Source organism: Dactylosporangium roseum (assembly GCF_025264685.1).
Classification (GTDB): Bacteria; Actinomycetota; Actinomycetes; order Mycobacteriales; family Micromonosporaceae; genus Dactylosporangium; species Dactylosporangium roseum.
Genome location: NZ_CP073721.1, coordinates 2,849,961 through 2,907,631 on the forward strand (window position 1 = coordinate 2,849,961; position 57,671 = coordinate 2,907,631).

50 protein-coding genes (2 of these 50 cut by a window edge) are annotated in these 57,671 nt (G+C 68.3%); 33 read left to right on the forward strand and 17 right to left on the reverse strand.

Annotated elements, in window-relative coordinates:
- The 7 genes from Drose_RS13805 to Drose_RS13835 all read right to left on the reverse strand — a co-directional run.
- Positions 1 to 601, reverse strand: the 5' portion of a protein-coding gene (locus Drose_RS13805; RefSeq protein WP_260728585.1) for an SDR family NAD(P)-dependent oxidoreductase. 179 nt of this gene lie to the left of the window's left edge; 601 of the gene's 780 nt are visible here — the first part of the coding sequence; the start codon lies at positions 599 to 601; its stop codon lies beyond the left edge, outside the window.
- A 110-nt stretch (positions 602 to 711) separates the two neighbouring features.
- On the reverse strand, positions 712 to 2,241 hold the full coding sequence (locus tag Drose_RS13810) for an MFS transporter (RefSeq protein ID WP_260728586.1): 1,530 nt from the start codon (positions 2,239 to 2,241) through the stop codon (positions 712 to 714).
- The gene (locus tag Drose_RS13815; protein ID WP_260728587.1) at positions 2,238 to 3,326 is read right to left on the reverse strand and encodes an ABC transporter ATP-binding protein; all 1,089 of its coding nucleotides are present in this window, start codon (positions 3,324 to 3,326) and stop codon (positions 2,238 to 2,240) included. The genes Drose_RS13810 and Drose_RS13815 overlap by 4 nt, the downstream gene beginning before the upstream one ends.
- A complete protein-coding gene (locus Drose_RS13820; RefSeq protein ID WP_260728588.1) occupies positions 3,323 to 4,477 on the reverse strand; it encodes an ABC transporter ATP-binding protein in 1,155 nt (384 codons plus the stop codon). Before Drose_RS13820 ends, Drose_RS13815 begins: the two co-directional genes overlap by 4 nt.
- Entirely contained in the window at positions 4,474 to 5,556 is a 1,083-nt protein-coding gene (locus Drose_RS13825) for an ABC transporter permease (protein ID WP_260728589.1), read from the reverse strand. The genes Drose_RS13820 and Drose_RS13825 overlap by 4 nt, the downstream gene beginning before the upstream one ends.
- Positions 5,549 to 6,532 (reverse strand): ABC transporter permease, encoded by a 984-nt coding sequence (locus Drose_RS13830; protein WP_260728590.1) that lies wholly within the window; start codon positions 6,530 to 6,532, stop codon positions 5,549 to 5,551. The genes Drose_RS13825 and Drose_RS13830 overlap by 8 nt, the downstream gene beginning before the upstream one ends.
- 38 nt (positions 6,533 to 6,570) lie before the next feature.
- The gene (locus Drose_RS13835; RefSeq protein ID WP_260728591.1) at positions 6,571 to 8,124 is read right to left on the reverse strand and encodes an ABC transporter substrate-binding protein; all 1,554 of its coding nucleotides are present in this window, start codon (positions 8,122 to 8,124) and stop codon (positions 6,571 to 6,573) included.
- Positions 8,125 to 9,012: 888 nt separating this feature from the next.
- Here Drose_RS13835 and Drose_RS13840 point away from each other — a divergent pair.
- From Drose_RS13840 to Drose_RS13880, 9 genes are all read left to right on the forward strand, one after another.
- On the forward strand, positions 9,013 to 11,193 hold the full coding sequence (locus Drose_RS13840; protein WP_260728592.1) for an acyl-CoA dehydrogenase: 2,181 nt from the start codon (positions 9,013 to 9,015) through the stop codon (positions 11,191 to 11,193).
- Positions 11,194 to 11,200: 7 nt separating this feature from the next.
- Positions 11,201 to 12,589 (forward strand): amidase family protein, encoded by a 1,389-nt coding sequence (locus Drose_RS13845; protein ID WP_260728593.1) that lies wholly within the window; start codon positions 11,201 to 11,203, stop codon positions 12,587 to 12,589.
- Between the two features lie 71 nt (positions 12,590 to 12,660).
- Entirely contained in the window at positions 12,661 to 13,506 is an 846-nt protein-coding gene (locus Drose_RS13850; protein ID WP_260728594.1) for an enoyl-CoA hydratase-related protein, read from the forward strand.
- A 148-nt stretch (positions 13,507 to 13,654) separates the two neighbouring features.
- The gene (locus Drose_RS13855) at positions 13,655 to 15,184 is read left to right on the forward strand and encodes an MFS transporter (RefSeq protein WP_260728595.1); all 1,530 of its coding nucleotides are present in this window, start codon (positions 13,655 to 13,657) and stop codon (positions 15,182 to 15,184) included.
- A 161-nt stretch (positions 15,185 to 15,345) separates the two neighbouring features.
- On the forward strand, positions 15,346 to 17,148 hold the full coding sequence (locus Drose_RS13860) for an ABC transporter ATP-binding protein (RefSeq protein ID WP_260728596.1): 1,803 nt from the start codon (positions 15,346 to 15,348) through the stop codon (positions 17,146 to 17,148).
- Positions 17,145 to 19,073 (forward strand): ABC transporter ATP-binding protein, encoded by a 1,929-nt coding sequence (locus tag Drose_RS13865; protein ID WP_260728597.1) that lies wholly within the window; start codon positions 17,145 to 17,147, stop codon positions 19,071 to 19,073. The genes Drose_RS13860 and Drose_RS13865 overlap by 4 nt, the downstream gene beginning before the upstream one ends.
- 193 nt (positions 19,074 to 19,266) lie before the next feature.
- Positions 19,267 to 20,502: an amidohydrolase family protein gene (locus Drose_RS13870; protein ID WP_260728598.1), complete on the forward strand. Its 1,236-nt coding sequence runs from the start codon at positions 19,267 to 19,269 to the stop codon at positions 20,500 to 20,502.
- 551 nt (positions 20,503 to 21,053) lie between these two features.
- The gene (locus Drose_RS13875; RefSeq protein WP_260728599.1) at positions 21,054 to 23,138 is read left to right on the forward strand and encodes an acetate--CoA ligase family protein; all 2,085 of its coding nucleotides are present in this window, start codon (positions 21,054 to 21,056) and stop codon (positions 23,136 to 23,138) included.
- A 115-nt stretch (positions 23,139 to 23,253) separates the two neighbouring features.
- A complete protein-coding gene (locus Drose_RS13880) occupies positions 23,254 to 23,790 on the forward strand; it encodes a DoxX family protein (RefSeq protein WP_260728600.1) in 537 nt (178 codons plus the stop codon).
- 147 nt (positions 23,791 to 23,937) lie between these two features.
- Here the strand turns inward: Drose_RS13880 and Drose_RS13885 are convergent, their stop codons facing one another.
- The gene (locus tag Drose_RS13885) at positions 23,938 to 25,203 is read right to left on the reverse strand and encodes an NAD(P)/FAD-dependent oxidoreductase (RefSeq protein ID WP_260728601.1); all 1,266 of its coding nucleotides are present in this window, start codon (positions 25,201 to 25,203) and stop codon (positions 23,938 to 23,940) included.
- Between the two features lie 129 nt (positions 25,204 to 25,332).
- Between Drose_RS13885 and Drose_RS13890 the strand changes: the two genes are divergently transcribed.
- The gene (locus Drose_RS13890) at positions 25,333 to 26,898 is read left to right on the forward strand and encodes a helix-turn-helix domain-containing protein (RefSeq protein ID WP_260728602.1); all 1,566 of its coding nucleotides are present in this window, start codon (positions 25,333 to 25,335) and stop codon (positions 26,896 to 26,898) included.
- A gap of 150 nt (positions 26,899 to 27,048) precedes the next feature.
- On the opposite strand, the gene Drose_RS13895 is transcribed toward Drose_RS13890, so the two are convergent.
- Positions 27,049 to 28,713: a methyl-accepting chemotaxis protein gene (locus tag Drose_RS13895; protein WP_260728603.1), complete on the reverse strand. Its 1,665-nt coding sequence runs from the start codon at positions 28,711 to 28,713 to the stop codon at positions 27,049 to 27,051.
- Between the two features lie 604 nt (positions 28,714 to 29,317).
- On the opposite strand from Drose_RS13895, the gene Drose_RS13900 reads away from it, so the two are divergent.
- Positions 29,318 to 30,136 carry an enolase C-terminal domain-like protein gene (locus Drose_RS13900; protein WP_260728604.1) on the forward strand — a complete coding sequence of 273 codons (819 nt, stop codon included), beginning with the start codon at positions 29,318 to 29,320 and terminating at the stop codon, positions 30,134 to 30,136.
- Between the two features lie 58 nt (positions 30,137 to 30,194).
- On the opposite strand, the gene Drose_RS13905 is transcribed toward Drose_RS13900, so the two are convergent.
- Positions 30,195 to 30,830, reverse strand: coding sequence for a GntR family transcriptional regulator (locus Drose_RS13905; RefSeq protein ID WP_260728605.1), 636 nt, complete (start codon positions 30,828 to 30,830; stop codon positions 30,195 to 30,197).
- A gap of 178 nt (positions 30,831 to 31,008) precedes the next feature.
- Here Drose_RS13905 and Drose_RS13910 point away from each other — a divergent pair, with 178 nt between their 5' ends.
- The 12 genes from Drose_RS13910 to amaB all read left to right on the forward strand — a co-directional run bounded on the left by Drose_RS13910 (position 31,009) and on the right by amaB (position 44,696).
- The gene (locus tag Drose_RS13910) at positions 31,009 to 32,556 is read left to right on the forward strand and encodes an ABC transporter substrate-binding protein (protein ID WP_260728606.1); all 1,548 of its coding nucleotides are present in this window, start codon (positions 31,009 to 31,011) and stop codon (positions 32,554 to 32,556) included.
- A gap of 16 nt (positions 32,557 to 32,572) precedes the next feature.
- On the forward strand, positions 32,573 to 33,487 hold the full coding sequence (locus Drose_RS13915; RefSeq protein WP_260728607.1) for an ABC transporter permease: 915 nt from the start codon (positions 32,573 to 32,575) through the stop codon (positions 33,485 to 33,487).
- Positions 33,484 to 34,308: an ABC transporter permease gene (locus Drose_RS13920; protein ID WP_260728608.1), complete on the forward strand. Its 825-nt coding sequence runs from the start codon at positions 33,484 to 33,486 to the stop codon at positions 34,306 to 34,308. The genes Drose_RS13915 and Drose_RS13920 overlap by 4 nt, the downstream gene beginning before the upstream one ends.
- A 38-nt stretch (positions 34,309 to 34,346) precedes the next feature.
- Positions 34,347 to 35,348, forward strand: a complete 1,002-nt coding sequence (locus Drose_RS13925; RefSeq protein ID WP_260728609.1) for a M29 family metallopeptidase — start codon at positions 34,347 to 34,349, stop codon at positions 35,346 to 35,348.
- A 115-nt stretch (positions 35,349 to 35,463) separates the two neighbouring features.
- Positions 35,464 to 35,970, forward strand: coding sequence for a gamma-glutamylcyclotransferase family protein (locus tag Drose_RS13930; RefSeq protein WP_260728610.1), 507 nt, complete (start codon positions 35,464 to 35,466; stop codon positions 35,968 to 35,970).
- 6 nt (positions 35,971 to 35,976) lie between these two features.
- Positions 35,977 to 36,993, forward strand: a complete 1,017-nt coding sequence (locus Drose_RS13935) for an oligopeptide/dipeptide ABC transporter ATP-binding protein (protein ID WP_260728611.1) — start codon at positions 35,977 to 35,979, stop codon at positions 36,991 to 36,993.
- On the forward strand, positions 36,990 to 38,027 hold the full coding sequence (locus tag Drose_RS13940; RefSeq protein ID WP_260728612.1) for an ABC transporter ATP-binding protein: 1,038 nt from the start codon (positions 36,990 to 36,992) through the stop codon (positions 38,025 to 38,027). Before Drose_RS13935 ends, Drose_RS13940 begins: the two co-directional genes overlap by 4 nt.
- Positions 38,024 to 39,466, forward strand: a complete 1,443-nt coding sequence (locus Drose_RS13945) for a M20/M25/M40 family metallo-hydrolase (RefSeq protein ID WP_260728613.1) — start codon at positions 38,024 to 38,026, stop codon at positions 39,464 to 39,466. Before Drose_RS13940 ends, Drose_RS13945 begins: the two co-directional genes overlap by 4 nt.
- Positions 39,467 to 39,475: 9 nt before the next feature.
- Entirely contained in the window at positions 39,476 to 40,411 is a 936-nt protein-coding gene (locus Drose_RS13950; protein ID WP_260728614.1) for a LysR family transcriptional regulator, read from the forward strand.
- 179 nt (positions 40,412 to 40,590) lie between these two features.
- Complete coding sequence (locus Drose_RS13955) at positions 40,591 to 41,706, forward strand: Glu/Leu/Phe/Val family dehydrogenase (protein WP_260728615.1); 1,116 nt, start codon at positions 40,591 to 40,593, stop codon at positions 41,704 to 41,706.
- Positions 41,703 to 43,103 carry a 2-oxoadipate dioxygenase/decarboxylase gene (gene hglS, locus Drose_RS13960; RefSeq protein WP_260728616.1) on the forward strand — a complete coding sequence of 467 codons (1,401 nt, stop codon included), beginning with the start codon at positions 41,703 to 41,705 and terminating at the stop codon, positions 43,101 to 43,103. Before Drose_RS13955 ends, hglS begins: the two co-directional genes overlap by 4 nt.
- Before the next feature lie 51 nt (positions 43,104 to 43,154).
- Positions 43,155 to 44,696 (forward strand): L-piperidine-6-carboxylate dehydrogenase, encoded by a 1,542-nt coding sequence (amaB, locus tag Drose_RS13965; RefSeq protein WP_260728617.1) that lies wholly within the window; start codon positions 43,155 to 43,157, stop codon positions 44,694 to 44,696.
- A 75-nt stretch (positions 44,697 to 44,771) separates the two neighbouring features.
- On the opposite strand, the gene Drose_RS13970 is transcribed toward amaB, so the two are convergent.
- From Drose_RS13970 to Drose_RS13985, 4 genes are all read right to left on the reverse strand, one after another.
- Positions 44,772 to 45,581, reverse strand: coding sequence for an alpha/beta fold hydrolase (locus Drose_RS13970; protein WP_260728618.1), 810 nt, complete (start codon positions 45,579 to 45,581; stop codon positions 44,772 to 44,774).
- 106 nt (positions 45,582 to 45,687) lie between these two features.
- Complete coding sequence (locus Drose_RS13975) at positions 45,688 to 46,014, reverse strand: DUF1048 domain-containing protein (RefSeq protein WP_260728619.1); 327 nt, start codon at positions 46,012 to 46,014, stop codon at positions 45,688 to 45,690.
- A 1-nt stretch (position 46,015) separates the two neighbouring features.
- Positions 46,016 to 46,372, reverse strand: a complete 357-nt coding sequence (locus Drose_RS13980; RefSeq protein WP_260728620.1) for a DUF1048 domain-containing protein — start codon at positions 46,370 to 46,372, stop codon at positions 46,016 to 46,018.
- Positions 46,369 to 46,695 (reverse strand): PadR family transcriptional regulator, encoded by a 327-nt coding sequence (locus tag Drose_RS13985; RefSeq protein WP_260728621.1) that lies wholly within the window; start codon positions 46,693 to 46,695, stop codon positions 46,369 to 46,371. The genes Drose_RS13980 and Drose_RS13985 overlap by 4 nt, the downstream gene beginning before the upstream one ends.
- 188 nt (positions 46,696 to 46,883) lie before the next feature.
- Between Drose_RS13985 and Drose_RS13990 the strand changes: the two genes are divergently transcribed.
- Both Drose_RS13990 and Drose_RS13995 read left to right on the forward strand, forming a co-directional pair.
- Positions 46,884 to 47,534: a VOC family protein gene (locus tag Drose_RS13990; protein ID WP_260728622.1), complete on the forward strand. Its 651-nt coding sequence runs from the start codon at positions 46,884 to 46,886 to the stop codon at positions 47,532 to 47,534.
- A 63-nt stretch (positions 47,535 to 47,597) separates the two neighbouring features.
- Positions 47,598 to 48,482 (forward strand): metallophosphoesterase family protein, encoded by an 885-nt coding sequence (locus tag Drose_RS13995; protein WP_260728623.1) that lies wholly within the window; start codon positions 47,598 to 47,600, stop codon positions 48,480 to 48,482.
- Position 48,483: 1 nt separating this feature from the next.
- Here Drose_RS13995 and Drose_RS14000 read toward each other — a convergent pair whose 3' ends face one another.
- The 3 genes from Drose_RS14000 to Drose_RS14010 form a co-directional block, all read right to left on the reverse strand.
- Positions 48,484 to 48,726 (reverse strand): hypothetical protein, encoded by a 243-nt coding sequence (locus Drose_RS14000; protein ID WP_260728624.1) that lies wholly within the window; start codon positions 48,724 to 48,726, stop codon positions 48,484 to 48,486.
- On the reverse strand, positions 48,710 to 48,946 hold the full coding sequence (locus Drose_RS14005) for a hypothetical protein (RefSeq protein WP_260728625.1): 237 nt from the start codon (positions 48,944 to 48,946) through the stop codon (positions 48,710 to 48,712). The genes Drose_RS14000 and Drose_RS14005 overlap by 17 nt, the downstream gene beginning before the upstream one ends.
- Positions 48,947 to 49,104: 158 nt before the next feature.
- Entirely contained in the window at positions 49,105 to 49,746 is a 642-nt protein-coding gene (locus Drose_RS14010; RefSeq protein WP_260728626.1) for a GntR family transcriptional regulator, read from the reverse strand.
- A 275-nt stretch (positions 49,747 to 50,021) separates the two neighbouring features.
- Between Drose_RS14010 and Drose_RS14015 the strand changes: the two genes are divergently transcribed.
- The 8 genes from Drose_RS14015 to Drose_RS14050 all read left to right on the forward strand — a co-directional run.
- Positions 50,022 to 51,086: an amidohydrolase family protein gene (locus Drose_RS14015; protein WP_260728627.1), complete on the forward strand. Its 1,065-nt coding sequence runs from the start codon at positions 50,022 to 50,024 to the stop codon at positions 51,084 to 51,086.
- Positions 51,087 to 51,239: 153 nt separating this feature from the next.
- A complete protein-coding gene (locus Drose_RS14020; RefSeq protein ID WP_260728628.1) occupies positions 51,240 to 51,689 on the forward strand; it encodes a carboxymuconolactone decarboxylase family protein in 450 nt (149 codons plus the stop codon).
- Positions 51,690 to 51,699: 10 nt separating this feature from the next.
- The gene (locus Drose_RS14025; protein ID WP_260728629.1) at positions 51,700 to 52,686 is read left to right on the forward strand and encodes a succinylglutamate desuccinylase/aspartoacylase family protein; all 987 of its coding nucleotides are present in this window, start codon (positions 51,700 to 51,702) and stop codon (positions 52,684 to 52,686) included.
- Between the two features lie 9 nt (positions 52,687 to 52,695).
- The gene (locus tag Drose_RS14030; RefSeq protein WP_260729714.1) at positions 52,696 to 53,271 is read left to right on the forward strand and encodes an amino acid synthesis family protein; all 576 of its coding nucleotides are present in this window, start codon (positions 52,696 to 52,698) and stop codon (positions 53,269 to 53,271) included.
- Between the two features lie 129 nt (positions 53,272 to 53,400).
- Entirely contained in the window at positions 53,401 to 54,852 is a 1,452-nt protein-coding gene (locus Drose_RS14035) for an NAD-dependent succinate-semialdehyde dehydrogenase (RefSeq protein ID WP_260728630.1), read from the forward strand.
- A gap of 115 nt (positions 54,853 to 54,967) precedes the next feature.
- Positions 54,968 to 55,669, forward strand: a complete 702-nt coding sequence (locus tag Drose_RS14040; protein ID WP_260728631.1) for a GntR family transcriptional regulator — start codon at positions 54,968 to 54,970, stop codon at positions 55,667 to 55,669.
- A 173-nt stretch (positions 55,670 to 55,842) separates the two neighbouring features.
- The gene (locus tag Drose_RS14045) at positions 55,843 to 56,688 is read left to right on the forward strand and encodes a p-hydroxycinnamoyl CoA hydratase/lyase (protein ID WP_260728632.1); all 846 of its coding nucleotides are present in this window, start codon (positions 55,843 to 55,845) and stop codon (positions 56,686 to 56,688) included.
- Positions 56,685 to 57,671 carry the 5' portion of an acyl-CoA dehydrogenase family protein gene (locus Drose_RS14050; RefSeq protein WP_260728633.1) on the forward strand. The gene runs 180 nt beyond the window's last position, so 987 of the gene's 1,167 nt are visible here — the first part of the coding sequence; the start codon lies at positions 56,685 to 56,687; its stop codon lies beyond the right edge, outside the window. The genes Drose_RS14045 and Drose_RS14050 overlap by 4 nt, the downstream gene beginning before the upstream one ends.

Here is a 57,671-nt window from a genome sequence, read left to right on the forward strand (position 1 = left end):
TGGCGAACAGGTGGTCCAGGTTGGGCCCGGTGGTGTAGCCCGGCGTCACCACGTTGACCCGGATGTTGTTCGGCCCGAGTTCCTTCGCCAGGGTCTGCGACGCGGACAGCAGTGCCTCCTTCGTCGAGGTGTACGACCCCTGACGGACGGGCTGGCTGTGCGTGCCGAACGTGCCGATCTGGATGATCGAGCCACCACCGTGCTGCATCATGATCTTCGCGGCCAGGCGGCTGAGCTCGAGGTTGCCGATCACATTGAGCTCGAAGGCCTTCCGCCACCCGTCCCAGTCCGCATCGATGATCGGCGCGTTGGAGCCACCGCCGGTCGCGACGTTGACCAGGACGTCGAGGCGGCCGAAGCGCTCTTCGGTCTCCGCGATGAGGGTCTTGCAGGACGCGAGGTCCCCGAGGTCGGCCTCGAGGGGGATGATGAGCTGGCCGGTCTGGTCGGTGAGCTCGTCGGCAAGCGCCTCCAGGCGCTCCAGATTGCGTGCGGCTATGACGACGTCGGCGCCCGCGTTGGCCAGAGCGAGCGCGGTCGCGCGACCGATGCCCGGCCCCGCTCCCATCACGACGCCGACCTTCTTGTCCAGATCTCCCATTTCCCTGACCCATTCTCTCCGTGCTTGCCTTGCAGAATCGTGCTCGATACGCTGCGGCCGGTCAGCCGCTCCTTGCCACCCGACCTCGACGTGACCCTGATGCGATGGACTCAGGGTTGTCCGGTCAGGCCCGATCCGTCGCTGGACACCGGATTCCGGAGCCGGGCACGCTTGCGCGCCAGCCGGCCCCTACTCGTGCCCAGGATGAGCATCGTCAGCGCGAAGGCGAAGATCGCGATGCACGCGCCGACGAAGAGTGCCTGCGCATACCCATGTGTCAAGGCGGCGTGACGTGCCTGCTCGGTCACCGCGCCGGCGCTCGTGGACTTCAGATCGGTGTCGGTCACCATGATCGACACCGTGGCCAGGACGCCGAGACCGATGGCGCCGCCCATGCGCTGACAGGTGTTGTGCACAGCCGAAGCCAGGCCGGCTTCGGCCTCGCTCACGCTGGACACGGCGGTGAGAACGAGCGGCACCATCGTCGTGCCCGACCCGTACCACAGCACCAGTTGTGGCAGCAGGATGTCGAAGAAACTTGAATTCGCGTCCATCGTGCTGAGCCAACCCAGCCCGAGGGCGACCAAGAACGCTCCGGCGGCGATCAGTAGATGCGGCGGATACCGGTTGACCAGCCGTGACGCTACCTGCGTCGCGATGATCACCACGCCGGCGATCGGCAGGAACGACAGACCCGTTTGCAGGGCGCTGAAGCCCAGGACCTGTTGCAGGTACAGGCTGACGAAGAAGAACGCGGCGATGCCGCTCGTGCCCAGGAAGAAACCGATGGTGTAGGCCCCGGCCCGGTTTCGGTCCTTGAAGATGCGCAACGGCATCAGCGCGTGGGGCGTACGCGCTTCCCAGATCACGAAGAAGACCAGCAGCGCGACCCCGCCGATGAGCGACCGCACGACGCTCGCGGCTCCCCAGCCGTGCGACGCGGCATTCGTCAGGCCGAAGACCAGCAAGACCATCCCAGCGGTGACCGCCAGCGCACCGATGACGTCGAGCCGCCCCCGGCGGTGCTGGCCCTCGTCCAGCACGCGTGGCGAGAGGAACATGATGAACAGGCCGAACGGCACGCTGATGAAGAAGATCCAGCGCCAGCTCACCATGTCCACCAGCACGCCGCCCACGATTTGTCCGATCGCACCGCCGACCGCCGACATGCCGGCGTATGCGCCCATGGCTCTGCTGCGCAACTTCCCTTCCGGAAAGTTCGTGATCACCAGGGACAAGGCGGTCGGGGACGCGATCGCGCCGCCGATTCCCTGCAGGCCACGTGTGACGATCAACGAGATGTCGTTGACGGCCAGTCCGGAGCCCAGCGACCCGACGGTGAACAGCCCGACGCCGATCATGAAGAGCCGCCGCCGGCCGTACAGGTCGCCGATCCGACCGCCGAAGAGCAGGAAGCCGCCGAAGGTGAGCGTGTATGCGGTCGTGACCCACACCAGACCCACCATCGACATGTCCAGGCCGCGCTGGATGGAGGGCAACGCCACGGTGACCACGGTGCCGTCCAGCACCATCATCAACTGGGTGACGCAGATGACGACGAGGGCGATCCGAAGCCGGCCGGCGATCCGCCCGGAGTCGGCTTGAGCGGGTAGGTCTACCGCATGGTGGGAGCCGCTCATCCAGTCGCCTGCGCAAGCGCTGAGGCATCGCTCGCCCGCGCCGTTTCATCCGTTCTCACGAGCTTCTCGCCCGGCTCGAGCGGATGGTGGCAGGCCACGAAGTGGCCTTCGGCATCCGCGAATGGAACCAGGGGCGGCACCTCGGTGCGGCAGACCGCCGTCGCACGTGGGCAGCGAGTGTGAAACCGGCATCCGGGCGGCGGGCTGACCGCCGAGGGCAGGTCACCTTCAATCGGGGGACGCTGCGGCTCCTGGGTCGGGTCGGGCTCGGGCAACGAGTCGATCAGGGCCGAGGTGTACGGGTGTCGCGGCGTGTCGTAGACAGCGTCGCGTGGCCCGATCTCGCAGATCACGCCGAGATACATGACACAGATCCGGTCGGACACGTGCCGGATCACTGACAGGTCGTGGGAGATGAACAGCAAGGTGAGCTGGTACTTCTCCTTCAGTTCCTCGAGAAGGTTCAGAATCTGTGCCTGGACGGAGACGTCGAGTGCCGAGACCGCCTCGTCGCAGACGATGAAGCTGGGCTCCAAGGCCAGGGCACGCGCGATCGCGACGCGCTGACACTGGCCGCCGGAGAGCTCGTGCGCGCGGCGGTTGCCGAACACCTCCGGATCGAGGCCGACCGCGTGGAGCAGTTCGTCGACCCGCTTCTTGCGTTCGGCCTTGTCCGGATAGGTATTCCAGATCACGAAGGGTTCGGCGACGACCTCCGAGATCTTGCGCCCGCCGTTCAGCGCGGAGGTCGGGTCCTGGAAGATGATCTGCATCCGGGTGCGCATCTTGCGCAGCTTCGCCTTCGACAGGTTGGCGATGTCGACACCCTCGAAGATGATGTTCGCGTGCTCGGGCTGTGGAAGACACACCAGGGCTCGGCCGACCGTCGACTTCCCGCACCCCGACTCACCGACCAGACCCAGGGTCTCGCCCTTCTCGATCGTGAACGAGATGTCGGAGACGGCCTGGAGGCGGCCGGCGGGCACCTGATAGGTGACCGACAAGTTGCGAACATCGACGAGCGCCTCGCCGGTTCGATCGGCGCTGACGGCATGGCCGTGTTCTTCTGGGCCGTGGGCGTTCACGTTCCACCTTCCCTAGCTGCCGGGGAGCCAGTCGCGACACTGACGTCGACGGCGTTGCGTTCTTCGCAGACCTTCGCGGTCTTGTTCTCCACACGAACCGCTTCGTTCGTTCCGGCGCCGACCGACGAGCCCGGCAGATTGCGTGGGAAGTGGCACGCCACCGCGTGGCCGGTGCCGTCGTCGACCAGTTCCGGCCGTTCCTCCCGGCAGCGATCCTGGGCATACGCGCACCGCGGCGCGAAGGAGCAGCCCACGGGAAGCCGGCCCAGGTTGGGTGGTGCGCCGGGAATGGCGTTCAGCGGCGTGTGCGGGGTATGGCTGTGGCGCGGTATCGAGCCGAGAAGCGCCTCGGTGTAGGGGTGCCGCGGAGAGGCGAACAACGCGCGGGTGGTAGCCGACTCCACGATCCGCCCGGCGTACATCACCTTGACCGCGTCGGTCCGGGTAGCGATGACGCCGAGGTCGTGGCTGACCAGGATCATGCCCATCGCCCGCTCGTCGCGAATCCGGCCGAGCAGGTCGAGGATCTGGGCGGCCACGGTGACGTCGAGCGCGGTGGTGATCTCGTCGGCGATGAGCAGGCTCGGGTTCGCCGCGAGTGCGAGCGCGATGGTGACCCGCTGACGCAGACCGCCGGACAGTTGGTACGGGAACGCCTTGCTGCGTCGCTCCGGGTCTGGAATGCGCACGTCGTACAACAGCCGAATCGCTTCTGCCTTCGCCTCGCTCCGAGACATGCCGAGGTGATGGCGGAGCCCGTCGGCGAGTTGCTGTCCGATGCGCCGGGCCGGCGCCAGTGCTGTCATCGGATTCTGCATGACCATGGACAGTTCCGAGCCCCACAGCTTCGCGAGTTCCGCGCGGCTCTGTGTGGTCAGCTCCGTGCCCTGGAAGCGAACCGAGCCGGTGTAGGTCGTGTATCGCGAAGGCAGTACGCCCAGGATCGACCGGCCGAGCACGGTCTTGCCCGAGCCGGTTTCACCCACCACGCCGATGGTCTCGCCACGCCGCAGTGTGAAGCTGATCGAGTCGTTCGCCCGGATCAGGCCCCGTGGTGTGGTGAACGTCGTAGACAGGTTGGTGACCTCCAGCAGCGGGGCACCGCTCGACGCTGAGGCCGAATTGGAAGGAGGCGGAGAAGTAGTTGTCACCCGAGAACCGACTCTCTCGTGTCTGTGGCAGCTCTTGCGCCCTCACCCAGCCTGTTGAAGGCCATCACGGTGATGAACAAGACGATGGAGGGAATGAGCACGCCCTGCGGGTGTTTCTGCAGGACGTCCTGGGCCTCCGAGATCATGCCGCCCCACGTGGGGGCCGGTGGCGGAACACCCAGACCCAGGAAGCTCAGCGACGCTGCGGCGATGATCAGCGCCGCGACGATGACTCCGCTGAACGGGAGGAGCACGCGGGCCACCCCGGGCAGCAGTTCCCGCACCATGATTCGCGGGCCTCGCGCGCCGAGCGCCTTCGCGGCCAGCACGTATTCTCGTGCGGCGAGCCGTGCCGCGGTTCCTCGCGACAGGCGCACCATCGACGGGACGACGAAGAACGAGAAGGCGAGGAACAGCGTGCCGTAGGTCGGCTTCAGCACCGCGACGAGCGCGAGCAGCAGGACCAGCGGCGGGAAGCTCAGCAAGCTGTCGGTGACGACTCGAATGATCGCGTCGAGAAGTCCGCCGTAGTGCGCACCGAGGATGCCGATGGTCATTCCGACGACCACCCCGATCGCGGCGCTACCGATACCGAGAATGAGGGAGACCTGAGCTCCGTTGATGATCCGGGAAAGGACGTCGCGCCCGTTGGCGTCGGTGCCGAGGACGTATTCGCCGAACAGGTCGGCGGAGATCCAGGACGAAGTGTCCAGCGGAAGGTGGGTCGGGCTCTGCAACGGCAGCAGCGGGGCGATCACGGCCAGCAGGACGATGATCCCGGTCCAGAAGGCGGCGAGCCACAGCCCGGTCTGGAACTGGGGGCCGAAATGGGCCTTCGCCGCCCGGTCGGTCCCCCGGAACCAGGCGAACAGACCGGCGAAGCCGATCAGCCAGCGCGGCCCCGCGGATAGGTTCGCCGCCGGTAGAACGGCCAGGAACAACAAGGCCACGCCGGCGATCGCGAGCGCCAGGCCGAGCCACTTCCGGCGGGTCCGGGCGCGCCGGGTGTGCGCCGCCGGCGCCACGGCGCCGGCGGCCACTGCGGTGCCGGGGGCGCTCTCTGCCACGGTTCTAGGCATTTCGCATCCTCGGATCGATCAGGCGATAGGACAGGTCGACGACCGTATTGACCGCCACATATGTGATGGAGATCAGGAGCACGCCACCCTGAACCAGCGGGAAGTCGCTGTTGACGACCGCGTTGAGCAGCAGATTGCCCATGCCGGGCAGGGCGAAGATGGACTCGACGATCACGGTGCCGCCGAGCAGGGATCCCAGCGACAAGCCCGAGATGGTCACCAGCGAGACACACGACGGGCGCAGGACGTAGCGGAACAGAATCGTCCTGATCGGCAGGCCACGAAGCCGCGCGAAGAGCACGAAGTCTTCCTGGAGGGTCTGGACGATCTCCGCCCGGAGCACCCGGGAGAAGTACGCGATCATGGGCATGGACAGCGTCAGAGCCGGCAAGAACGCGCTCCAGATACTGCGTAACGGATCGGTGGTGAACGATACCCATCCGGTACGGGGGAAGGCGTGCACCTGCAACGTCAGCAGCAACGCCAGCACGAGCGCCAGCACGAAGGCCGGCACGGCGAGCGAACCGATGCTGGTGGCGTTCAGCGTCCGGTCGACCCTGCCACCGGGACGGTATCCCGCGTAGACCGCGGCGGGGATCGCGACGAGAAACGCGATGAGCAGCGCCATGACGGCGAGCTGGATGGTGACGGGGAGAGCGATCAGGATGCGCGACGCGACGGTACCGTACGGCGGGACGAGCGCATTTCCGAAGTCGCCGTGCAACACGCCGCCGATCCAGTCCAGGTACTGGTCGAGCACCGGCTTGTCCAGGCCGAGCTCGCTGTTGATCTGAGCTACCGCCTCGGGAGTGGCGGACGGCCCGAGGATGGCGGCCGCGGGACTGCCCGAGGTGAGTTGCACGAGCATGAACGTGCCGAAGGACACCAGCAGCACGACGATGATCAGGTGGGGTAGCCGGGCCAGGAGCGGCCCGACCACGGGGATGCGGGCGATCGCCCGGATCCCGTCGCTCAACCTTCGCCTCAAGGACGTGTGGTCACGTGCCACCGAAGTCACGCCACCCAGGCCTTGTCGAACTGGATCATCTGACCGCCGACCTGCTGCAGGCCGCGCACGTTCGGCTTGTAGAAGAAGTTCCACGTGGTCGTGCCGCAGGAGATCGCGGGCACGGTTTCGATGTAGAGCGCGATGAACTTCTTCATCACCGTCTGGCGCTGCTCGAGCGTGGACGCGGCACCCATCTCGTTGGCGATCTCCACCATCTTCGGGTTGCTGTAGCCGAGTGTGTTCGACGGCGAGACGTAGTTGTTGTAGATGCTGCCGAAAGGCGTGGCGTCAGCGATGGCGCCGCCGCCACCGGCCAGGTCGAAGTCCTTCTCGACGTAGACCTTCGTGTAGAAGTTCGCGACCGGAAGGTTCGTCACGTTCAGCGTCATGCCGATCGGGTTCAGCATCGACGAGAGGATCACGGGCTGGTTGGTCTGGGTGCTGGGCCCGACCCAGTTCAGCTTGCCGTCCCAGCCGGTCTCAGCCTTGACCTGGTCGACGAGCTGCTTCGCCTGCGTCGGGTCGTAGGGGATCTTCTGCTGGTCGGGGGTGTAGAAGAGCGATCCCTTCATGAAGAGCAGGTCACTGGCCACTTCCTCACCGGCGTTGTTGCGCTCGTTCCACACCTTCGGGTTGTACGCCAGTTGGATGGCCCGGCGCAGCCGCACGTCGTGCAACGGCGAGTTCTTCCGGTGGTTCAGCAGGATGGCGACCCCGGAGTTCTGCCTGGATGTGAACGACGGGATCTTCTTCTGCTTGATCTCCACGTCCGAGTGGGAGTCGAGCACGATCCCGGCCTGCAACTGGCCGGCCTCGAACGCCTGCATCTGGGCCTGCTCCGTGCCCGCCATCTGGAACTTCAGGGTCGCCAGCAGCGGCTTGTCGAAGGCGTAGGTCGGGCTCGGCTTCAGCGTGAGGCTGCTGCCCGGCTTGAACTCACTGACCACGAACGGGCCCGCGCCGACCGCCGGTGCGGTCTTGTTGCCGCCGTCCACCGTGTCGATGTAGCTCGGCGCCGCGATCATGCCCGGCCCGATCGAGAGCACGTACGGGAACTGGGCGTCCGGCTGCTTCAGGGTGATGGACACGGTCAGGTCGTCCGTCGCCGTGACCGACGCGACCGTTGCCAGTGAGTTTGCTATCGAGAAGAAAGATTTCCGATTCCGTTCGAGATTCTTCACCACGGCCGCGGCGTTGTACGCGGTCCCGTCCGAAAACACGATGCCCGGGCGCAGCTTCAGCGTCCACTGCGTGAAATCCGCATTGCTCTTCAGGCTTTCCGCCATATACGGCACGCCTTCGCGCTTCTCGTTGTCCCAGCGGACCAGAGTGCCGTAGATGGCGAGCGTCTCGTTGCCGCCGATCGTCACGCTGCCCGTGCCCTGCATCGGGTCGAGCGAGTTGATCCCCGAGTATTCACCCACAACGAGGGTGCCACCCGGTTTCGGGCTGCCCGACGGATCCTGTGCTGTCGAATTCGGGTTGGAGCAGCCCGCGATGGTAGTAGCCGCAGCCACCACCGCCACCAGGGCGAACCGCCAAGACGCGCTTCTGACCACGCTGTTTCTCCATCCTGATACGTGTGTTCAGAGGAAGATCCACCAATGCGTTCGGCACGCTGCATGGACAAACTCCAACGGCTACCGCAGCGGCGGGGGTGTGGCGCCTATCATGGAACTAGAATACAGTGCCGTCAAGGCTAGACCCAGAGCTCGGAACCCGAAACGTTATGTTGCCGCTGCGGATGGACCGCGGCCGCGCCCGTGCCGCGACCGGTCACCGGTGGTCGGTCTCGTCGGCGACCACGTCGTCGTCAGGATGGGTTTGTCGCTCTGCTCCGTGCTGTCGCCGTGCTGGACTCGAGGATGGTCAGCGTCCCGTTCGCCACCCGTGTCGACGCGTTCCGGGGGTTCGCCGGTCGAGGGCGGACGAGACGTCTTGACGGTATTGAATTCTCGTTCCATGATTGGCGGGGCAGGGAGGCTGGGTGAGAGCGATCGGAGGGGGTGTCGACAGTCGGATGTGTCGTGGACGCCGCGATCGGTCGTTCCCACGAGGTTTCGCCACTGTACGACGTAACCAGCCCGTAGGCCATGGCCTGCTCGTCATTCGAGCCGCTCGGTTTCCGGTCGGGCGCATGGGTGGTGGGCGGAGCCTCGGGGTTCCGGTGATGGTCGACCCGGCCCGGGTGAGTGTGCGTGAGTCGGACCGGTCACGGCCGAGTTCAGTCTCGCGCACGATTCACGGCACGAAGATGCGCCGCTGAAGGTCAAGCTACGTAAACACGCGCGGCGCGGACAAGATTCGTTGCACCGGGTTCTTCCCGGCCGCCCTGCCCTTGGAGTTCAGCTTATCTGATCTACCGCACGTCTCGTTCGGGACGAGGTGCGGCAAAACGTTTCTGTTCGACAACGCGCGGTGTGCTCGAGATTGGGAGTTGGGACTCCATGGGAATCGCCCTGACCGAAGAACAGTTGGCCTTGTCCGACGCCATTCGCGGATTTGTGAAGCGCAATGTGTCGGTTTCGACGACGCGGGCCGAGTTCGAAGATCTCGCCGCGGGGATCTGGCCCCTCGTCTGGCCGTCCCTCGTACAGCAGGGTTTCGTCGGCATGCATATTGACCCATCGGCCGGCGGCGATGGCGCAACCTTGGTCGACGTCGCCATCTTGCTGGAGGAGACCGGGCGGGCCCTCGTTCCCGGGCCGCTGCTGCCGACGGTGCTGACCAGTGTCGTGCTGGGCCGCCACGGATCCGAGTCGATCACCGAGACCGTCCTTCCCCGGTTCGTCGAAGGCGCGACCGGCGCCTGCGTGACGACCACGGAGGGCCTTACGGCCGCGCCGGACGGCGACGGATGGCGGGTCAGTGGCACGAGTGCCCCGCTGCTCGGAGCGGTGAGTGGCCAGTTCTTCATCCTCGGCGCGGAGGCCGCGGAGCGTACGGTGTGGTTCGTCGTCGAACGGTCGGAGGGTGACTCGATCAAGGTCGAGCAAGGCGTCGGCGTCGACCTGACCCGGGACATCGGTCGAGTGACCGTGTCCGACCTCGCGGTGCGGCCGGCGAACATGCTGACCGCGACCAGTGACGACATCCGGACGATCGCAGCCGTCCTCTTCGCGGCCGAGGCCGCCGGGGTCGCCCGCTACCTTCAGGAGTCCGGGCTCGAGTACGCCAAGATCCGGGAACAGTTCGGTCGAACGATCGGCTCGTTCCAGAGCATCAAGCACAAGTGCGCGCGGCTGTACATGCAGACCGAACTGATGACGGCGGCGGCCTGGGACGCCGCCCGCGCGTTGCAGGACCAGCCCGCCGAACAGGCGAATCTCGCCGCCGCGGCCGCGGCGGCGTACTGCTTCAACGCGGTCGCCGACATCGGGTTGGAGACGACCACCCTCTTCGGTGGCATCGGGTACACCTGGGAGCACGACACACACCTGTACTGGCGTCGCGGCCTGTCGCTGGCGAGCCTGCTCGGGCCGGCCCGCGTTTGGGACGAGCGGCTCGGGCGCCTGGCCACGCAGAGCACCCGGCAACGTCCCCTGGATCTGGGGGCCGAGCCCGAGGGATTCCGGGCGGAGATCGCGAGCACGCTGGCCACCATCGCGGCCGCGCCGGAGGGCCGGCGTCGGGCGATGTATGCCGAGGCCGGACTGGTCTCGCCCCACTACCCGAAACCGTACGGGCGCGAAGCCAACCCCATTCAGCAGGTGATCATCACCGAGGAGTTCGCGCGCGCCGGCGTGACGCAGCCGTCCACCATCATCGGCGAGTGGGCGCTACCGACCATCCTGGCGCACGGAACCGAGGAGCAGCGAGAGGCCTTCATCGGGCCGACGCTGCGCGGTGAGATCGTCTGGTGCCAACTGTTCAGCGAGCCGGGCGCCGGTTCGGACCTGGCGTCGTTGCGCACCAAGGCCGAGAAGGTCGACGGTGGCTGGCTGCTGAACGGCCAGAAGGTATGGACGTCCGGCGCCCACGAGGCCGACTGGGGCATCTGCCTCGCCCGTACGGACCCGGACGTGCCGAAGCACAAGGGCATCAGCTACTTCCTCGTCGACATTCACTCGCCCGGACTCGAGGTCCGTCCGTTGCGTGAGGCGAGCGGGGCCTACCTGTTCAACGAGGTCTTCTTCAACGACGTCTTCGTTCCCGACGCACGCCTGGTCGGTGAGCCCGGTGACGGATGGCGGCTGGCCCGCACCACACTCGGCAACGAGCGTGTGAGCATGGGCTCTGGCATGGCCGGCATGAGACGAGATCCCGTAACCGTGGCGCGCGCGCTCGGCTCGGCGGGGTTCGAGGAGGTCGTCCGCGAAGCCGGCCGGCTGCAGGCGCAGCGGGAGGCGTCAGACGCACTCGGCCAACGCACCCTGCTGCGTCAACTGACCGGCCTGCAGCCCGGTCCGGAGTCGAGCGTCCTGAAGCTCGCGTCGGCGTGGAACTCGGCGGCTCTGAGCCGTGCCGCGCAGGGTTGGGCCGGACCCGCGGCGGCGGAGATGGGTGAGCCGTACAGTGGCGCGGCGCAAGGCCTGGTGTCGGTGGGGCCGTCCCTGATCGGCGGCGGCACCTCTGAGATCCAGCTCAACGTGATCGCCGAGCGGGTTCTCGGGCTACCGCGGGACTGAGCGCGGGATGACGTCGAAGAGCATGCTTGCGGTTGCGCCCGCAACGGCGCAGCTCGCCGCGCTCAGGTCGGGGGAGATCTCCAGCAGCGAGCTGCTGGAGGTCTTTCTCGAACGCGTTGCCACGCACAACGGCGCTCTCAACGCCGTCGTCACGATCGACGAGGAGGGCGGGCGTCGTGCGGCCGCGGCCGCTGACCGGTCCCGCGCGGCGGGGGAGCCGCTCGGCCCGCTGCACGGCCTGCCCATCACGATCAAGGACGCGATCGAAGTCGCCGGCCTGCGCTCGACCGGTGGCGCGCGGGAACTGGCCGAACACGTGCCCGATCGGGACGCGCCGGCAGTGCGGCGTCTGCGGGCGGCGGGCGCCGTGATCTTCGGCAAGACAAACGTTCCGACGTGGTCGGCGGACATCCAGACGTCGAATCAAGTGTTCGGAACGACCAGCAATCCGTGGGACGCCACGCGGACGTCCGGGGGATCCTCCGGCGGCGCCGCGGTCGCGGTGGCTTGTGGCTTCACCGGCCTCGAGCTCGGCACCGATATCGGCGGCTCGATCCGGATTCCCTCCCACTGCTGTGGCACGTTCGGTCTCAAACCCACGTATGGCGTGGTTCCGCAACGCGGCTATCTCGATCGTGTGGGCGGGAGCACGGTCGACACGGACATCAACGTCTTCGGGCCCCTCGCCCGCAGCGCGGACGATCTCGCGTTGGCACTGGCCGTCCTCGCCGGTCCCGACGAAGACCACCCGTCCGGCCGGCGCCTGGACCTTCCGGTCGACGAGCCGCGGCGTGTGCCCGGACGCATCGGGGTCTGGCTGGACGAGCCGTCGTGTCCGCTGGGAACCGCGGTACGACAGCTCCTGTCGGACGCGGCGAAGCGGCTGAGTGAGGACGGATGGGTGGTCGAGGACGAACACCCGCTGGTGAGTTTTCCGCAGCAGGCGCGGCTTGCTCAGCGGTTGATCGGTGCGGCGGTGTCGTCCGGCTCCGGTGTCGGTGACGCGTCCGGCGGAACGGACCGCGCGTGGTCGCTCGCGCGGGCCGAGCGAAAGGCGTTCGAGGCCATCTGGCGCGAATGGTTCGGCCGGTTCGACGCCCTGCTGTGCCCGGTGCTCGGGGTGCCCGCGTTCCCGCACGACACCGGGCGGCCGCTGATGGAACGCGTTGTCGACATCGACGGGCACGACGTTCCGCACGTCGCGATGATCGGCTGGCTGGGCCTGATCGGCGTCATGGGCCTGCCTTCGGTGGTGGCGCCGGTCGGCCGAACGGCGGATGGGCTGCCGGTCGGCGTCCAGATCGTCACCGGGTGGTACCAGGACTATCGCGCGATCGCGATCGCGCGCCGGCTGGAACTGCTCTGCGGCGGCTATCAGGTGCCACCTGGCCTTTGACGGCGGCATGGGGGAGACGGAAGAACCGAACAGGCGAACACACGTGGTTTGCCACAGGTGAAGGAGTAGGCATGGAATACACGTTGGTGCAGATCGACGAACCGGCGCCGCACGTACGGCGGATCACCCTGAACCGGCCGGAGAAACGCAACGCGCTGAGCGGCCGGCTGCGGACCGAGATCAAAGCCGCGGTGCACGAGAGCGAAGGCCTCGACGACGTTCGCGTCACCATCATCCGGGCGAACGGGCCGAGCTTCTGCGCCGGGTACGACCTGAGCCCGAGCCCGGACGACAACGTTCCGCTCGAGTACGGTCACCAGGGCCTCGCGGGCTACCAGCGCAGTGTCGTGGATCTGTGGACGAGCATGTGGGACCTGTGCAAGCCCGTGATCGCCCAGGTGCACGGCCACTGCCTGGCCGGCGGCACGGAGCTCGTCACCGGCTGCGACCTGGTGTACGTCGCCGAGGACGCGAAGATCGGTTACCCGGCCGTCCGATTCGGCACCCCGGACATGCAGTACCACGCCTGGCTGGTCGGGATGCGCCGCGGTATGGAGCTCATGCTCACCGGCGACGCCATGAGCGGCGTCGAGGCCGCGGACTGGGGATTCGCGAACCGAGCGTTCCCGGCCGACAAACTCGAGGAAGAGACGTTGAAGATCGCGAGCCGGGTCGCGCAGATTCCGTCCGACATCCTCCAGATCAACAAGCGCACGATTCACCGAGCGATGGACTACATGGGAATGCGGCAATCGCTGTACGCGGGAACGGAAATGTGCGCGCTCGCGACCCACACCGAGACCTTCAAGGCGTTCCTCGGCAACATCAAGAACAGCGGCCTGACCAGTGCGCTGACCGAGCGGGACAAGGCGTTCGGCGACGGGCGCATCGCGACGCACGCGAACGCGCAGGCGTAGCGAACCGCGATCGACGAGCGTGGGCCGGATGCGCGGCGTGATGCCGCGCATCGCGGCCCATGCTCGGCAGTACTACGTGACGGCCCTCGTAAACCACGGTGTTCCGCGTCAGGTGGTTGCCGCCCGCGCGAAGGAAGGCACTACGACCATGACGTCGACCACGCGCCTGGGGCCGCCCGTAGCGGACCGGATCAGGGGCCGGCTGATGCTGGCCCTCATCATCATCTGCGCGACCCAACTGATGATGGTCTTGGACGGGACGATCGTGACCGTCGCGCTCCCGGCGATCCAGCGCGGCCTGCACCTGTCCACCACGGACCTGGTGTGGGTCACCACGGCCTACGGGCTGACCTACGGCGGTCTGCTGCTGATCGGCGGGCGGGCCGGTGACCTGTTCGGCCGGCGCCGCGTGTTCGCGTTCGGCCTCGGCGTCTTCACCGTGGCCTCGCTGGTCGGCGGCCTGGCACCTGATTCGACCTGGTTGATCGTCGCGCGTGCCGCGCAGGGCATCGGGAGCGCTGCCGCGTCACCCACCGCACTAGCGTTGATCATGTCGAACTTCGCCGCGGGCCGATTACGCAACAAGGCGATGGGTGCGTACGCGGCGATGTCGTCGGTCGGCGGCGCCTTGGGTCAGATCGCCGGTGGGCTGTTCGCCGACCTGGTCGGCTGGCGGTGGATCATGTTCGTCAACGTGCCGATCGGCGTGGCCGTCCTGCTCCTCGTGCCGCGGGCACTGGCCGAAGGGCAGCGGGCGAAGGGGCGCCTGGACGCTCAGGGTGCGGCGATCGTCACCGCGGCCATGTTCATGATGGTCTTCGGATTGACCAACGCGTCCACGTACGGCTGGGGCGACTGGATCGTCGCCGGGCCGTTGCTCGCCGCGTGCGTGATGTTCGCCGTGTTTCTGCTCTGGGAGGCGAAGACGCCGCACGCGATGCTGCCGCTGCGCATCTTCACCGACAGGGCGCGGGCGGGAACGTACGCACTCGCGTTTCTGATCGCCGCCTCGACGTTCGCCTCGTTCTTCTTCATCACGCTCTTCTTCCAGAATGTCCAGGGCTACACGCCGTTGCGGACAGGCCTGTCCTTCCTGCCGATCGCGGGCATCGTGGTGGTCGCGACCCAGTTGTCGTCACGGTTGGTCAGCCGGGTCCAAGCGCGGTACCTCCTCTCCGGGGGCGTCCTGGTCGGTGCTGCCGGTCTGGCCTGGCTCAGCAGGATCACCGCGGACTCGAGCTACCTCGCGGTGCTGGCACCGCTGCTGCTGCTGTGGTTCGGCGTGGGCCTGGGCATGGTCCCGATGGCGCTGATGGCACTGGCGAAGGTCGCCCCGTCGGAGAGCGGGATCGCGGCCGCGGTGCTGAACACCGGTCAACAGATGGGCGGGGCGGTCGGGTTGGCCGGGCTGGCCACCTTGGCGGTCACGGTGACCAGGCACGACCTGGCGCAGCAGCCCGGGGGCGGGCTGAGCGAGCGTGCCGTTGCCGTCGCGACGACGCACGGATACAGTCACGCGCTGCTCCTGGGTGCGGGCATCGCGGTGCTGGGCTTCCTGGTCGGGGTGTTCGTCGTCGGCATCGGCAACAAGATGAAGTTCGGCGCCGGGGAAGACGAGTCCGCGTACGAGAGCCCAGGTGACGGCGAAGCGCGCGCGAATCGGCCGGCTACCGGCTGATGAGCCTGCTCAATCGCCTCCATACGGGCCGGCCGCGGACCGGGGTTGGCACCGCCCAGCCCCCGTTCGTTCCGCCCGCCGGGCCCCAGCGCTACGGTGCTCCCCGCGCGGCGATCGGTGCCGATCGGAGCCACTCGTGGCTCCGCCGGGCGCTGCCGATCGTGCTGGCCCACAGGCCGGCCTTTCTCGCATCGCTGCTGCTGTCCCTGGTCGGACTGGTTGTCCAGGTGCTCATCCCGTGGGTGCTGGGCCACGGGGCGCTGAACGCGATCATGCGAGACCGCTCGTCGATCACCCACTACGCGATCGTGCTCGTCGTGCTCGCCGCAGTGGCGGCGGTCGCGGGCTACACGTCCCGGCGGCTGCTGATGACCACGGCCTACGCGATCGAGTTCGATCTGCGCAACCTGTTCTACGCGCACCTCAGCAAGATGTCGTTCAGCTACTACGACAAGGTGCAGTCCGGCCAGTTGATCTCGCGAGCCAACTCCGACATCCGCTCGGTACAGGCGTATCTGGCCTACGCGCCGTTCATCCTGGTGCAGAGCAGCATGGCGGTGTTGGCCTTCGGTCTCATGTTGACCGTCAACGTGCCGCTGGCCTTCGTCGCGATGCTGACCGTGCCGTTCGTCTATCTGGCCGGCGCGCGAATGCGGCGGGTGATGCTTCCTGTGTCCTGGCTGATCCAGGCCAGGTTGGCCGAGGTCGCCACGATCGTCGACGAGAACGTCAGCGGCGTGCGGGTGGTGAAGGCGTTCGCGGCGGAGGGCGGCCAGTTGCGGCTCCTGGCCCGAGCGGCCGAGCGGCTCAAGTGGGCCTGCGTCAGGGACGCCGATCTACGCGCCCGTTTCACGCCGCTCATCCAGAACCTGGTGCAGGTAGGACTGGTCTTCATCCTTCTGCTGGGCGGCTGGTTGGTGATCCATGACCGCCTTCAGGTGGGCGATCTGCTGACCTTCAGCCTCCTGGTGGTCATGCTGCAGGCGCCGTTCCAGATGCTCGGCCAGTTGATCATGATGGGTCAGCGTGCGTCGGCGTCGGCGAAGCGCATCTACGAGGTGCTGGACGAACACCCGACCGTCGTCGACCGCGCCGGCGCGGTCGATCTGGTGAGCAGCCGAGGCGAAATCCGCTTCGAGTCCGTCAGCTTCGCCTATGACGAGGGCGGCCCGCTGGTGCTGGACGGCTTCGACCTGCGCCTCAATCCAGGCGACACGGTAGCCGTCGTCGGGCGCGCGGGAGCTGGGAAGTCGACGGTAGGCAGGTTGCTGACCCGCTTCTACGATGTCGGCGCGGGACGAGTCCTCGTCGACGGCCATGACGTTCGAGATCTGACCGTGGCGAGCCTGCGCTCGAACATCGGGCTCGTGCTCGACGAGCCGTTCCTTTTCTCGGCCTCGATCAGGGACAACATCGCGTACGGCCACCCCGACGCGGACTTCGGCGACGTCGAGGCGGCGGCCAGGTCCGCGGGTGCGCACGAGTTCATCGGCGCGCTCCCCGACGGCTACGACACGGTGGTCGGCGAACGCGGATACACCTTGTCCGGTGGGCAGCGGCAACGCATCGCCATTGCCCGGGCGCTGCTCGTCAATCCGCCCATCCTGGTGCTCGACGACGCGACCTCCGCGATCGACGTCCAGGTCGAACGGCAGATTCACGCCGGTCTGCGCGAGCGGCTCGCGGGTCGGACGACGTTGGTCATCGCCCACCGCCTCTCGACGATCGGTCTCGCCGATCGGGTCGCGTTGCTCGACCGCGGCCGGGTGATCGCGGAAGGCACGCACCAGGAGCTGATGGAGACCGTTCCCTTCTACCAAGCAGTGCTGGCGCAGGTCGCCTCCGACGAGGAGCAGCAGGACCGGGAGCGCGCGTGGGAGCGGAGCCGGCCTGATCGGCAGCCCGGCGACGCGGCGGCGCGCGCCGGCGACAGTTGGTTCGACGGCGGGACGGAACCCTCATGACCTGGGCCGGTGGGGGAGGTGGTCACTACGGTGGCGGCTCATGGTCGGCGAACTCCGGCGCGAACCTCCCGTTCGGTGGCATTCCCGCAGAGCTGCAGTCCGGTGTCGACAAGCTGCTGGCGACGGAGCCGGTTCACGGTGAACCGAAGGCCGGGTTCACGCATCGGGCCGCCGAGGCCGAGCAGGCACGCCTGACCCTCCGTTCGCTGCTGGTCTCGCACTGGCGCCTGGGTCTGATCGCGGTCCTGTCGATGATCTCGGTGAGCGTCTTCACCCAGGCCGGGCCGCGCTTGATCGATGAGGCGATCAGCCGGGGAATGGGCGAACACCGCTCGTTCGGCGTCGTGCTGGTCATCTCCATGGTCTTCCTCGCCACGGTCGTCATCTCCGCGCTGGCGCAGTGGGCGCAGGTCGCGGCGACGGGCCGCCTCGCGGCCCGGGTGATGTACCGCCTGCGAGTTCGGGTCTTCACGCATCTGCAGCGCCTGGGGCTGGACTACTACACCGACGAGAAGGCCGGGGTCATCATGACCCGGATGACGAGCGACATCGAGAACATGCAGCAGTTGCTGCAGGACGGGCTGGCTCAGTTCATCGTCCAAGCGATGACGATGGCGGTCATCACCGCGATGTTGTTCTCCATGAACGTGACGCTGGCCTGGATCACGATCGTGCTCATCGTGCCGGCGCTGGTGGCATTGTCCGTCTGGTTCCACGGGGCGGCCGAGCGTGGCTACGCGCGGGTCCGGGACGGGATCACCGCCGTGCTCACGGACCTTTCCGAGAGCCTGCACGGGGTCCGGGTGGTGGTGGCGCACAACCGTCAGCACCGCAACATCGTGCATCACCGCAACGTAGTCGGTGAGTATCGCGACGCGAACGACTACACCGCCACCATCAACGCGATCTACGGTCCCGGAACGCAGACCGTCGGCTATCTCGCCCAAGCCGCACTGCTGGCGATCGGCGCATACATGATGGCGCACAACCGGCTCGGCCCGGGCGAACTGGTGGCGTTCTTCCTCTACCTCAACCGGTTCTACGCGCCGATCCAACTGATGGTGCAGCAGTACAACCTGTACCAGCAGGGCCAGTCGTCGATCCGGAAACTGCGCACGCTGCTCGCGCAGGCGCCGTCCGTGCGGGAGTCGCCCGAGGCCACTGTACTACCGCCGATACGGGGTGAGATCGCATTCGAGGACGTCACGTTCGGCTACGACCCCGCCAGGCCCGTGCTGCGAGAGCTCAACCTTCGGATCGCGGCGGGAGAAACCGTAGCCTTCGTCGGCGTCACCGGAGCGGGCAAGTCCACCATCGCCAAGCTCGTCACCCGGTTCTACGACCCCACCGCTGGTCGCGTGCTCATCGACGGCCACGACCTGCGCGACGTCGGCGTGCACAGCCTGCGGTCACAGCTCGGTGTGGTCCCGCAGGAGTCGTTCCTGTTCGCCGGCAGCATCCGGGACAACATCTGCTTCGCCGACCCTGATGCCAGCGACGAACAGGTCTGGGATGCCGTTCGTGCTGTCGGCCTCGCCGACGTCGTCGAGAGGCTCCCGGGCGGCATCCACGCGATCGTGCACGAGCGCGGGCTGTCGCTGTCCTCGGGCGAGCGTCAGCTCGTGGCATTGGCGCGAGCCTTCCTCGCGCGCCCCAGGGTGCTGATCCTCGACGAAGCCACCTCGAACCTCGACCTGCTGTCCGAGTCCAGGATCGAAGCCGCTCTCGACGTGCTCCTCGAAGCACGCACCGCCATCCTCATCGCGCACCGGCTGACCACCGCGATGAAGGCCGATCGCATCGTCGTCGTCGAGCACGGCCGGGTTGTCGAAAGCGGCCACCACGACGCGTTGGTCAGCCTCGGCGGGCGTTACGCCGAGATGTTCGCGACCTGGTCGAGTCGGGCGAATGAACAGGCCGCATGAGCGTGGACCGGCACGGCGGGCAGCCCTCCGGGAGGCGATGGGTGCCGTACTGCGCGAGGAGCGGTGTCCGAGGTGTGGGCCGGCCGCGGCGATGCCGACCCGGCTTCGGCAAAGACTCCCGCGGGAGCCTTGACGCCACCTCGGGCCGGGGCTAATCTAGAGTTAGGTTCCAGTTATTGAGAGGGCGGCGGAAGTGGCCGACAGCGCTACGGGCAATGCTCCGTACACAATCATTACGGCTGATACCCATGGTGGGGGCAGCCACGCCCAGTACCGTGAGTATCTAGATCCTAAGTATCACGAGACGTTCGACGCCTGGCGGGCCAAGTACAAGAACCCCTACCGGGACCTTGCGCCCGGTGACGACCGCCGGCTGCGCAACTGGGACGACGAGATGCGCAACAGCCAGCAGGACGAGGACGGGATCGCGGGTGAAGTGATCTTCCCCAACACGGTTCCGCCGTTCTTCCCCGGCTTCGTGCTGTTCGCCCCGCCGCCCAACCCGGAGACCTACGAGCTGCGGCACGCGGGTATCCAGGCGCACAACCGCTGGCTCGTCGACTTCTGCTCCAGGTACCCGGAACGACGTAAGGGTCTTGGTCAGATCTTCCTGAACGACATCGACGACGCGATCGCCGACATCAAGTGGATCAAGCAGAACGGCCTCGCGGGCGTGCTGATCCCGCCGGTTCCGCCGGACGCGCACGACATCATTCGCCCGCTCAGCGATCCGGAGTACGACCGGATCTGGTCGCTGTGCGCGGACCTCGACCTGTCGGTCAACGTGCACGGTGGCACCGGGTCGCCCTCCTACCCGAAGCTCGCGTCGTCGCAGATCCTGCACCTTCAGGAGATCACGTTCTACAGCCGGCGCCCGTTGACGTGGATGTTGCTCTCGGGTGTGTTCGAGCGGCACCCCAAGCTGAAGTTCGTGATCACCGAGATCGGTTGCGCGTGGCTCAAGGACTACGCCGCGGAGCTCGACAGCATGATCAAGGGGGTTCAGTCCGGGTTCACGGGCGAGCTGCGTTTCGCCGAGGGCATGGCCCCGCCGAAGCTCGCCAGCGAGTACATCTACAACAACGTCTACGTCGGCGTCAGCATGGCGAGCACGCGTGATGTCGCCGCTCGCGATGTCGTCGGCCCCGGCCACTGGATGTGGGGCAGCGACTACCCGCACGACGAGGGCACCTACCCGTTCTCGAAGGAGCACGTGCGGGTCAGCATGGCCGGCATCGACGTTGCGGAGAAGCGTGCTCTGCTCGGTGAGAACGCCGCCAAGCTCTACGGGTTCGACCTCAAGGCCCTGGCGCCGGTCGCCGCGAAGATCGGACCGTCGGTCGAGGAGCTCGACACGCCGCTGACCTCGCTGCCCGAGAACGCGAACGGGGCCCTCCGGGGCGTGTTCGCCGGCCAGGGCCGCGCCTGAGGCGTAGGAGTCATTCGCCGGCTGACATTGGTCGGCTTGTTCGAGAGGCACGAAGAGGCGCCCGCGGGCTTGCGTCCCGCGGGCGCCTCTGACGCCTGTCGGGCTGCGGCGCGAGGCCGCGAAGTTCAACCTTTCGGTCGTCCGTCGATCCCGGTGTCGCGCTCCGGGACGGCGCCGCACAGCCGTGCGGATGGGTGTCTGCCGCTGGACAGGTTCAGCCGGCAGCACACCGCCCCCGCCTGTGCCGGATCGGCCGCTGTCCGAAGCCGCTCCGGGCGAGCCGCTCAACCAACAATGTTGTCAGAGTCTTGTTCTGGTAATCAAGAGGGATCGTTCGGTGTCGATGGCGGATAGCTGGAAATCATCTTACGAGCGCCTCCCAGGAGTAACGAAGCTGTTGACAATACAAGACTCTAATTCCAGTATGTGTCACAGGCAATCGTGCCGATGACCAGACGATGGGGAGTGCGATGAGCGTGGATCGTGAGTCGGTTCAGGCAGCAGGGGCCGGAATTCTTGCCGCGCGGGGCGGCGAGCACCCGCTTGCCTCGATGTTCGCACCGAAAGGCATCGCGATCGTGGGCGCGAGCGAGCGTTCGGCGTGGTCCTGGCAGACATTCGGCAACCTGCGTCGCGGCAACTACCCGCACGAGATTCATCTGGTCAACCCCAAGGGCGGGGAGATCCACGGTCAGGCGGCGGTGCAGTCGCTGCGCGCGGTCGAGGGGCGCGCCGACCTGGCGGTCGTCCTGACCGGCCCCGAGTCGGTGCCGGCGATCATGGACGAGGCGGCCGCGGCCGATGTGCGCAACCTGGTCGTCATCGCCGCCGGTTTCGGGGAAGCCGGCGACGAGGGAGCCCGGATGGAGCGGGAACTCGCGGCTCGGGCGCGTGATCTCGGCCTGCAGATCTTGGGTCCGAACAACCTGGGCTTCATCAACACCGTGACGTCCACCTATGCGTGGACCTCGCTGATGCCGGCGTCCCTGACCCCCGGCAGTGTCGGCATCGTCTCGCAGAGCGGGGCGTTGGGCATCTTCCTGATGAACTACCTGCAGAGCAGGGACGTCCCGTTCAGCCATCTGATCAGCGTCGGCAACGAAACGATGCTCACCGTCGCGGAAGGCATGGACTACCTGCTCAGCCAGGACTCCACCAAGGTCATCGCGCTCTATCTGGAAGCGGTCCGGAACAAGGATCTGTTCATCGACGCGGCCGAGCGTGCCTTGGCCGCGGGGGTGCCGGTGGTGGCCTACAAGGCCGGCCGCGGCGCGGTCGGTGCGAGGGTGACGGCGGCGCACACCGGCTCGCTGGCCGGTGATGACCGCGTGTACAGCGCGGTCCTGGCGCAGCACGGCGTCATCCGGGTGGACACCATCGAGGACCTCGTCACGACCAGCGGACTGCTGGACGCGTATGGCGAACTGCCTGGTCATCGCGTCGGTTTCGTGACCGCCTCCGGTGCCATGTGCGGTGTGATCGGCGACGTGTCCGAGGAGAACGGCCTGGAGCTGCCGGAGCTCGACGATTCGACGGTGCGGGCGCTGCGGGAGGGCGGCCTGCCCGACTTCGCCACCGCGCAGAACCCGCTGGACACCACGGGCTACCTGACCGTCAACCCCGCGATCATGCCCATGTCGCAGGAAGCGGTGGCGCGCGACCCCAACATCGACATCCTGGTCATTCACGGCGGGGTGCCGGCCACGCCGGAAGCCGCCGCCATGTACTCCGGCGGCGGTGGCGAGCAACGGAAGAGCATCGACGAGATCAGCCCCGTCCCGGTGATCCGGATGGAGTTCTTCCCCACCGAGCGCACCGAGTTCGCGCGCGAGCTGCGGCGGGAAGGCAAGGCGGGCTTCGTGGCCGACTCCTTCACCCGCGGCATTCCCGCGTTGGCGAAAGCTATCAGGTGGTCGGAGCTGCGCAGGTCGCGCAAGTCCGAGCTCCCGGCTGTTCAGCCGCCGCGGCTTGATCTGGACACCAGCACCCAGTGGTCAGAACGGCAGGCTGTCGAGTTGCTGGCCGGCCACGGCGTTCCGGTCGTGCCGCAGCATCTCGTGACCAGTGCCGACGAGGCGGAGGCGCGGGCCGCGTCGTTCGACGGGCCGATGGTGCTCAAGATCAGTTCTGCCGACGTCGCGCACAAGACCGACGTCGGTGGTGTGGCGCTGGGTCTGCGGACTCCGGCCGAGGTGCGCGCCGCGTACGAGCGCATGATCGCCGACGTGCGGGCCGCGCAGCCGCAGGCCGAGATCGAGGGCGCGGTGCTCAGCCCGATGCGCCCGGAGGGCCTGGACCTGGTGGTCGGTGTGGTCCGTGACCAGGTGTGGGGCCTGACGCTGGTGGTCGGCTTGGGCGGTGTGTGGGTGGAGGTCCTGCGCGACAGTGCCATCCGTGTGCTGCCGGCCAACACGGCCGAGGTGCGCAGGATGTTCACCGAGTTGAAGAGCTTCCCGCTGTTCGAGGGCTTCCGGGGAGCACCTCCGGTGGACCTGGACCACCTGGCCGAGGTGGTCAGCTCGATCGCGAACGTCGCCGCAGCCTGCGGCGACCGCCTGGAAGCGCTCGAGGTCAACCCGCTGCGCGTACGCGGCGACAAGAGTGAGGTGCTCGACGCCCTCATCCGTTGGGTCTGATTCGGCGCTTGCCACAACTGTCGGCAGCCCGCGACGTCTGCACGGGTGGGGGCGGCAGGTTGACGCGGGATGGCCGGCCACGGGCAGTGGCCGATTCGATCGAGGGAGAACTGCGATGATCGACGAAACGGCGTCGGCGCCGAACTTTGTGCTCCTCCTGTTTCGCCTTGTGCTGGCCCTCGTGTTCATCGCGCACGGCTGGAACCACGTCTTCGGCGGCGGCAAGATCGAGGGAACCGGACGATGGTTCGACTCGCTGGGCATGCGACCAGGCCTGCTGCACGCATGGCTGGCGAGTCTCACCGAGATAGGCGCCGGCGTGCTCGTCGGGCTGGGCTTGCTGACGCCTCTGGGCGCCGCGGCGATGCTGGGCGTGATGGTGGTGGCGCTGATTACGAACCACATGCGCAACGGCTTCTTCATCTTCCGCCCGGGCGAGGGATATGAATACGTGCTCGTGCTGGCCACTTGCGCCGTCGTCATCGGCGGATTGGGCGGCGGTGGCTGGTCGGTGGACCGGGGGCTGGGCATATTCGGCGGCGGATGGGGTCAGTTGATCTTGACTGCGGCCGCCGGAATCGGCGGAGCCGCCGTGCAACTGATCGTCTTCTGGCGGCCGGGCAAGCCGCAGAACGCGGAGTCCAAAGCCTAGTGCGGTGGCCACCGACGTCGACCGGTCCCCCCTTCGCCGATCTTGCAGTTGTGGTGCCGAGACACTCCCTGAATGCCCGGCTTGTTAGGCACCACAACTGCAAGATCGACGCGCAAGGAGCCGGCGAACCCGGTGCCGGGTAGCGGGTTAGCGCAACGGGCTGAAGGGCCGAAGCTCGTTGGGTTGGCGGCCGGTGGCTATCTGCTCGGCGAGCAGCTTGCCGGTGATCGGGCCGAGGGTGATGCCCCACATGCCGTGACCGCCGGCGGCGAAGACCCGTGGTGACCTGGTGCGGCCGATCAGCGGCAGGCCGTCGGGGGTGCAGGGCCGTGACCCGACCCATTCGTCCGTCCGGGTGTCCAGGTCCGCCCCGCGCAGCAGCGGTCGTGCGGCCTCGGCGATGGCCGAGATCCGGCGGCGGTCCAGCGGCGCCTCGGCGCTGCGGAACTCCATCATCCCGGCCACGCGCAGCCGGTCGCCGAGCGGCGTGCACGCCACTCGCTGCGCGGGGAAGTACACCGGACCGGCCGGGACGTGTTCGATCGCGATGCTGAAGCTGTACCCGCGACCGGCCTGCACGACGGTCCGCACGCCGAAGCGGCGGGCCAGCGTACCGAGCCAGGTGCCGGTCGCCAGGACCACGGCGTCGTACCGGTCGGCCGAGCCCGCGGCGGTCACCACCCGGGTTCCCGTGCCGTCGTCGCGGATGTCGACGACGTCCGCTCCGGTGACGAGCGATGCCCCGCGCGCGCGGACGGCATCGGCCAACGCGTGCACGTACTGCCCGGGATTGACGAACCGCTGGCCGTGCAGGCGGATGGCGGCACCGATCCGATCCGACAGCGACGGCTCCACCTCGCGCGCGTCGGCGCCGGTCAGGATGTCGTACTCGACCCGCTGGCCGGCGGCGTGGATGTGCCGTAGCTCGTCCAGCAGTACCGTGCGCTCGGCCTCGGTGCGGTACGCCGCGATGAACGACTTGGCCTCGTTCGCCTGCGCCGCGATCCCACCCTCGGCCAACGCGTCGAATCCCTCGAAGGCGCGCTGGTTCATCGGGATGTAGGCCCGCATGGCGGACCGCCACTTCGCGGCGGTGCTGTGCCGGGCGAATCCGGTCAGGAAGCGCAGCAGCCGGGCGTCGGCGCTCGGCGGCACGTACACCGGCGACGAGGGACTCAGGACGGCGCGCAGCCCGTACCGCAGCACTGCCGGCTCGGGCAGGGGAGTGGTGATACCAGGGGTGAGCCAGCCGGCGTTGCCCCACGACGCGCCCGCGGCGACACCGGCACGGTCGAGCACGGTGACCTGTACCCCGCGTTCCTGGAGGAACCAGGCGGTGGCCAGCCCGACCATCCCGGCGCCGATGACGGCGACGTGCCGGGGAGCGTGTTCGGCCGACTCGGTGCCAGGCATCGCGGGCCTCCTTCGGGAGCGGGGTTTCCTCGATCGTTGCCCGGCCGCATCGTGCCGTCATTGTCACGTGAGGCCAATAACCCGCCCGATGATTGGCCGCATGGAACACATCGCGGCATCATACTGTTCATGATCACTGTTGGCGGTGTCGTGGAGGCGGTCGGCGCTGCCCTGCTCAAGGTCGTCGTCGCTGATGGCGAGGCGGAGGTCCGCGACGTGACTATCGTCGAGTTCGACGAGGCGGCCGGCGGGCAACCCGGCGACCTCGTACTCGGTGCCGGCCTTGCCACACCCGAACAGGCGCTCGTCGTCATCGAGCGCTGCGCGCAGGCCGGGGCGGCCGGCCTGGTCCTCAAGCCCTCGCTGGCCACGCACGCCGACGTGACGTCCGCCGCCGCGGAGCGCAAGCTGGCCCTGGTCGAGCTGCGCAGCCACGGCTCGTGGGCACAACTCGTCTGGCTGCTGCGCGGGGTGATCGACCGGGCCGCGGCGCCCGGCACGGCCGACACCGCCGCCGCCGGCGTGTACGACGAGATGTTCGCCCTGGCCGACGCGGCCGCCGCCGTCGTCGATGCGCCGGTGACGATCGAGGACGCGCAGTCGCGGGTGCTCGCCTACTCGTCGCGGCAGGACCGCACCGACCCGGCGCGCGTGTCCACCATCGTCGGACGACGTGTCCCCGGCGATGTGGTCGCGCGACTGCGCTCCCGCGGCGTCTTTCGCAGGCTCGCCCGGAGCGGCGATCCGATCTTCGTGCCACAGGGCCCGGACGGTACGTTGCCCAGGCTCGTGATCCCGATCCGCGCCGGAGGTGAGCTGCTCGGCTCGATCTGGGCCGTCGTCGAGGGCCCGGTGCCGGCCGAGCGCCTGCGCGATCTCCAGGGCCCGGCGTCCGTCCTGGCACTGCACCTGCTCCGCCTGCGCGTGCAGGCCGATGTCGCGCGCCGTGTGACGGCCGACCGCCTGCGGGCGGCCCTGCGCACCGTCGTCCAGCCGGGCCCGGAACTGGGACTACCCGACGGCCCGTGGCGGGTCGTCGCGCTCGGCGCGCACGTCGGCACCGGGGAGATGCTGCACAATCTGGCGCTGTGGGAGTCGATCGCCCGCCGCCACGGTTGGCGCCAGCCGCTCATCGCGGATGTCGGCGACGTCCTCTTCGCGGTCGTGGCTGCCCGCGGCGAGTCGCCCGGCTCGTGGCCGTGGCTGGAGAAGCTGATCCGCGGCGTCGCCGTGCACGACCCGGGGCTGCGCGCGGCCTCGGGCAGCCTCGCCGCGGGCCTGGCGGACCTGCCGCGATCCCGCGCCGAAGCGGCGGAACTGCTCGCGCTGCACGGCGCCGCCAGGCACGCGGGCCCGTTGCTGCTGTTCGAGGACGCCTGGGCCGAGGTGGTCGTGCACCGTGCGGTCGCCGCGGTCCCGACCGGGGACCTGCTCGTCGGCGGGCCGCTGCCCGATCTGCTCGCACATGACCGCGAGCACGACACCGCCTACGTCGCCACCCTCGCCGCCTGGCTCGACCACTGGGGGGACCCGCAGAAGACCGCCCGACACCTGCACGTACATCCCAACACCCTCCGATATCGCCTGCGGCGGATCGCGGAGGTCGTCCACCTCGATGTCGAGTCGCCACAGGCGCGGCTGGCGCTGCAGATCCAGCTCGCGGCGGTGAATCCTGGCCGGGACCGAAAGCTGTGATCTGCCCAACCGGTGGTCGTCAGCCAGAGCCCGATGCCACTCAGCGCCGGGGAGAGCAACTCGTACCGTAGAGGCGTGTGGCGCCGGCGTGCGCGGACCGGTTGCTCTCCCGATCGCCTGGTGACCGAGTGCGGGATCACGCCGAGTTCGTCAGTAGCGGAAGCTGCCGACCAGCCGCTCCAGTTCTCCGGCCATGCGGGAAAGTTCGGTGGCCGCTTGGGCCGTGGTTCTGGCGCCTTCGGTGGCGCTGGAGGTAGCACTGGCCACCACGCCGATGTTGTCGGCGATCTGGGTGGAGCCGGTCGCGGCCTCGCTGGCGCTGCGACCCATCTCGTTGGTGGTGGCTGACTGCTGCTCGACCGCGGTGGCGATGGCGGTCTGCAGCTCGTCGATCTGGGCGATGATCGTGGAGATCTGTTCGATGGCGGACACCGCGGCCTGCGTGTCGGCTTGCGCGGCCACGACGCGCCGACTGATGTCCTCGGTCGCGTTGCCGGTCTCGCGTGCCAGTTCCTTGACTTCGCCCGCGACCACTGCGAAGCCTTTGCCGGCATCGCCCGCACGGGCCGCCTCGATGGTGGCGTTGAGCGCGAGCAGGTTGGTCTGTTCGGCGATGGAGTTGATGACTTTGATGATGTTGCCGATCTCGGCGGAGGACTTCGCCAGCTTGGCGATGGTGGCGTTGGTGGCGTCGGCGACCTGCACCGCGCGTGAGGCGACGTTCGTGGCGGTGGCCGCGTTCTTGGCGATCTCGCGGATGGAGGCCGACATCTCCTCGGCGCCAGTGGCCACGGTGTGCACGTTTTGCGACACCTGTCCGGCGGTCATCGAGGCCCGGTTCGCCTGGGTGGCTGACTCGTCGGCCGAGCGATTCATCTTGTCGGCGACGGTCGTCAGGTCCTGTGCCGAGCCTGCCAGCGTGCGGGCATTGGCCCCGATCTGTCGCAACGTGTTGGAGAACGAGTCCAGCGCCGTGTTCAACGCCGTGCCCATCTGGGCCAGCTCGTCACGGCCTCGCACGGCGAGCCGGCGGTCCAGCCGGCCTTCGGCCAAGCTTCGCATCGCGTCCACGGTCTCGGCCAACGGTCGGGCGATGATCCGGCCGATCCCGAGTGCGAGCGCGACGGCCAGCGCCAGAGCGGCCAGGATCACGGTGATCACCAGCGTCCGGGCGTTCCGCGTCGCCTTGGTACCTTCGGCCATGGTGGCTTTCGCCCGTTCGGCCTCGATCGCCTGCAGCGCGTCGCCGGCGTCGTCGGCGGCGATGAAGTACGGCAGCAGATCCCGCTCGGCCGCGTGCAGCGCGGCGTCGTCGCCCGCCTTGACCGCCGGCACTGCCCGCTCCTGCGCGAGTCGCGCGTACGTCGCCCAGTTCTCGTTGAAGATCGCTATCTGCTTCTCGCGGCCGGTCATGTCGGAGCTGGTGTAACCGGCCACCGAGTCGGCGATGTCCTTGACCTCCTTGGCGAACTTCGCATCCACCGTCTGGGCGTTCGCGGTGATGCCCAATACCAGCGCGGCCTCTTTCTGCGATTCGGCGATCTCGGCGAGGTAGGCGGTCTTCACCGCGTTGTTCGAGTACATGTTCGCCAGCCGCGCCTCGGACTCGTCGAGCTCGTGCAGGCCGAGGGCACCCACGCCGGCCAAGAACGCGGCAATGATCAAGTAACTGATCAGGAGCTTGTGGGTGGTACGGATGTTGCGGTGCAACGCGAAACCATGCTGCCGGTTATCCTGGGTAGTCATATCAAGGTTTCCTTCGACCTGGCGGTGCCGACTCGGATCGACGCTGAGGCGCACGTCATCGCACGCCACCCTGATGACTGTTCGGCGGTGTCGCGCCGTTCTTTAGCCTTTCCGCCGCCCGAAAGGGACATACCCGTAGCGGTACATCTCGCCGGCCGAAGGAAGGTGCGGGTCGCTGACGGCCAGCGTGCGACCTGTCGGGCGGAGCCGGTACAGCGCGGCCTGTGCGACATGCCGGCCACCGAGCAGCCGGACCACCAAGTCGGCGACGGTCTCCGGCCGATGGTGGAGCGCGCGGATGGTGTTTCCGGTCGCTACCATCGGGTAGCCAGTCCCGGCACGCGACGGCGAACCATGTCACAGCGTGAGGCGATGACGATGGGACACCGATCGGTCGAGAAGATCGGGGTACACGCGTTCACGGTGCCGACCGACGGCCCCGACGGTGTCGAGCAGGACGGGACCGCCACCTGGTCGTCGACGACCATGGTGCTGGTACAGGCGTACGCGGATGGCGCGACGGGACTGGGATACACCTACGGCGACGTCTCGGTGGCCCACTTCGTCGAGTCCGAACTGGCGTCCGTGGTCACCGGTATGGACGCCATGGCACCACCCGCCGCCGCGGCCGCGATGGGCGCTCCGCAACTCCGGTCGGCCGGGGGTCGGCTCGATGGCCGTGTCAGCCGTGGACATCGCGTTGTGGGACCTGCGGGCGCGGTTGGAAGGGCTAGCGTTGTTCCGCGCGTTGCCGTCCACCCACGACCACGTGCCCGTCTACGGCAGCGGAGGGTTCACCAACTACCCTCTCGACCGGCTGGCCGCGCAACTGGCCGGCTGGGTGGAGCAGGGGATCGAACGGGTGAAACTCAAGACCTCCCGGGACCCGGACCAGGATCCACGGCGGCTGACGGCGGTCCGCGACGCCATCGGCGCGGTACCGGAGTTGTTCACCGACGCCAACGGCGGCCTGCGGGCGAAACAGGCGCTGGCATGGGCACACCGGTTCCATGACGAATGGCAGGTGTCGTGGCTGGAGGAGCCGGTCAGCTCCGCGGACTTCACCGGCCTGCGCACGGTCCGCGAGCACGGGCCGCCGGGGCTCGACGTCGCCGCGGGGGAGTACGGCTACGTCTTGCGGGACTTCACCAACCTGCTCGTGCCCAGGGCGGTGGACTGCCTACAGGCCGACGTCACCCGATGCTGCGGCATCACCGGGCTGCTGGCGGTGTCCGGCCTGGCGGCCGGACACTGTGTGGACCTCTCGGCGCATTGCGCGCCGGCGGTGTCGGCGCACGCGTTCTGCGCGGTGCCCCGGCGGCGGCACCTCGAGTACTTCCATGACCACGTGCGGATCGAGAGCCTGCTGTTCGGCGGAATCCTGACGCCGCGTGACGGTTCGCTGTGGCCGGACCCGCGGCGGCCGGGTCTGGGCCTGGAGGTTCGCTGGGCCGACGCCGAGCGCTACCGCGTCTACGGGCAACGCCGCTGAGCGCGGCCCGGGTTCACGCCACCGATCGCTGTGACCCGGGAGGTGCGCCGCGGCTCGGTCAGTTGGGGCTGCGTTTTGCCGCGTGCGGGATCCAGGTGGACTCACTGACCGTGGGCACGAGGTGCGCCTCCGCCGCGTCTTGCGCCGCGGCGGCGTCGCCCGCGGCGACGTGGCCGAGGACGGTCAGCTCGTCAGCGACGTGCTTGGTGAGGTCGGGGATGAACTCGTGTATGTGGTGCCAGATCCGCAGCCCGAGGTTGAAGTGCAGGTTCAGCGTCGCTTCGAGGTGCGGGTTGTGGGTGCTCCGGTAGATCAGGCGGTGCGCCGTGGCATCGACGGCGAGCAGGTCATGCGGCGTTCGTCCGTCGAGCGGTGTCGCGCACACCCGACGCATCTGCTCGCGCTCGGAGTCGGTGGCCCGGGTGGCGGCGAGGCGGGCCGCGACGCCCTCGAGCGGCAGGCGTAGCTCGGTCAGCCATCGTTCGTCGCTGAGGCTGATCTCGGCGACGAACGACCCTCGACGAGGGTGGATCACGACCATGCGCTCCATCGCGAGGCGTTGGAGCGCGTTGCGGACCGGTGTGCGTCCGACACCGGCATCGCGCATCAGCCCCTCCTCGTTGAGCGGGGAACCCGGCGCCAGATCGAGTGTGATGATTCGGTCACGGATGTGCGCGTACGCCGTGTCCACCATGAGGGGTCTCGCCGCTGTTGATTTCATCCCTCTTGCCTGTGCCCCTTCTGACGCTGTGACCGTTGACACCCGATGTGACCGAGGCTAGCTTGGCCACACACTAACATTTCAGTTAGGCCATCTCTAGCCGCTCAGCCCCTCCGTGCGGGGGCTGGTCAGCCCTGGAGGGTTTACGCTCATGACTAGACAGCGACGAGTCGTCGCCGCGGCCGTCTCGACGGCCGCGTTGGTGCTCGGTGGTTGCTCAGCCTCGTCGACCGAAGATACGAAGACCTCGACCCCACGGCAGCTTACGGTCGCGGTCGCGGCGCAGAACTTCGAGTCGCTCGATCCGCAGATGTCCGCGTCCCCGCCGACCGACTCGGTAACCCGACTCATGTACGAGGGGCTGCTCGCCCTGAACAAGGACGGCGCCATCGAGCCCCGGCTGGCCACCGAGTGGAAGAACCCCGAACCGAAGGTCTGGGAGTTCACCCTCCGGAGCGGCGTGACGTTCCACGATGGAGCGCCGCTCGACGCGGAGGCCGTCGCGACGTCCTTCAACCACATCATCGATCCGAAGGCGAAGAAGACCCGCGCCTCCGAGTTCAGCCGCGTCGAGAAGGTCTCCGCGTCGGGGCCGATGACGGTGCGCTTCGACCTCAAGGTCGTCTGGCCGACGCTTCCCAACGAGCTGGCGTACTCGGCGGGGGCGGTGGTGAGTCCCAAGGCCATCGCGGCCGGACTCGACCTGGCGAGTCATGCCGCCGGAACCGGCCCCTACGCCTTCAAGAGCCTGGGCGACGGAGCGGTGACATTGACCGCGAACACGTCCTACTGGGGCGGTGCGCCCAAGGTCGAAACCCTCAAGTTCGTCCCGGTCTCCGCCGAGACGACCCGCGTGCAGATGCTCAAGAGCGGACAGGCCGACATCGTGACCGCCCTGCCCATCTCCGCCCTGTCAGGGCTGCGGTCGGGCGGCGGCACCCAGGTCGTCTCGAGCCCGGGCGGGCTCGTCATGCACATCGGCCTCAACACCCAGTACGCACCGCTCAAGGACGTGCGGGTCCGCCAGGCGATCAATCTGGCCGTCGATCGCGACGCCATCATCAAGACGACCCTCGGCGGTGAGGCGCTCCCCGCCGATTCGTACCTCGCGCCCACGACGAGCGGCTACGCCAAGGCCGAGCACTATCCCTACGACGTCGAGAAGGCCAAGCGTCTGCTGGCCGACGCAGGGTACCCGAACGGCTTCGATCTGACCCTGACCACGCCGTCCGGCCGCTATCCCATGGCGGCGGAGACCGCACAGGCGGTCCAGGGATACCTGTCCAAGGTGGGCATCAAGGTCAACATCCAGACCATCGACTTCGGCGCGGAGATCGACGCCGTCACCAAGCCCCTGGCCGAGAACAAGGTCCAGTCGTATCTGCTCGGGTGGCAGGCGGCGACCGGCGAGCCGGGCCTCGTCTCGGACATCGTCTTCAAGTCCTCGGCGGTGCCACCGGACGGCTGGAACAGCATGTTCTACCGCAACGAAGAGGTCGACCGCGCACTCACCGAGGCTGCCACAACCGTGGACGAAGCCCAGCGCAACGCGCTCTACGCGACCGCGCAGCGACTGGTCCACCAGGACGCGCCGTGGCTCTTCCTCTACGTCCCCAACAACATCGTCGGCGCGAAGAAGGGGCTGAACGGGATCACCACCCTCCCCGACGGCACCCTGATGTTGCACGGCGTTTCCTGAGGACCGGGGCAACGCCATGAGATCTCGACTCGTCGCGCTCGGCTTGTCGGCCGTGCTCGGACTCGTATTCGTCAGCATCTGTCTGTTTGCGCTGCTGCGGGCCATTCCAGGTGACCCCGCGAGGCTGCTGGCCGGGCCGAGCGCGACGGGCGCCGACATCGAGAGAATCCGTGCCGACCTCGGTCTGGACCAACCGCTGCCGGTGCAGTACTGGTCCTGGGTGACCCATGTCCTCCACGGTGACTTCGGGGTGTCGTTGAACGGCCGCGAGGTATTCCCGCAGGTGTGGTCCGCCTTCGTCGCGAGCGCCTCGCTCGCGGTGGTGGGCATGGTCGCGGGACTGCTCATCGGGGTCCCGGCGGGGCTTCTCGCGGCGCGCTTCGGTGGTGTGCTGGAGCGTGCCGCCCGGGGACTGTCCGTCGTCGGGATCTCAGTGCCCATCTTCGTCACCGGTGTTTCGCTCGTCGGGCTGTTCGCGGTGAAGCTGCACTGGCTCCCCGCGACAGGTCGGGACGATTGGCGTTCGTACCTCCTACCGGCCGCCACCATCGGGCTCTACCAGGCGGCATACCTCGCGCAGATCACCCGGAGCGGGCTCAAGTCCGTGCTCGAACAACCCTTCATCGCCACCTGTAAGGCAAAGGGAATCAGCTCGCGCGCCATCTTCCTTCGACACGGGCTGCCCAACATCCGGCTGCAACTGACGACCATCTCCGTCATCCAGTTCGGCTACCTGCTCGGCGGGGCGGCGCTGACCGAGACGGTCTTCGCGTGGCCGGGGGTGGGTCGGCTGCTGGTCAGCTCGCTGGCCGCCCGTGACTTCGCCATGGTCCAGGGCGCGATCCTGCTCACCGCGTCGGCGGTATTGGCCCTGGTCTTCATCGCCGACCTCGCCGTCACGGTACTCGATCCGAGGGTGAGGTCGCGATGACGGCGGAACCGGTGTCGAGGAAGCGTCGAGCCGGCTGGCGGGCGTACGCGAGATGGAGCGTCCTCGCCGCAATGGCCCTGCTGGCGGCGTTCGGTGGCCTGCTCGCCCCCAAGGACCCGAACGAGCAGGACCTTTCCAACGCCTTCTGCTCACCGTCGCAGGCCTGCCCGCTCGGCACCGACCAGCTCGGACGGGACTACCTCAGCCGGCTGCTCGACGGCGCGCACACCACGCTGGGCACCTGTCTGCTCATCATGCTCATCGGTGTCGTCGTGGGTGGACTGCTCGGGTTCGCGGCGGGCTTCCTCGGCGGCTGGTTCGACGTCCTGCTGATGCGGTGCGCCGATATGATCATGGTCTTTCCGGGGATCCTCCTCGCGCTGATCGCGGTCGCCATCGCCGGACCGGGCCTCAAGACGGCAATCATCGCCGTCGCGATCTCCGAGGTTCCGCCGACCGCGCGGCTCGCCCGCGCCGCCATGCTCACTTGCCGTGAGCAGCTCTACGTCGACTCCGCGCGAGTCGCCGGGGCACGCGGGGGCGTGCTCCTCGTACGCCACCTCGTGCCCAACGCCATCGGACCCCTGCTGTCGCAAGCATCGCTCATCGCCGCGGACGCGATCCTCATCGTCGCCGGCCTCGGCTACCTCGGCCTCGGGGCACAACCGCCCACGGCCGAATGGGGAGCCATGTTGAGCGACAGCCAGAACTACATCGACACCGCCTGGTACCTCATGGCGGCACCGGCACTGGCCATCCTGCTGGCCGCTCTGATGTTCAACGTCATCGGAGAACGCATCCGCCTGCGCACGGCGGACTGACAACGCGCGGACCCCGCGCTGAGAAAGGAACCGACAACGTGTCAACACTTCGCTACGGCCGTCTCGCGGACGTCGTCGTCCGTGAGCTCGCTGAGATCAAGCCTGGCGAAAACGTCCTCGTCATCGCCGACACCGGCACTCCCGACGGACTCGCGGAGGCATACCTCAACGCCGCGATCGTCGGCAAGGCCAAGGCGGTCCTCGTCATCGAGGCGGAACGCATCCTGACCGACCTGGAGCTGCCCGCGAGCCTCGCCGGCGCGATCCGTGAGGCCGACGTCATCCTCGGCCTGTGCAGCGGCATCTTCTCGCGCAGCGAGGCGTGCATCGCGGCGCGCGAACGTGGCGCCCGGATCCTGCTGACCGACCCGCGGGGCATGGAGCAGTACCTGATCGACGGGATCGTGAACGTCGACACCGCGACGATGCTGCACAACACCGCGCTGCTGGAGGAGCTCATCCACAAGGGCGAGAACGCCCGGATCACGTCGGACAACGGCACCGACCTGACGATGAGCCTGGCCGGCCGTCCGGCCGTCACGTCCGACGGGCGCGTGGTCGGGCCGGGCGAGATGGACTACTACCCGGGCACCCAGGTCTCGTTCGCCGGGGTGGAGGACACCATCAACGGCAAGGTGGTCATCGACGGAAGCGTCTCGACCCTGGGCGTCGTGACGCAGCCGTTCACCATCGTCATGGAGAACGGCAAGGCCATCGGTTACGAGGGCGACGGCCTGGACCTCGACCGTTACAAGCAGCACATCGCGGAGCAGAACGACCCGCTCCTTGCCTGGGCCTGCCACTGGAGCTTCGGGCTCAACCCCCGGGCCAAGGTCTCCGGCAACATCTACGAGGACGAGCGCTACTTCGGCTGCCTCGACATCGGCTGGGGGTCGCAGGACCCGTCGTTCGGGGGCACGCTCGGGCTGAGCCCGCACCACGTCGACGTCGTGGTGCTACACCCGAAGCTCGTCATCGACGACGTCGTCGTGCTTGAGAACAACCGCTACAACACCGAACTCGGCTTCATCAACCCGTGATCCATGGGCTTCGTGCCCCTACCAGCGAGGGCCGCGTGCGAGGCCGGTGCCACGGCCCGCACGCGGCCACCGCGACAACGGTGCCTGGAGGAAAACGGTGCCTGGAGGAACTGACGTGTCCGACGACCCAGCTCTCGGGATCTCACCCGAGACGCACTACTTCGCCTACGGAACCCTGCTCGGGCTCGCGGCGATGCGGGGCTACGCCCCGAGCGCGACCCGTGACGCGGTCGCGCAGCTTGCCCATCACCGCCTCGTCTTCGAGCGGTACTCGAACGAGGCGCCCGAGTACGGCGGTTGCTCGCTCGAACGGCGTCCGGGCGAGGTCGTGAACGGCGCGATCTACCGGATCTCGGCCGCCGACTTCGAGTCCCTCGATGTCGCCGTCCGCCGGGCGCAGGGCTGGTTCGACCGGATCCCCGTCACACTCGTGACCACCGAGGGCGTCGTCGTCACAGCGTCGACGTACCTCATCCCCAACTCGCTCGAACGGTTCGCGCCGTCGGACGACTACGTGCGCGACATCCTGCCCGGCGCCCGCGAGCTGGGCCTGCCCGAGTGCTACGTGGACCGCCTCGCCAGCATCATCGCGGAACACCAAGCCCTCCGAGCCGAGGGCTGACCGGCGGTGGGCCAGGGAACGACACCACTGCTCCGGGTCGAGGACCTGTCGGTGACCTTCGCGTCGCGAGGGCGCCGGGGCACGGCCGTGCAGGCGGTCCGTGACGTCACGTTCGAGGTCGAGAGTGGGACGACCCTGGCCCTCGTCGGTGAGTCAGGGTGTGGCAAGACCACCGTCGCGCGTACCATCGTCGGGCTCAACCGCCGGGCCACCGGCTCCGTCGTCTTCGACGGGACGGAACTGGTGGACCTGTCCGCGCGCGAGTGGCGTTCGATCCGTCCGCGTATTCAGATGGTCTTCCAGGACCCGTACTCCAGCCTCAACCCACGCTGGACAATTCGCCGACTCGTCGCCGAGCCGCTGCTCCGGTTCGGCCGGGGCCGTGGCCTCGGGGAGACGGAGGACGAGCTCCTCGGCGAGGTCGGCCTCGCCCCGGCCCTCAAGGCACGTCGTCCGCGGGACCTGTCCGGCGGGCAGCGTCAGCGCGTCGGCATCGCGCGAGCCCTAGCGGCCTCCCCCGAGCTGCTCGTGTGCGACGAGCCCGTGTCGGCGCTCGACGTCTCGGTGCAGGCCCAGGTGCTCAACCTGCTCGATCGGCTGCGCGCCGACCACAACCTCACCTGTGTCTACATCTCGCACAACCTCGCGACCGTCCGCTGGCTCGCCGACCGGGTGGCCGTCATGTATGCCGGTCGCCTCGTCGAGCTCGGATCGGTTGAGCGGGTCTTCGCGGAACCACGGCACCCGTACACCGTGGCCCTGCTGTCCGCGACGCTGACCTCCGACCCGCACGCACAGGCGGCGCGGCGTCCGATCGTCCCGACGGGCGACCCGCCGAGCCCGCAGGAGCTGAGGGAGAACAAGGGTTGCCTCTTCCGGAGTCGCTGCTGGCTCTACGAACAGCTCGGCAGACCGGACCGTTGCGAACAGGAGTCCCCGCCACAGGTGCGTGCGCCGCGCCAGGCGGCCTGTCACTTCCCGCTCCACGAGCCGGGACACGCTGAGAAGGAGGTCCCAGCGTGACAGATGAGCCGCTGTTGCGCGTCGAGGGACTGAACGTCGAAATCACCGAGGCGCGGGTCCGGGTGGTCCGTGGGGTCGGCTACACCGTCGACCGGGGCGAGACCCTGACCATCGTCGGGGAGTCGGGCTCCGGCAAGAGCATGAGTGTGCTGTCGCTGCTGGGCCTGCTGCCGGCGAGCCTGCGCCCCAACGTCAGCGGAAGCGCCCGTTTCGAGGGTGTCGAGCTTGTCGGCGCGAGCGAGTCGGTGCTGCGCCGGCTGCGCGGGCGCCGGATCGGGGTGGTCTTCCAGGACGCGCTGGCGAGTCTCGACCCCGTCATGCGCATCGGCGATCAGATCGGCGAGGCGGTGTCCGCACACCGAACCGTCACCCGCCGCGCTGCCCAGACGCGCAGCACAGAACTGCTCGAGAGGGTGGGGATCGCCGGCCCGGAGCGGGTCATGAGGGCCTACCCACACGAGCTCTCCGGCGGGATGCGCCAGCGTGTGCTGATCGCGATGGCGCTCGCCGGTGGCCCTGACCTGCTCATCGCTGACGAGCCCACGACCGCCCTGGACGCCACGATCCAGTTGCAGGTGGTGGGACTGCTGCGGCAGTTGCAGCAGGACCTCGGGACGTCGCTCGTCCTCATCACCCACGACCTCGGTCTCGTCGCGGCAATGGGTGACCGGACCTTGGTGATGTATGCCGGGACGGGTGTGGAGCAGGGCCGAACGGCAGACCTGCTGACCGAGCCCCGGCATCCGTACACGCATGGCCTGCTCGCCTCGATGCTCGACCCCTTCCGCTGGCCCGACCGGCCACCGACGCCGATCGTCGGGGCTCCGCCCGACCTGACCGGCCCGCTACCGGCCTGTCCCTTCGCGCCCCGCTGTCCCCGGGCGACCTCGACATGCGAACAGACGCCGCCTCCGCTCGTCCCGGCCGGCCGGGAGGTCGGGTGGTGGCACCGCTGCCACTTCCCGATGCTCGACGGCGGGCCGGAGCCCACGCCAGCGTCACCGGCACCACACCACCACCAAGGAGCACCATGACGACCCCCGCGCGCGAGCAGGACCGGCAGAACCAGCAGCCCGACGCCTTCCCGGATCAGGGCGCGGAGCGAGCATGGTTCGTCCGGACGCTGAGCGACTGGATCGCGATCCCGTCGATCTCGGGCTCGGACGAGCACCGCGCCGCCGTCGAGGAGAGCGCCGCATGGTTCGCCGAGCGGCTGCGCGAGACCGGCTTCCCGACCGTCGAGGTGGTACGTTCCGGTGCGGGCAGCCCCGCGGTGCTCGCGGAATGGCCCGGCCCTCCCGGGGCGTTGCGGGTGCTCGTCTACGGTCACCACGACGTCCAGCCGACCGGTGACCCCGCCGAGTGGCGCACCGAGCCCTTCCGGGCCGAGGAGGCGGGCGACCGTGTCCTCGGCCGAGGCGCTGTCGACGACAAGGGACAGATGCTCTTCCACCTGCTGGCGGCGCGGGCCCACGTGGCGTCCCGTGCGGAGCGGGCCCCCGGCATCCACCTGATGCTGCTCGCCGAGGGCGAGGAGGAGATCGGGTCGCCCACCCTCGGGAGTCTGCTCGCCGAGCACGCCGAACTGCTGCGTCCGGACCTCATCGTCATCAGCGACACCGGGATCTGGTCGCCCGATCACCCCACGGTCTGTCTCGGCATGCGCGGACTGCTCCGCGCGACCGTCACGGTCCGAGGGGGCAGCGCGGACGTCCACGCCGGATCCTTTGGCGGAACAGTGCACAACCCTGCGGTCGAGCTGACCCGGGTCCTCGCCGCGCTGCACGACGACGAGGGACGGGTGGCCATCCCCGGCTTCTACGACGCGGTCGTCGAGCCGACCGCGCGGGAGCGGGAGAGGTACGCCGGTCTGCCCTTCGACGAGGCCCGCTGGCTCGGACCGGCGGCTCGGGCCGGCGTGTTCGGCGAGGCCGGCTACAGCACCCTTGAGCGAGCGTGGATCCGGCCGACCGCCGAGGTCAACGCCATCCGCGCCGGCGACCTCAACGGCTCGGCGCGCACCATCATCCCCCAGGCTGCGGAAGCACACGTCTCCTTCCGGCTCGTCGGTGACCAGTCACCGGCGGTCGTGGCGGATCAGTTCCGGGACTTTCTGACCACGGCGTTCCGCCCCGGCGTCGGCTGGGAACTCGACGTGGACCTCCCCGGAGTCCCGCCCTGCGGTGTCCCCGACGGCCACTGGGCCCTTGAGGAACTCGTTGCCGCGATGACCGAGGAGTTCGGTCGGGAGCCGGGCTACACCCGGGACGGCGGTTCAGGTCCCGGCGCGACACTGCAGTCGGTCCTCGGCTGTCCGGTGATCTTCGTGGGCATGGGACAGTCCTCCGACGGCGCCCACGGGCCCAACGAAGGCGTCACCGTCGGGCTGATGCTGACCGCCGCCCGGGTGACGGTCGGCCTGTGGGATCGGCTGGCCCAGGTGCGCCCGGAGCCGATGCGCCGGCGGGAGTGAGCCGAACCCATGCTCAATCCCGTCCACCTGCGTACGTTGACGACGGTTGTCAGGACCGGATCGTTCGCGGACGCCGCACGGCAGCTCGGGTACAGCGGATCGGCCGTCTCCCAGCAGGTCGCAGCCCTGGAGCGAGCTGTCCGGATGCCGCTGTTCGAGCGGGATGCGCACAGTGTCCGCCCCACGTCCGCGGGCGAGTTCATCGCCGAGCGGGCCAGGGACGTGCTCGCCGCGCTCAGCGCACTCGAAGACGACATCCGGGGCATGGCCGAGGGTTCCATCGGGCGGCTCCGGTTGGGCAGCTTCCCCACGGCCAGCGAGAACCTCCTGCCCCTGGTGCTGGCAACGTACGCCGGCGAGCACCCGCAGTTGGAGATCATGCTCGACGAGGGCGAACCGGACCAGCTTGTCCCGCTGCTGCAAGCGGCTGAGCTGGACCTGGCCCTGGTCTATCGGTACAGCCTGGTCCCGCAGCACTGGCCGAAGACACTGAAGGCCGTCAACCTGCTCGACGAGGAGCTACTGCTGCTCCTGGCCAAGGACCACCACCTCGCGGACGCGAGCGGCATCGTGCTCGCCGACCTCAAGGCGGAGACGTGGATTTCGACCTGTGAAGGCACCGCGGGGGCGTCGTGCCTGCGGCGGATCTGCGCCGGCGCGGGCTTCGCCCCCCGGATCGGCTACCGGAGCAACGACTATGACGTGATCGCGAACTTTGTCAAATCCGGGCTCGGCATCGCTCTCGTGCCCGTGCTCGGCCACGTGCCGGACGACGAGGTCTTCGCCGTGCGCATCGAGGACGTGCAGGTACGCCGCCAGGTGGTCGTGGCACTGCGGTCCACCAAGGCCAACCCGGCGGTGGCCGGTGTCGTGTCGGCGCTCCAGGCGTCGGCCCGCACCCTGGCCGGACGACGGCCCGGAATCTCCGCCGCCGTCACACGGTGACCAGCGCAAGTACCTCTTATGCCACGGCAACCGGTCGCCGGGCTGACCGGCTGGCCAAGCATGGACTCGCCGGGAATGCTGAAGGACGCAACGTTCGATCCGCACGAGAATTCTGGATAACCGTGAGTGAAGACGCCTTCTCCCTGATGGATGAGTGGGGCCCCGAAAAAATCGTGTGCGTGTCCGACCGCAAGACGGGAATGCGCGGAGTGCTCGTCATCGACAACTCCGCGTTGGGCATGGGCAAGGGCGGCACGCGGATGAGCCCCACACTCACCGTGCGCGAGGTCGCCCGGTTGGCGCGGACCATGACCTGGAAATGGGCCGCCGTGGATCTTTTCCACGGCGGTGCCAAGGCCGGGATTCTCGGTGACCCGACCTCGCCGGACAAGGAGGGAATCCTGCGGGCATTCGCCCGGGCCTTGGCCAATGAGGTCCCGAGGGAGTACGTTTTCGGCCTCGACATGGGACTGACCGAGCAGGACGCCGCGATATTCATCGACGAGCTCGGTGACCGTGGCGCGGCGGTCGGACTGCCGCGGCAGCTCGGCGGCCTGCCGTACGACCAGCTCGGGGTCACCGGCTACGGCGTTGCCGAGGCCACCGACGCGGCGGCGGCCACCCTCGGCCTCGACATCGCCGGTTCTCGGGTCGTCATTCAGGGCTTCGGCGCGGTGGGCCAGGCCGCGGCGGCACGGTTGACCCAGCTCGGGGCGATCGTGGTCGGCATCTCCACGGTCGCGGGCACCGTTGCCGACCCGAACGGGATCGACGTGGGCCGGCTGGCATCGCTGCGGGCACAGTCGGGCGACGACTGCGTGCTCGAATACGGCAACGCCCTCCCCGCCGACGCCGCCCTCGCTGTCGACACCGACATCCTGGTGCCCGCCGCGCGCGAAGACGTCATCGACGACACGGTCGCGCTGTCGACGACCGCGAAGCTCATCGTCGAAGGCGCGAACCTGCCGACCACGCCCACCGCGCGCGAGGTGCTGCACAAGCGAGGGATCGCGATCGTCCCGGACTTCATCGCCAACGCCGGCGGCATCGTGGCGGCCGCCCACTCCATGGATGCCCGGTACTCCCCGTTCACCGTGGATCCCGCCGACATCTTCGGCATGATCTCGACGAAGCTGCGGGCGAACGCGGTGGCCGTCCTGGAAGCCGCCGATCGAGACGGGTTGACTCCGCACGAGGCGGCGCACCAACTGGCGCGGGACCGTGTCCGGGTCGCGATGCGGCTGCGCGGCCAAGTTCCGTGCACGTCCAATGTCGAGGGAGTCCGAGCGTCATGATCGAATCGTGGAAGCTGCGGGCCCGTTTCGCCCGGCGTCTCGCCGCACTGTACGGGCAGGAGGTCCCGGCTTACCTCACCCTGGTCGATGTCTCGCAAGAGGTGAACGCCGAGGTGATCGAGCGGCTCGGCGCGGACGCCGAGCGGCTCGGCTCGATCGGCCGGGTCAGCGCGGAGCGGCACGGCGCCATCCGGGTCGGCACTCCGCAGGAACTCGGCCAGGTCGCGCGCGTGTTCGCCGCGTTCGGGATGCACCCGACCGGGTTCTACGATCTGCGCGACGCCGCTCCGCAGCCGGTACCGGTGGTGTCCACGGCGTTCCGGCCGATCGACCGTGACGAGCTCGCTCGCAACCCGTTCCGCGTCTTCACCTCGATGCTGGTGCCGCAGGACCGCCGGTTCTTCGACGCCGACCTCGAGCGGCGGCTGAGCGGTTTTCTGGCCCGCCGGCGGCTGTTCCCCGATGAACTGCTACAGCTCGCCGACCGCGCCGCGGCCGATGGTGGCCTGCCCGGAGAGCGGGCGGACCGGTTCCTGGACCTCGCGACCGGCTGCTTCGCGCTGTCGGCGGAGCCGGTCGACCGCGCGTGGTACGCCGAGCTCGAGCGCGTGTCGTCGGTCGCCGCCGACATCGGTGGCGTGACCTCGACGCACGTCAACCACCTGACGCCGCGGGTCCTCGACATCGACGAGCTGTACGCGCGGATGAGTTCCCGCGGCATCGAGATGATCAACGAGATCCAGGGCCCGCCCCGCTGGCGGGGACCGGATGTGCTGCTGCGCCAGACGTCGTTCCGGGCGCTCGCGGAACCGCGTCGCTTTCGTGAGCCCGACGGCTCGGTGACCACCGGCGAGCTGCGGGTGCGGTTCGGCGAGGTCGAGGCTCGGGGCATCGCACTGACGCCGCGTGGGCGCGATCTCTACGACCGGGTGACCGCCCGCGTCGACGAACTCGCGGCGCTCGACCCGGCGCGGCCTCGCCAGGAGGTCGCCGAGCAGGTGTGGGACAAGGAGTTCCCGGACTCGGAGGTCGAGCTCGCCCGCCGCGACCTCGCGTACTTCACCTACCGGGTCAACACCGACCGGCCCGGGGACGGCCGCGCCCCGACGGCGGACCTGGCCGACCTGATCGACAGGGGCTGGGTCGTCGCGGAGCCGATCGTCTACGAGGACTTCTTGCCGCGTTCGGCGGCGGGGATCTTCGCGTCCAACCTGACCGGCAAGGGCGACGTGCACTCCTCGCGAGACGTTGCGGTCCGCGACCTCGGCTGGATGTCGGACGTGATCGGACAGTGTGTCAACGTACCGGAGAGCATCTATGCCGCGCACCGCGCGGAGTCCCTGCGGCGGGTGCGCGACGAGCTGGGAATCGCCGGGGACATCTCGGTCTCGGCGTGAATCGTTCGACGCCCGCACCGCCACGGTCAAGACCAGTACAAGGAGACAGTCATGGCAGCACGACCGACCACGATTCCCCGTGCCGAGGAACTCGCCGCGCTCGCCCGTACCGCCGCACAGCGGTGCGGCGTGGACCTGGCGGCGATCGCCGGTGATGTGCGGACGCCGTCGCCCGTCAACGGCGAGGACCTGCACCCGGTCACCTGGGTGGACGCGAAGTCCGTCGATCTCGCCGTCGAGCGCGCCCAGGAGGCGTTCCTCGCATGGCGCACGGTGCCGGCACCGGTCCGCGGCGCCCTGGTCAAACGGTTCGGCGAGCTGCTGACCACGCACAAGAGTGACGTCGCCACGCTCATCAGCCTGGAGGTTGGCAAGATCACCTCGGAGGCGCTCGGTGAGGTTCAGGAGATGATCGACATCTGCGACTTCGCGGTCGGCCTCTCCCGGCAACTGTACGGCCGGACGATGACCTCCGAACGGTACAACCACCGACTCATGGAGACCTGGCACCCGCTCGGCGTCGTGGGTGTCATCAGCGCCTTCAACTTCCCTGCCGCTGTCTGGGCGTGGAACACGGCGATCGCCCTCGTCTGCGGCGACTCCGTCGTCTGGAAGCCGTCGGAGATCACCCCGCTCACCGCCGGCGCGTGCGCCGCCCTGCTCGATCGGGCCATGACCGAACTCGACACGCCCGCATATCTCAGCCAGGTGCTGATCGGCGGCGCGGACGCCGGGCAGGCGCTCGTCGGCCACCCGGGCGTGGCGCTGCTGAGCGCCACCGGTTCGACCCGCATGGGCCGCGCGGTCGGTCCCCGGGTCGCCGACCGGTTCGGTCGCGTCCTGCTCGAACTCGGGGGCAACAACGCGGCGATCGTCGCGCCCACGGCCGACCTCGACCTGACCACGCGCGGCATCGTCTTCTCGGCGGTGGGCACCGCGGGGCAGCGGTGCACGACGATGCGCCGGGTCATCGCACACACTTCCGTCGTCGACCAACTCGTCGAGAGGATCTCCGAGGCGTACCGCCGGCTGCCCATCGGCGTTCCGCTGGAGGCGGGGACGCTGGTCGGCCCGCTGATCAGCGGGACCGCGTACAGGAACATGCGTGACGCTCTGGAAGCCGCCGCCCAGCAGGGTGGCACGGTCCTGGTCGGCGGGGGACGCCGCTTGGAAGACCAGGCGCCCAACGCGTATTACGCCGAGCCGGCGATCGTGCGTGTCGACCGCCAAACCGCCGTCGTCCGCCAGGAGACGTTTGCGCCGATCTTGTACGTCATGCCGTACGAGAGCCTGGACGAGGCGATCGCGATGAACAACGCGGTCCCGCAGGGCCTGTCGTCGAGCATCTTCACCAACGACCAGCGGGAGGCTGAACGGTTCATGTCCGCCGACGGGTCCGACTGCGGGATCGTCAACATCAACATCGGCACGTCGGGCGCTGAGATCGGTGGCGCCTTCGGCGGCGAGAAGGAAACCGGCGGCGGCCGGGAGTCCGGCTCGGACGCCTGGAAGAACTACATGCGCCGAGCGACCAACACCGTCAACTACTCCGGCGAACTTTCCCTCGCACAGGGAGTCGACTTCACGATCTGATGGTTTCAGCGCTGGCGGGCGACTCCATGATCATGGAGTCGCCCGGCCCGGAACTCGTCGGACTCGTCGGCGCCCTCAGCGACCCGTACGGTCGAGGGTGGCCACCTCGCGTACGGCGTCGGCGACGGCGCGGAACTCCTTGCGCAGGATCGCACCGTGATTGCTGGAGACCTTCGCGCTGATGTGGATGTTCGGGTTGCGGGCGGTCACCGCGGGGAGGCTGGCGCGTATCCGTTCCTGCCCGTCACCCTTGCTGCCGAAGGACGCCCCGGAAGCAACGACGTACCGCGTCGGGACGGTGATGCGGTCCAGCACGGGGCCCAGCTCGCGCTCGCGGGCGAGCCTGCCGAGCTCGATGTTGGTGTTCGCCATCTCTTCGGCGCTCATCCGCGGGGTCAGCCCCGTCGGGCGCAGCAGCGGCATGAACCAGCCCATCCGCCGAAAGAGCTTCCGAATATGCCGCTCCATGGCCTCGTCGAGCCAGTCGTACGGCTGCGCGCCGTCGACGAGGACCGCGCCGATGGCACGGCGCGGGTTCCGGCTGGCCCAGTGCGCCGCGGCGAACGCTCCGTAGGACCAGCCCACCACGAGGGCACGGTCGACTCCCCGGGCCGCGAGAACACCATCGACATCCCGGACGACGGCCTCGAAGGAGTAGTCCGCCGACCGCTTCGACTTGCCGCGGGCACGCTCGTCGTAGGTGATGTGCCGCCACCGCGGCCCCAGGGCGGCGATGACTCGCCGCCAGTACCTCTGGTTGGCGAACTGGCCGTTGAGATAGACCACGGGAATACCGGGACCGCCGGTGTCGGTCACGGCCAGGGCCGTGTCGTCGACCGGTACCATGCCGGTCCAGGCCGGGTCCGCCGGCTTCGACGTTGTCATAGCGCGATCCTTCAATCCGATACTGATCCGGTACCGATCCGGGGCGATCGCCGGCACGATCGAGCGTCACCGACCTTCGGGCCGCCGGCATGATGACGACGGGGTGTTACTTCTGGTCCGTGCCGGGTTTCGCGCTGATGGATTCCTGGTAGACGTCCGCGTAGGTGCGCGAGTCCTTGATCAGGTCGTCGCAGAAGGCGGCGACGTCGTTGCCGATGAGTGCCAGAACTCCCTTGCCGGCCGCGACGCCTTCCTCGAAGAAGTCGACGATGCCGGGGAGCAGGCCCCCGCCGGCGAGGTCGACCGGTCCGACCTTGAACAGGTACTTCTGCATCTCCTTGTAGACGATCTGGTAGTCCGGCGGGAGTGCCTTGACCCGCGCCACGTGCGCCCGCCACTGCTTCTTGCCCTCGATGATGTCTTGGATGCCCATGTCAGCCTCCCAGCCGGCCCAGTTTCCTCGCGACGTTCCTGTTCAACTGCTCGCGCCATCGGTCGCGATAGGTCCGGGCCCCCTCTCCACCGGCCAACGCCGCGCAAAAGCCGGGGATGTCGTCGCCGAGCACCTCGTGGACGCTCTGCCCGTCCGCCGACGCTTGTTCGAGCAGCCCCAGTGCGGCGTCGACGATCGGCGTCAGGTTGCGGCCGGTGAAGCCCGCGTAGGGGAGGAGGTGGCTTTTGAGCTGTTCCCACGCCGCCTGGTAGTCGGCCGGCAACACCTCCGCCCGGGCTTCGAACGCCTTCCATTCCCTGGTGAGATCGCTGCCTGTGATGGTCTCCCAGAAGCTCATCTCCCGCCCTCCTTGAGCCTTTCGATGCGTGATGAGACGTACTGCCATTTCGCCCAGAACCTCGCGAGTTCCGTGCGCCCGGCGTCGTTGAGTGTGTAGAACTTGCGCGGCGGGCCCACCTCGGACGGTCGTTTCGTCACCTTGACGAGCCCGTTCCGCTCCAGCCGCAGCAAGATGGTGTATACCGTGCCCTCGATGACGTCGGCGAAGCCGAGCTCGTTCAGCCGGCGCGTGATGGCGTACCCGTAGGTCTCCTCGGCGCCGATGATTTCGAGCACGCAGCCTTCGAGCGTGCCCTTCAGCATCTCCGTCAGGTCGTCCATCGCGGCTCCTCTTCGTGTCCTCGGTACCTCGTGCCACCGAGTACCGCTATACCGTACCACCGAGTACCGCTAGTCGGTAGTACCGAGTACCGCATCGACGGCGGAGGTCCGCTGGACCCGCCGGCGGCCTGAACAAAGGCTCGGCCGGGGGAGGGTAATTCGCCCGGCACCAGAGTTAGCGTGGCGGGGTGAGCAGTGGACGCCGGCGGGGCCGGCCGCGGCACCCCGACGTGCTGACGCCCGCCGAGTGGCGGGTCGTGGATGCGGTACGGCACGGCATGGCCAACCGACAGATCGCCCGGCGCCGCGGCGTCAGCCTCGACGCGGTGAAGTTCCACATCGCCAACGCACTGGACAAGCTGGGCCTGGACGGCCGGGCCCAACTGCGGCGCTGGGCCGGGGTGCCGGCCGACAGTCACCTGCGCCCGCCATCGAGAGGAGGATCTCTAGTGGACGGTGAGCTGCACCTCGGCAGCATCGGTCAGATCTCACGCGTGGTGAGCGACATCCCGCGGGCGGTGGAGTGGTACGGCGGCGTGCTCGGCCTGCCGCACCTCTACACCTTCGGTGACCTGGCGTTCTTCGACTGCGCCGGCACCAGGCTCTTCCTCAGCCTGCCGGAGAGCGGCGGCGTCCCCAAGGACCAGGCGGTGCTGTACTTCCGGGTGCCCGACATCCACGCTGCTCACGATCATCTGACCGCCAAGGGCGTCAGCTTCGAGGGCGCGCCGCACATGATCCACCGCCATGAGTCCGGCACGGAGGAGTGGATGGCGTTCTTCACCGACCCGGACGGCGGCCTGCTCGCCATCATGTCCCAGTGCCCACCGGCCGCCTGACGCGTGATCTTCCCGGGCGGTCTCGGCCTCCCGGTGCACCGGATCGCGGAACCGCAGGACGGCGTGGGCTCCGGCGTCTGTTCGCCGACGGCGCAGACGGCGGGGGTTCTGGGAACGATGTGCGGGGGCCATGTTGGGAGTATGCGAATCGCGGTACTTGCTGACATCCATGGAAACATGCCGGCTCTCGAAGCCGTCCTTGCCGAGGTCGAGGACAGCGGGGTGGATCGCATCGTTCTCCTGGGCGACATCGCTGGCGGCCCGATGCCCGCGCAAACACTGGATCGCCTGGCCGGCTTGGGTGACAAGGCCATCTGGGTCCACGGCAACGGTGAGCGGGAACTCCTCGCCGGGCTCGATGGCAGGGTGCCGGCCGGGCCGGCCGGCGACACCGTGGCAGCCTGCGTCCCGCTGCTCGACCAGCGGCATCGCGACTTGATGACCGCTCTGCCGATGACCGTCAGCCTCCCCGTCGACGGTCTGGGACCGACGCTGTTCTGTCATGCGACGCCCCGCCGCGACGATGAGCTCATCCTGGTCGACTCGCCCATCTCCCGGTGGGAGCGGGTCCTGGAGGGCATCGACGAGCAGATCGTCGTCTGCGGACACACCCACATGCCCTTCGATCGTCTGGTCAACCAGCGGCGGGTGGTGAACCCGGGCAGTGTCGGCATGGCATACGGCCCTGCTGGTGCTTACTGGGCCGTCCTCGGCCCGACCGTCGAACTGCGACGCACGACGTACGACGTCCACGCCGCCGCCGAGCGGATCATCGCCAGCGGATATCCTGACGCCGCCGGCTGGGCCAGCGCGTACGCGCTGCGGCCGTATGGTGATGTGGCAGCGTTGGAGGCGTTCACAGCGATCATCGCCGCGGAACCGGACGCGGTGCGCAGCGACACCGGGTTGACAGACGACCGACCGGCTGAACTTCGTGGCCTTGGTTGATCTACAGGACCGCAGGCCGACAGGTGAGCAGGTGGCGGCGGACCTTACCGCTGGGGTCGGCGCGAAGACGGTCGGCCCGTGCGGTGAACGTGTCCGGGTCGAGGGTGGCGACGGCCCGCTCGACGGAGGCGGCCGGCTCGACGGTGGCGAGCAGGCGCAGGCAGCTCGCGGCGACCGCGGTGTCATCGCCGCGGGCGCCGGCCCACAGGGCGGCTCGGCCGGCCGGGTCACCGTCGATGAGCAACTCGCCGATGGCGCGCGGCTCGGCGGCGCGCGCCGAGGCCCTCAATCAGCGGGAGGAGCCGCGCGAGCAGGGCGCCGTGGCCAACCGTGAGCCGGGCGCGCACCGCGGCGATGGCCTGGAGACGGACGGGGTCGACCGGGTCGTTGAGGCGCAGCAACAGGAACGGCAGCCGGATGGCGATGCGGCTGCCCCGCTTGCGCAGGATAGTCAGCGCCGCCAAGGCGCCGCCCCGTATTTGCCGGTGTGTTGATGCCTGACGGGGGAGGAACGATGCGCCGGGTCATGCTTGTTCTCGCGACGACCGCTCGAAGGCATCGCTCGACATCCCCGACCCGCATCTGAACGTCGAACGGGTGTCATGGGGACAACGCCGGTCCGCTAGGCCGATCCGGTTTTGAGGCCATACTCGGGGTGTTCCGCGAGCACCCGCAACGCCACGGCACCCGCGGCGCTCACGTGCTTCCTCGCGGCTTCGGCCGCCGCCTTGGCGTCCCGCCGTGAGATGGCCTTCAGGATCTCGCTGATCTCGCTTGCCGACTCCTTGACCCGACCCGGAGCGGTCAACGAGAAGCTGCGCAGCAGGGCAATGCGCGCGTGTAGCATCCGCAGGATCTCGAACGCCGTCGTCGTGTGCATGCACAGCGTGTGGTAGAAGGAGTCCTTCAGCACCCGCAGCTCGCTGATCGGCAGCGAATCGGCACGGGCTTCCAGTTGCTCGCAGATGCCGGCCAGGCGCTCGATGTCGGCCTCGGACGCGTGGAGGGCGAACTTGCTCGCGGCCAGGCCCTCGATCCCGGCGCGGATCTCATAGAGCTCCTCGGCCTCCTCCCGCGTCGGTACGGCCACATACGTTCCCTTGTGGGGAATGGTGCGGATGAGCCCTTCAGCTTCAAGCTTGCGCAGGGCCTCACGGACGCTCGTCCTGGAGGCTCCGGTCAACTCGATGAGCTCGCGCTCGATGAGCCGTTCGCTCGGCTTGAACTCAAGATCCGTGATCGCACGCCTGAGGTTGGCGATCACCTGCTCCCGGACGGGTGCAGTGGGCGGGATGACGCGCAGGGTCGATCCGGACACGGGGCCTCCTTATGACGCAGTGATGTGCATCGTAGCCCGTAGGATTGTCATCTTGACGGTTGTACGACGGTCTGGTCATAGTATGTCATACAGTCAGTCAAGGGCATGGGAGCCTCGAGGTGCGCGTCGCAGTGGCTGGTGAAGGCATCGCAGGGCTGTCCCTCGGCACCATGCTCGCGATGCGGGGACGGACGATTCCAGTCCACTCGGCCGAGTAGAAGGTGGCGATTCCGATAGCTGAGACGACGCACGGGGAAGCGGCTGAGGCGACGCCCGGGCACCTGGATGTCCACGCGCACATCCATCCTCCACGGTTCACCGCGGCGCTTGAGCGTCTTGCCGGCGGCGATCCGTCCGGGGGTCTGGACCGCTTCCTCGCCGACGCGGCCGAGAAGGGTGCCCGAGCGGCGGTTTCCCCGACCGCTCGCTTCATGTACGCACCGCTCGAAGAGCGGATCGAGCTGCTGGACCGCGGCGGCATCGCGGTCCAGGTGCTGAGCGCCGGATCGTCGCTGGCGGTCCCGCTGCCCGAAGAGGCGAACCGTGCGCTCGTGGCCGCCTGGAACGACGCCGTCGACGCGGAGATCCGCGAGTTCGACGGCCGGTTCCTCATGTTCGCGTCGCTGCCCTTCCCGCATGTCGAGGCGGCCCTGGACGAGCTCGAACGGGTGGGCGACCGCGCTTCCGTGGTGGGCTTCACGATGAACTCGCAGATCCAGGGACGAGCACTGGCGGACGAGGCGTGGAAGCCGGTATTCCGAGCCTGGAACGAGCGGTCGGCCGTGGTGTTCTGCCATCCGAACGGCTTCCGTTGCGGTCCGTTCGAGCCCCGGTACCTGACGGTCGACGTCGGAACCCAGTTCGAGGACACGTTGACCGGTCTGCAACTGGCCGAGTCGGGGTACCTCGACGAGTTTCCCGACATTCGCTGGATCGTTCCCCACCTCGGTGGGACGCTGCCATTCGTCATCGGCCGCGTGGACGAACACTGGGAACGCGACGCCCCGACGCGTCAGACGGCCCTGAAACCCAGTGAATACCTGAACCGGCTGCTGTTCGACACCGCGGGCCACGACGCGTTCGCGGTCAAGGTGGCAGTCGAGCGGTTCGGCGTGGACAAGTTCCTGTTCGGAAGCGACTTCCCGATGGTGCGGCCCGAGCAGTTGCCGGAGCTCCTCACCGAGACGTGTGGCGCCATCGAGCAGCTCGGAGCCGATCCGAACACCTTGCTCGCCACCGCCAGGCGAGCACTCGGACTCGATGCGCTGGGCGCCGAGACGGTGTGAAACGCCCGTCATCGCACGCGGGGGACTGAAGATGTGATGACCGATGAGTGATCAGCGTATTGACAGACAATCAGAGGTCATATTGTATGATGTCATAGCGGTCGGGCCCACGGATCCGAGGGCTCTCAAGGTGCGGGGATGGTTGAGCGAGAGATGACAGACATGGTTGACGGCGGCTCGCGAGAGCTCGGCATGACCGTGCGCCGGCAGGTCCTGGGCGACGAGTACGTCGATGCCGCCATGGGCCGGCTGACGGAGTTCAGCGGTCCGCTGCAGGAGCTGATCCTCGAGTACTGCTGGGGGACGATCTGGACCCGTGACCACCTCGACCGGCGCACGCGGAGCCTCGTCAACCTCGGCATCCTCACCGCGCTGAACCGTCCCCACGAGCTCCGTATCCACACCCAGGGCGCGCTCAACAACGGATGCACCACCCAGCAGATCCGGGAGGTGCTCCTGCAAGCCGCGATCTATTGCGGTATCCCGGCTGCCGTGGACGCCTTCCGCGTCGCCGGCGAAGTCGTCGAGACGGCGCACAGGCACAACGGCAGTGGCGACGGCGGCGCCGTCACCACGTCCGAATCACCGGAACACGAAAGGTAGGCCAAGGCAGATGCAGTTCGAGGAGAAAGACTGGTTCGAGGGGACTCCCGGGACCAAGGAGTCGTTCGCCATCCGACTCGGTGAGATGCCGAACGGCCTGCCGTACCTTCTTCCGGTGATGGTGCTCAACGGGGCCACCGACGGGCCGACGTTCTTCGTCAACGCGGCCATGCACGGCGACGAGATCCTGGGCACGGAGGCGGTGCGGCAGGCGTGGAAGCTCATCGAGACCGACCAACTCCGCGGTCGTGCCGTGATGATCCCCATGGCCAACCTCGCCGGCGTCGGCACCCGCACCCGCCGGAACATCATCGAGATGTATCCGGGTCCGCACGACATGAACCGCGTCTTCCCCGGTAACCCCAAGGGCATCATGACGGAGCGCATCGCCGCTACGATCATCGAGCGGTTCGTGAAGCCGGCGGAGTACACCTTCGACATCCACTGTGCCTCCGTCGGCGGTGAATGGCTGCCCTACGTGACCGTGCCCACGCCGTCGTCGGAGGGCCTGAACGCCGAGCAGGTCAGGGCGGCGAACGAGATGAGCCGGGCCTGGGGAACCCCCCTGGTGATCGAGGGCCACGTCATCCCGGGATCGCTCGTCGGCGAGGCCTTCAAGCTCGGCAAGGTCGCCGGCATGGTCGAGTTCGGCGTCGCGAACTTCAGCAGCCGCGAGGAGCGGGTCTGGGGCCGCACGGGCGTGATGAACCTGCTCAAGGGTGTCGGGATGCTCGAAGGCGAGCCTGTCATCGACCGCGAGCAGATCACCATCACCACCCAGACGCGGATCCTGACGGATCGCGGTGGCTTCCTGCACCGGCGCGTGGAGACCGGAGCACAGGTGAAGGAGGGTGAGTCCATCGCCGTCCTGATGAGTCTCGACGGCGAGGAAATCGACGAGTTCAAGGCACCGCACGCGGGCGTGGTGTGCCGGATGAACACCATGGGTGTCGTCGGCACGGGTGACATCATCGCCTATGTCGGCTCAGGTGACTGAGGCGTGTCGATGTTGGAGATCCGCAAGGCCATCACCGTGATCGAGCACCTGCACCGTGAAGGTGACCGTGTGGTCGATCCGCCGATCCGCTCGGTCATCGCCGCGGCGGTGCTGACCAATCCGTGGAGCGGCCGCGGTTACGTCGAGGACCTCCAGCCGGAGATCGTGGCGGTCGCGCCGATGCTCGCGGATTGTCTCGTCCCGGCCTGCGTCGAGGCCATGGGCGGCCCCGACAACATCGAGGCGTACGGCAAGACGGCGGTGGCGGGCCTCGACGGCGAGGTCGAGCACGCCTCCGCGCTCATCCACACCCTGCGTTTCGGCAACGTCTTCCGGCGCGCGGCCGAGGGAACCAGCTTCCTGAGCTTCACCAACAAGCGTGGGCCGGCCGGTTGCCAGATCACGTTCCCCCTGGTCCACAAGACCGACCGGAGCCAGCGGTCGCACTTCTTGACGGTCGAGACGACGATCGCGGATGCGCCGCGACCGGACGAGATCGTGGTCGCCATCGGTGCGGCGTCGTCCGGCCGGCCGTTCGCGAGAATCGGCGACCGGCACCGTGACATGGAGCTGGGCGCCGTCTGACCCCCGCCTTCCTACGCGTCGATCTTGCAGTTGTGGTGCCTAGCAAACCCGGACATTCAGGGAGCGTCTCGGCACCACGACTGCAAGATCGACAAGGGTAGAGCCGTCAACGTTGGAAAGGAAACCGGCATGACCGTGCGGGAGCTGGCCAAGCTTCCCACCGGCCTGTTCGTCGACGGCGGCTGGAGGCCGTCCATCGGTGAGCAGGTCCTCCCAGTCGAGGATCCGTCGACCGGCCGCGAGCTGGTTTCCGTCGCGAGCGCGACGCCAACCGACGCGCTGCACGCCGTGGACGCCGCGGAGCGAGCGGCCGGTGCCTGGGCCGCGTGTGCGCCACGGGAGCGGAGCGAGATCCTCCGGCGGGCGTTCGACCTCATGCTCGAACGCAGCGCCGAGCTCGCGGTCGTGATCAGCGGTGAGAGCGGGAAGGCGCTGGCAGAGTCGCGGGCCGAGGTGCGCTACGCGGCGGAGTTCCTGCGGTGGTACGCCGAGGAGGCGGTCCGTGTCCTGGGCGAGGTGGGGACCGCGCCCTCGGGTACCAACCGGATGCTCGTGACCCGACATCCGGTCGGCATCGCGGTCTTCGTCACGCCCTGGAACTTCCCGGCGGCCATGGTGACCCGGAAGTTGGCGCCGGCCCTGGCCGCGGGATGTACGTCGGTGCTGAAGCCGGCTCCGGAGACTCCGCTCACGGCGCTCGTGCTCGCGGACCTCCTGGCGGAGGCCGGCGTGCCCGCAGGGGTCGTCAACGTCCTCCCCACGGCTGACGCCGCAGGTGTGGTGGAGACGTTGCTCGCCGACCGCCGGGTCCGTGCGCTCTCGTTCACCGGCTCCACGGCGGTGGGCCGACTCCTCTTGGCCAAGGCCGCGCGCAATGTTCTGCGGTGTTCCATGGAACTCGGCGGAAACGCCCCGTTCATCGTGCTGGAGGATGCCGATCTGTCCCTGGCGGTCGACAACGCGCTAATCGCCAAGCTTCGCAACGGCGGCCAGTCCTGCACGGCCGCCAACCGATTTCTCGTCCACGAGCGTGTCGCCGACGAGTTCGCCCGGCGACTCGCGGACCGGATGAGCGGGACTGTGATGGGCTCCGGAACGGACCCGGGCGTCGAGCTCGGCCCATTGATCAGCGCGGCTGCGCGCGCCAAGGTCGCCGAACTCGTCGAGGACGCGCTGGCGCGGGGAGCCAGATGCCTCACCGGTGGCCGGACACCGGACGGTGCGGGCTACTTCTATCCGCCGACGGTCCTGGTCGATGTGCCCCCCGACGCGCGCATCGTGCGCGAAGAGGTCTTCGGCCCGGTGGCCCCGATCGTTCGGTTCAAGACGGCGGACGAAGCGGTGCGCGTCGCGAACGACACCGACTTCGGGTTGGTTTCCTACCTGCACACCCGGGACCTCGGCCGCGCCCTCGCCGTGACGGAGCAGCTCGAGGCGGGCATGGTGGGCGTCAACCGGGGCATGGTGTCCGACCCGGCAGCGCCCTTCGGCGGCTGGAAGCACAGCGGCCTCGGCCGAGAAGGCGGACGCGACGGGATCCTGGAATACCTCGAGACGAAATACACCGCCATCGAGTGGTAGGGCCAGGGCCGCGCACAGGCACTCGGACGCAGCTCACAGGCCCCTTGACCGCCTATCAAATGACCGTATGATCGTCTCGTGTGATCATCCAGTACGACGAGGAAGGGGAGACTCCGTGGCGTCGGACTCGTCAGTCAAGGACTCATCACTGAAGGTCGTCAGCGGGGCGTCCTCGGTGCGCCGTCAGGTGTACGAGAACCTGCGTCAGGCCATCCTCGAGATGCGCATCAAGCCCGGCCAACGGCTGACCGAGCGCGACCTCATCGAGATGACCGACGCGTCGCGCACGAGTGTGCGCGAGGCACTGCGCGAGCTGATCGCGGACGGCATCGTCAAGACGGTTCCCTACAACCGTCACATCGTGGCGATCCCGACGCCGGACGAGGCGCGCGAGCTGTATGAGGTGCGCGGCGCGCTGGAAGCCCTCGCGGCGCGACGGTTCACCTCCGCCGCGTCGGACGAGGAGGTCGCCGGCCTGCGCAGCGCCGTCGAGAACTACGGGTCGGCCAGCTCGGTCACCGACCGGCTCGCGACGAAGGGCGAGATCTACCGCATCCTCGGCACGTATGCGCCGGTCGTGTACACGGTCCTGCACACCCTCAACGCCCGCGTCGCGATGCTGCGCACGATGTCCCTCACGGCCCCTGGGCGCCACGAGGAGTCGGTGCGTGAGATCAACACGATCCTGGCCGCGATCGAGGCCAGGGACCCCGAGGCGGCGGCGCGCGAGTCGCTGGCTCACGCCGACCAGGCGTGTGCCGTCGCCTTGCGACTGCTGAACGAGAGCCCGTGGGCTGTCGGAATCAACTGGGAGTGATCGTGCAACGGCCAGGCGCGGGCGCGTCCTGGGCGACGACCGCGTAGACGGCCAGGACCGGCGCGCGGACGATCGGGAGCCCGCCAGCCCGACATCAGTGAACACCACCGACCACCGCTACCGACACCACTGACGCGCCGCGTCGCCACACCTACGGATTGATTGGGGAAGTTGTGTCTGATTTCGAGTCGAACTACGAAACCGTGCTGGTGGACCAGCGCGACGACGGGGCGACGTGGATCACCTTCAACCGCCCTGAGAAGCGCAACGCGATGAACCCGACCATGCACTACGAGATGGTCGACGTGCTGGGCCGCCTGGAGGCCGACGACCGGACGCGAGTGCTGATCTTCACCGGCGCGGGCAACTCCTGGGTCGCCGGCCAGGACATCGAGGAGTACTTCCGGCAGCAGGACAACGACCCCGTGAGCCTCGCGGCGTCGAGCCGGGCCAGCCAGGAGTGGCGCTGGCGGCGGCTGTGGACCTACCCCAAGCCGACGATCGCGATGGTCAACGGCTGGTGCTTCGGCGGAGGCTTCACCCAGCTCACGGCGTGCGATCTCGCGATCGCGGCAGACGAGGCGAAGTTCGGTCTCAGCGAGGTGAACTGGGGCATCCTGCCGGGCGGCTACGTCAGCCGGGCGATCAAGGAGGTGCTCGGCTACCGGGACATCATGCGCCTCATCCTGACCGGCGACCCCATCGACGGCAAGGAAGCCGAGCGCCTCGGCCTGGTGAACAAGTCGGTGCCGCTCGCCGAGTTGCGCGACGAGACCGAACGGCTGGTCGCCAAGCTGCTGGAGAAGAACAGTGCGGTCTTGAACGCGACCAAGCAGGCCTACAAGTTCGTCAAGGACATGGGCGTGCTCGAGGCCGAGGAGTACCTGAAGGTCAAGCAGATCGCGCTCCGTGCGACCGACCCCGAGAAGGGCCGGGACAACGGGACGACCCAGTTCCTCGACGACAAGACCTACCGTCCCGGCCTCGGTTCGTACGACCGGAAGGTGGCGCAGTTATGACCTCCGACGAGCAGGGGCTTTTCGAGCTCCCACCAGAGCTGAAGAGCCTGCGCTCGGCGGTTCGCGAGTTCGTCGCGCGCGAGCTGATCCCGCTCGAGGCGACTGTCGCGCCACAGCAGATCACGCGGGAACAGAAGGACCGGCTCCGCGGCATCATCGAATCGATGGGCCTGTGGCAGCTCGACCTGTCCGAGGAGTTCGGCGGCCCAGGTCTGGACCTGCTCGCGCGCTGCGTGGTGTACGAGGAGGTCGGCCACACGACGGTGGTGCCGATGCGTGGGCTGGGTTGTCTGTTCGGACCGCGGGTCGGGCCGATCCTCGAGCAGTGCACCGAGGAGCAGCGCGAGCGCTTCCTGTACCCGGCGATCCGCGGCGAGCTGAAGGTGTGCTTCGCGCAGACCGAGTCCGAGGCCGGCTCGGATCCGTCCGCGGTTCGTACCCGTGCGGTGCGCCGCGGGGACCACTACGTCCTCGACGGATCGAAGCGCTTCATCACGGACGCGTGGCAGTCCGACTACGCGCAGGTGCTGTGCCAGGTCGAGGCCGAGGACGGGCAGTGCACGACCGGCATGCTCATGGTGGATCTGTCCTCGCCCGGTGTGACACACGGTCGTCGCGAGTCGACGATGATGGGCGACGCGCCGTCCGAGCTCGTGTTCCAGGGCGTCCGCGTCCCGTCCGGCAACCTGCTCGGCGGCGAGGGCGGCGGGTTCGCGCTGAGCCAGCGATGGCTCAGCGAGGGCCGGATCAAGCGACAGGGCGCGTTGTGCCTCGGCATCGCGCAACGCGCGCTGGACCTGATGGTCGACTACTCGCGGGAGCGTACGACCTTCGGCCGGCCGCTGCGCGACCGCCAGGCCGTGCAGTTCATGGTCGCCGACTCGACCATGGAGCTCGAAGCCGCCCGGCTGCTCGTGCACTCGACCGCCGCGAGGTTCGACCGCGGCGAGGACGTACGCAACGCCAGCTACATGGTGAAGATC

What these genes read in the sequence shown, in the direction of transcription:
- Drose_RS13980 (WP_260728620.1), bottom strand. Translation starts at nt 46,372, where the DNA reads ATGAGCTTCTGGGAGACCATCACAGGCAGCGATCTCACCAGGGAATGG.
- Drose_RS13810 (WP_260728586.1), bottom strand. Translation starts at nt 2,241, where the DNA reads ATGAGCGGCTCCCACCATGCGGTAGACCTACCCGCTCAAGCCGACTCC.
- Drose_RS13885 (WP_260728601.1), bottom strand. Translation starts at nt 25,203, where the DNA reads ATGCCTGGCACCGAGTCGGCCGAACACGCTCCCCGGCACGTCGCCGTC.
- Drose_RS13850 (WP_260728594.1), top strand. Translation starts at nt 12,661, where the DNA reads ATGGAATACACGTTGGTGCAGATCGACGAACCGGCGCCGCACGTACGG.
- Drose_RS13865 (WP_260728597.1), top strand. Translation starts at nt 17,145, where the DNA reads ATGACCTGGGCCGGTGGGGGAGGTGGTCACTACGGTGGCGGCTCATGG.
- Drose_RS13950 (WP_260728614.1), top strand. Translation starts at nt 39,476, where the DNA reads ATGCTCAATCCCGTCCACCTGCGTACGTTGACGACGGTTGTCAGGACC.
- Drose_RS13975 (WP_260728619.1), bottom strand. Translation starts at nt 46,014, where the DNA reads ATGGGCATCCAAGACATCATCGAGGGCAAGAAGCAGTGGCGGGCGCAC.
- Drose_RS13880 (WP_260728600.1), top strand. Translation starts at nt 23,254, where the DNA reads ATGATCGACGAAACGGCGTCGGCGCCGAACTTTGTGCTCCTCCTGTTT.
- Drose_RS13890 (WP_260728602.1), top strand. Translation starts at nt 25,333, where the DNA reads ATGATCACTGTTGGCGGTGTCGTGGAGGCGGTCGGCGCTGCCCTGCTC.
- Drose_RS13985 (WP_260728621.1), bottom strand. Translation starts at nt 46,695, where the DNA reads ATGGACGACCTGACGGAGATGCTGAAGGGCACGCTCGAAGGCTGCGTG.
- Drose_RS14020 (WP_260728628.1), top strand. Translation starts at nt 51,240, where the DNA reads ATGACAGACATGGTTGACGGCGGCTCGCGAGAGCTCGGCATGACCGTG.
- Drose_RS14025 (WP_260728629.1), top strand. Translation starts at nt 51,700, where the DNA reads ATGCAGTTCGAGGAGAAAGACTGGTTCGAGGGGACTCCCGGGACCAAG.
- Drose_RS14030 (WP_260729714.1), top strand. Translation starts at nt 52,696, where the DNA reads ATGTTGGAGATCCGCAAGGCCATCACCGTGATCGAGCACCTGCACCGT.
- Drose_RS13875 (WP_260728599.1), top strand. Translation starts at nt 21,054, where the DNA reads ATGTTCGCACCGAAAGGCATCGCGATCGTGGGCGCGAGCGAGCGTTCG.
- Drose_RS13915 (WP_260728607.1), top strand. Translation starts at nt 32,573, where the DNA reads ATGAGATCTCGACTCGTCGCGCTCGGCTTGTCGGCCGTGCTCGGACTC.
- hglS (WP_260728616.1), top strand. Translation starts at nt 41,703, where the DNA reads ATGATCGAATCGTGGAAGCTGCGGGCCCGTTTCGCCCGGCGTCTCGCC.
- Drose_RS13840 (WP_260728592.1), top strand. Translation starts at nt 9,013, where the DNA reads ATGGGAATCGCCCTGACCGAAGAACAGTTGGCCTTGTCCGACGCCATT.
- Drose_RS13920 (WP_260728608.1), top strand. Translation starts at nt 33,484, where the DNA reads ATGACGGCGGAACCGGTGTCGAGGAAGCGTCGAGCCGGCTGGCGGGCG.
- Drose_RS13900 (WP_260728604.1), top strand. Translation starts at nt 29,318, where the DNA reads ATGGCCGTGTCAGCCGTGGACATCGCGTTGTGGGACCTGCGGGCGCGG.
- Drose_RS13825 (WP_260728589.1), bottom strand. Translation starts at nt 5,556, where the DNA reads ATGCCTAGAACCGTGGCAGAGAGCGCCCCCGGCACCGCAGTGGCCGCC.
- Drose_RS14035 (WP_260728630.1), top strand. Translation starts at nt 53,401, where the DNA reads ATGACCGTGCGGGAGCTGGCCAAGCTTCCCACCGGCCTGTTCGTCGAC.
- Drose_RS13845 (WP_260728593.1), top strand. Translation starts at nt 11,201, where the DNA reads ATGACGTCGAAGAGCATGCTTGCGGTTGCGCCCGCAACGGCGCAGCTC.
- Drose_RS13905 (WP_260728605.1), bottom strand. Translation starts at nt 30,830, where the DNA reads ATGGTGGACACGGCGTACGCGCACATCCGTGACCGAATCATCACACTC.
- Drose_RS13945 (WP_260728613.1), top strand. Translation starts at nt 38,024, where the DNA reads ATGACGACCCCCGCGCGCGAGCAGGACCGGCAGAACCAGCAGCCCGAC.
- amaB (WP_260728617.1), top strand. Translation starts at nt 43,155, where the DNA reads ATGGCAGCACGACCGACCACGATTCCCCGTGCCGAGGAACTCGCCGCG.
- Drose_RS13970 (WP_260728618.1), bottom strand. Translation starts at nt 45,581, where the DNA reads ATGACAACGTCGAAGCCGGCGGACCCGGCCTGGACCGGCATGGTACCG.
- Drose_RS13855 (WP_260728595.1), top strand. Translation starts at nt 13,655, where the DNA reads ATGACGTCGACCACGCGCCTGGGGCCGCCCGTAGCGGACCGGATCAGG.
- Drose_RS13910 (WP_260728606.1), top strand. Translation starts at nt 31,009, where the DNA reads ATGACTAGACAGCGACGAGTCGTCGCCGCGGCCGTCTCGACGGCCGCG.